Genomic DNA, 55369 nt, shown 5'->3' on the forward strand with positions numbered 1-55369 from the left:
GGTTGTCGAACAGGCTTTTCGAGGCAGGATCCTCGCCCTCGAAGATGCGGTACTTGAAGCTGAACTGGAACTTGGCATTGGCGCCGTCGTGCGCGCCGACCATGAAGTACATCGGGTCGTGGAACGACAAGCGGGCGCTGTCGCGAATGTCGGCCGGCGCGAGGGCCGCGGCCTCGGCCGTGGTGACCGGGGTCACCGGCACGGGGGCGCTTTCCGCGCTTTCCGTGCTTTCGGCGGCCGGCGCCTGGCCCGCAAGCGGCGGCGCCGCGGTGGCGGTTTCGCCCGGCTGCGGCAGCCGGTTCAGCGTGACCAGCACCGGCGCGGCGTCGATGCCGGTGGCGTCGAGCCGCACCTGGCCACGCAGCACGGGCGGCAGCGTCACCGTGTAGTGGATGGCGCGATGTTCGCCGCGGCGCAGGTTGACCACGGCGGGGCCCGAGACTTCGCGCCACAGTACCAGCCGCACCGGCGCCTGCAGGTCGCCGGAGGCGGTCACTTCGAGTGTGTCGGGAATACGGTAGCGGCGCGTGGTGTTGTCGGCCGATACCACCAGCGTGAGCGTGAGCGGCTGGTTGGCGTCGATCACGCGCGGCGGCTGCAGCAGCGCCACGCCGGCATGGCCGGCGAGCGGCCACGCCAGCAGCAGCGACAGGCAGAGCGGGGCGACGGCACGTCTGGCTGGCGCCAGGCGCTGCCGCCGAAAAAGGGCAGTAGGGGGCATGAAGATGCGCGACGTTGCCAGGTGATGGCAACGCAACTAGGGGAAAACTCGGAGCCCAAAGCCTACCACGCACGCCCGCAAGGGTTGTGAGGAATTGTACGCTGCACTTTTTGCGCGTACCGGCGGGGCTCAGCGGTTGGCGCGGCGCCTGACGCAGTCGACGTAGTGGTCGCCGTCCGGGGGCTGGCCGCTGCGCTGCGCTTGCCACAGCATTTCGCCCAGGCATTCCATTACCTGGTGCTGGGCTTCGTGCGGGGAATCGAGCCGGCGCGCCAGCGCCTCGTAGGCCTGGCGGATGCCGCGCGGCTGGTCGACCGAGACCTGCTCCGAAATCGACAGGTGCATCGCCAGATGCAGGAAGGGATTGGTCTGGCCCTGCTCGGGGGTGTAGTCCTGCGCCAGCGCGCCTTCGGTGTCGCGCAGCAGGTCGTGGTACTCGGGGTGCTCGCCGATCCAGTCGACGGCGATGGCTTCCAGCGGGGTCAGCACGCCGCCTGCGATCTGCTTCTGCCAGGCATCGCAGAAGAACCGGCGGACTTCTTCTCGTGAGGGATTGAACATGGTGGCGCCATTGTAAACGACGGGCGCTGCCCTTGCCGGCGGCCGCGTCCGCGGCGATGGCGCCAAGTAGAATGCGGGATCGCCGACTCGCCGCCTGCCCGATGACCGCTTCCGCCCCCACCGCCCCGACCGCTGCCCGCGACAAGCTGGCCGGCGTGCTGCTGATCGCGGTCTCGGCCAGCGCCTTCGGCGCCATGGCGATCTTCGCGCGCTTTGCCTACGCCGCCGGCGCGGACGTGTACGGGCTGCTGCTGGTGCGCTTCATGCTGGCCGCCGCGGCGCTGGCGTGGGTGATGCGCACGCGCGGCATCGCGCTGCCGCCGTGGCGCCGCGTGCTGGCGCTCGCGGCGATGGGCGGCATCGGCTATGTCGGCCAGTCGTTCTGCTTCTTCAGCGCGCTCAACCATGCGCAGGCCAGCCTGGTGGCGCTGCTGCTGTACCTGTACCCGCTGTTCGTGACCATCCTCGCGGCCGTCTTCCTGAAGGAGCGGCTGACCACCGCCGCGGTGGTGACGGTGGTGCTGTGCTCGGTCGGCGCCGGGCTGACGGTGGGCGGCGGCGTGGGTTCGCCGCTGGGGATCGCGCTGGGGCTGGCGGCGGCGGTGATCTATTCGGTCTACATCATCGTCGGCGCGCGCCTGACCGCGGGCGTCAACCCGATCGCCACCACCACCGTGATCTGCACCGCGGCGGCGCTGGTCTACGGCGCCGTCGGCCTGCTGCGCGCCGGCGCGGGCACGCCGCCGCAGTTTCCGGCCGATGCCGGCGGCTGGCTGGCGCTGGCGGGGATCGCGCTGTTGTCGACCGTGCTGGCGATCCTGACCTTCTTTGCCGGCTTGCAGCGGCTGGGCGCGGCGCAGGCGTCGATGCTGTCGACGCTGGAGCCGGTGGTCACCGTGGTGCTGGCGGCCTTGCTGCTGGGCGAGCAGATCGGCGCGGCGCAGGCCGTGGGCGGCGGCCTGATCCTGGCCGGGGTGCTGTGGCTGACCCGCCGCGGCAACGCCCCCGCGCCGGCGCGGGCCGACATGCAAGGGAATTGAACGGGTTGCTCAAAGGCGCTGTCGTGGGGCGCGCCGGCCGTTGGGTACAATCGCGCCTTCTTTCACCTTCCGTACAGAAAGGACGCGCATGTCCCAGATCGACCAAGCCGCGCTGGCGCAACTGTTCACCGAAGCCCGCACCCACAACGTGTGGCAGGACCGCCATGTGGACGACGCCGTGCTGCACCAGATCTATGAAGCGATGAAGTTCGGCCCGACCGCTGCCAACAGCAGCCCGGCGCGCATCGTGTTCGTCAAGAGCGCCGCCGGGAAGGCGCGCCTGGTGGACTGCGTCTCGGCCGGCAACGTCGACAAGACGCGTTCGGCGCCGGTGACCGCGATCATCGCCTTCGACACCGCCTTCCACGACCAGCTGCCCAGGCTGTTCCCGCATGCCGACGCGCGCTCCTGGTATGCCGGCAACGACGAAAAGATTGCCCGCGACGCGCTGATGAACAGTTCCTTGCAAGGCGGCTACTTCATCCTGGCGGCGCGCGCGTTCGGGCTGGACTGCGGCCCGATGGGCGGCTTCGACGCCGACAAGGTCAACGCGGCGTTCTTCCCCGACGGCAAGTGGAAGGTCAACTTCCTGTGCAACCTGGGCTATGGCGTCGCCGACAAGCTGTTCCCGCGCTGCCCGCGCCTGTCGTTCGACGAAGCCTGCCGCATCGTCTGAACCTGCTGCGTTGCCAGCCAATAAAAAAGCGACCCGCGTGGTCGCTTTTTTTATCGGGGTTTGCCGGGTGCGGCGCCATCAGGCGGTCCATTGCTGCATCGGCTTGCAGGCCAGGTAGCGGCGCGGCTCGCCGATGCCCAGGCGCGCGCGCGCCGCGTCGATCGGTTCGTGCAGCAGCTTCTCGTAGTCCTCGCCCAGCAGCCAGCCGGCGCGGCGGCCCAGCCGGTAGCCTTCCAGCACGGCGCGCGCAAAGGCCAGGCTGCCGCTGACGCGCAGGCTCTTCAGCGACGCCGCGATGGCGATAAAGGCCCAGCCCTTGCCGCCGGTCTGCGCATAGCTGAACGCCACCAGCGCGGCTTCGCCCAGGCTTTCGTCGGCGCGGTAGCCGGTCAGCACGTGCCATATATCGTGGATGTCGCGCGTGCGCCGGCCGAACCACAGGTAGGCGTCTTCGAGCACCGGTTCCTGGTCCAGGTTCGACACCTTGGCCAGCCCGTCCGCGCTGTACCCGGTCTGTTCGAGGAAGGCGCGATAGGCGGCGCCGACCGTGCCCGGCGCGAAGCGCGCCACGTAGGCGGGGTCGGACAGGCGCTCGGCCAGTTCGATGCGCTGGTAGACCATGCGGCGCCCGTCGTGCGTGGCCAGCAGGCGGCTGAAGTTGCGCGGCATCGACGGGCCGTTGAGCGCGCGCATGATGCGGAATACCTGCTCGGTGTCGTTGCCGTCCGCCATCAGCTTGCGCACCGCGCGGAACGCGGCGAAGACATCCTGCTTGTAGGGGTCGGAACCCGTCGTGGTGGCCATGGGCAGTCTCCGGGAATCAAGCGAACTGGGCCGGCCGCGGCTCGGACACCTGCATCCGCGCGGCGGCGGCGCGCACGAAATCGACGCTGGTGGCGACGTCGGTCACCGGCAGCATATGCCCGCCGCTGACCAGGGTCAGCGTGGCGCCCGGCACCCTGGCGACCAGCGCTTCGCCATGCTCGGCAAAGTCGAGGATGCGGTCGTCGCGGCCGAACAGCACGCTGACGGGCACGCGCAGCGTGCCGTAGTCGCGCAGCAGCGCCGGCAGGCTCTGCGCGGCACCGCGCAGGTCTTCCGACGCCGCCAGGAAGTGGCGCGGGCGCAAGGCCAGCAGGCCGCCGCCACGCGTGGGGAAGTCGTCAGGCACCGGGTCGGGGCCGAACACGATGTCCATGACCTCGGCGCGGTGCCGTATCGACATCGGCACCACCACGGTCCAGGCCATCAGCCGGCGCAGCCAGGCGTGCGGCACCGTCATGGCCCTGAACACCGGCGAGATCGCCGTGGGCGGATGCGTCAGCGGCGCGATCAGCGCCAGGCCGCCGACGCATTCCGGATGGCGCACGGCCAGCGCCAGCGCGATCGCGCCGCCCAGCGAATGGCCCACCACCAGCGGCCGCTCCAGGCCCAGCCGGTCGCACAGCGCGGCGAGCGCGTCGGCCTGCGCGGGCAGGTCGGCGGCGCTGCCGGGCGTGCGCGTGGAATGGCCAGCGCCGGGGCGGTCGACGGCGATGACGCGGAAGTTCTCGGCCAGCGGCGCGATCATGCCGTAGCCGAAGTTCTCGAGTTGTCCCGACAAGCCGTGCACCAGCAGCAGCGCCGGCCCTCGCCCGCGCTCCACCACATGCAGCCGAGCGCCGGGCACGTCGATAAAGCGGCCGGGCGGCGGCATCGCGGCCTCGATGCGCCGGGCGGTGCGCCAGGTGTACAGACATAGCGCGGCGCCGGACAGCAGGACCAGTGCGATCAGCACGGCCAGTACGATGAGGAGGGAAGTCATGGCTGCACCTCGCTGGCGGCGACCGGATTGCCGGCCGTGGCGTCCTGGTGGCGGCGCGCCTCGCGCGGCGCCGGCGGGGCGTCGAACTGCAGCACGCCATCGGCGATGCGGCCATGGCGGATCGTCAGCAGGTCCTTCAGATAGTTCTGGTGCACGCGCCACGGCTTGCGGTCGCCCTGCCGCGGCAGCACGCCGGCGGCACGCTGCACATAGCCCGAGGTGAAATCCAGGAACGGTGTCGGCTGCACCGCGGCGGGCGCGCGCGGCACGGCGATGCGGTGGCCGTGGTGGTCCATGTGGCGCAGCAGGCGGCAGACGTACTCGGCCGTCAGGTCGGCCTTGAGCGTCCATGACGCATTGGTGTAGCCGAACGCCAGCACCAGGTTGGGCACGTCGCTGAGCATCATGCCCTTGTAGGCCAGGCAGTCGGCGGGGCGGCGCGGCTGGCCGTCGACGCTGAGGGCAATGTCGCCCAGCATGTTCAGCTTCAGGCCGGTGGCCGTCACCACGATATCCGCGGCCAGCGTCTTGCCGCTGGCGAGCACGATGCCGTCTTCGGTGAAGCGCTCGATGGTATCGGTGACCACCGCGGCACGGCCCTCGCGCAGGGCACGGAACAGGTCGCCGTCGGGCACCAGGCACAGGCGCTGGTCCCACGGTTTGTAGCGCGGCGTGAAATGCGTCGCCACGTCGAAGCCCGCTGGCAGCTGCGCCGCGGCCATGCCGACCAGGCGCGCCTTGACGCGTTCGGGCCGGCGCCGCGCCAGCTGGAAGAAGGTCATGCCGAGCAGCACGTTCTTCCAGCGCGTGGCGGCGTAGGCCAGCCGTTCCGGCAGCACGCGGCGCAGCGTGCGCGCGATGGCGTCTTCGCCGGGGCGCGTGACGATATAGGTGGGCGAGCGCTGCAGCATGGTCACGTGCGCCGCGCGGCCGGCCATCGCCGGCACCAGCGTGACCGCGGTGGCGCCGCTGCCGATCACCACCACGCGCTTGCCGGCGTAGTCCAGCGTTTCGTCCCAGAACTGCGGATGCACGATGCGGCCGCGAAAACGGTCCTCGCCGTCGAACGCGGGACGGTGGGCCTCGGCATAGCTGTAGTAGCCGGCGCAGACATAGAGCAGCCGCGCGCGCAGCCGCAGCCGGCTGCGGTCGGCGCTGTGTTCGGCTTCGACGGTCCAGCAGGCGTCGGCGCTGTCCCACGCCGCGCTGACCACGCGGTGGCCGAAGCGGATCTGGCGCGTGATGCCGGCTTCTTCGGCGGTTTCACGGATATAGGCGCGGATCGACGGACCGTCGGCGATGGCCCTGGCGCCGCGCCAGGGCTTGAAGCGGTAGCCCAGCGTGTACATGTCCGAATCCGAGCGGATGCCGGGGTAGCGGAACAGGTCCCAGGTGCCGCCGATGGCGTCGCGCGCCTCGAGGATGGCGTAGCGCTTGCCGGGGCAGCGCCGTTGCAGCTGGCGCGCGGCGCCGATGCCGGACAAGCCGGCGCCTACGATCAGGACATCGAGTACGGCGTCATCGGCACTGGCATCGCGCATGGGAGGCATCCGGACGAGTGGGGCTTCTGACAACATAGATTGTCAGAAGCGATCCGGCAAGTTTTCTGACAATAGGGAATGTCATAATGGCGCGCATGACCCCCGAGCTGACTCCCGCGCGCCGCTACCGCGGCGCCGAAGCCGAAGAGCGCCGCGCCCAGCGCCGCGCGCAACTGATTGCCGCGGCCGTGCAGGTCTACGGCGAGCGCGGTTACCAGAATGCCACCGTCAAGGCCGTGTGCGAGGCCGCAGGGCTGACCGAGCGCTATTTCTACGAGTCATTCGCCAACAGCGAGGCCTTGCTGCTGGCATCGTTTCAAACGGTGACCCAGCGCTTGCTGCACACGCTGGTGCAGGCGGGCGAGGCGGCCGGCAACGATGGCGCGCAACGGGCGCTGGCGATGCTGCGCGCGTACTTCGGCGCGCTGCAGCGCGAACCGCGTTCGGCGCGCGTGTTCCTGGTGGAGATCCGCGGCGTCAGCAAGCTGGTCGACGGCGCGCTGGCCGACTCGCTGGATGCATTCGGCGGGCTGCTGGCGCAGGCGCTGCTGCCGCCGGGGCGCGCGCGTGATCCGCTGCTGACCGCGGGCGTAGCGGGCGGCGTGGTGCACCTTGCCGTGCGCTGGATCCGCCAGGGCTACAGCCCCGATGTCGACGTGGTCGCGCACACCGCGCTGCAGCTGGCGCTGGTGCTGGCGCAACAAGACGAAGGGCCCGAACCGGCCGCGGCTACAGCTGCGGTGCCGGGGTTTTCTCCCTGAACTCGCACAGCGGCTCGATCGCGCAATGCCAGCATTCCGGCTTGCGCGCCTTGCATACGTAGCGGCCGTGCAGGATCAGCCAGTGATGGGCGTCGTGCAGGAATTCATGCGGCACGCACTTGAGCAGCTTCTGCTCGACGATATCGACGTTCTTGCCCGGCGCCAGGCCGGTGCGGTTCGAGACCCGGAAGATATGCGTGTCGACCGCGATGGTGGGCTGGCCGAACGCGGTGTTGAGCACCACGTTGGCGGTCTTGCGGCCCACGCCCGGCAGCGCTTCCAGCGCGGCGCGCTCCGCCGGCACCTTGCCGCCATGGCGCTCGACCAGGATGCGGCAGGTCTCGATCACATGCTTGGCCTTGGTCTTGTACAGGCCGATGGTCTTGATGTATTCGCTCAGGCCGGCTTCGCCCAGCTCCAGCATCTGGCGCGGGGTATGCGCAACCGGGAACAGGCGGCGCGTGGCCTTGTTCACGCCGACGTCGGTGGCCTGCGCCGACAGCAGCACGGCGATCAGCAGCTCGAACGGCGAGCTGTATTCGAGTTCCGTGGCCGGGGCCGGGTTGACTTCGCGCAGCGTCTCGAAGATGGCACGGCACTTGGCGGCGTTCATTGCTCTGGTTCCCCGTCGTTGGCCGGATCCCGGGCGGTATCGGGATCGTCCGGCTGCGGCGCCAGCCCGGCGCGCGCACGGCGCGCTTCGGCGGCGTCGATCTGCGCCTGCACCGCGGGCGACACGTTCTCGGTATTGCGCGGCCTGGCGGCCTGCTGTTTCTGCCGGGCGCGTTCGATCGCGGCCTGGATGATGGCGCGCTTGCGTTCCTGCGCGGCGCGCTCGGCATCGTCCTGCGGCGCTTCGGCCTGCACCGCGGCCAGCTTGGCCGCGGCCTTGGCGGCCAGGCGCGCGTCGTTCTCCTCGCGCTCGCGCACCAGCCGCGCATTGCGTGCCAGGTAGCGCGCCTGCGCGGCATCGGCCTGCGCCTGCGACCACGCGTCCCAGCCGGTGCGCGTGCCGGTGACGGGAACCATGTCGATGCAGTCGACCGGGCAGGGCGGCACGCACAGATCGCAGCCGGTGCACAGCCCGGGGATCACGGTATGCATCTGCTTGGCGGCGCCGGCGATGGCGTCGACCGGGCAGGCCTGGATGCACAGCGTGCAGCCGATGCACAGGCTCTCGTCGATGCGGGCGACCGCGCGCGGCTGCTCGATGCCGCGTTCCGGATCGAGCGGCAGGACTTCGGTGCCCAGCAGCGCTGCCAGGCGCGCGATGCCCTGCGCTCCGCCCGGCGGGCAGCGGTTGCAGGCGGCTTCGCCGCTGGCCATGGCTTCGGCGTAGGGGCGGCAGCCGCTGAAGCCGCACTTGGTGCACTGGGTCTGCGGCAGCAGCGCCTCGAGACGGTCGGCGAGGGACTTGACGGCGGGATTCACGACAACGGACAGCAATTCAGGGGACAAGAGCGGGGTCGAAAGGCGCGGCAGCAACGGATAAACACGAGATTTGCGCGGTGCTGTGAGCGGTTGGCGACATAACGGTGGCCGTTGCGGGGCGGACAATGTGCCGGAGGCCCCTGCGGCACCGGGGTCTCTGCGGACCCTGCGGTTTTCGCGCCGCAAGGATTATCCCCGATTTCGCCGGCGGACAGAAACGGCGATGATGCGCGTCGCGCGGCCGGATTGCCGCATTCCGGCCTGTGCCATAATCCGCGCAACGATCGACCACACCTCATGTCAACAGAGCCCAAGACCAAACGCGACCCGGAAGGGACGCGCCGACGCATCCTCGCTGCGGCCACCGAGGAATTCGCCAAGGGTGGTCTGGCCGGCGCCCGCGTCGACCAGATTGCCCGGCGCGCCGAAACCAACGAGCGCATGCTGTATTACTACTACGGCAGCAAGGAGGGCCTGTTCCTGGCGGTGCTCGAGAAGCAATACGCGAACTTCCGCGCCGCCGAAGAGCAATTGCACCTGGTCGACGAAGACCCGGTCGAGGGGGTGCGCACGCTGGCCCGCTTCGTCTGGGACTGGTACTACGAACACCCCGAGTTCATCCGCCTGGTCAACAGCGAGAACCTGCACGAAGCGCGGCACCTGAAAAAATCCGCGCAGCTGCAGCAGCTGATCAACCCGGTGGTCGACGTGCTCGCCGACGTGATCCGGCGCGGCCAGCAGCAGGGACTGTTCCGCGACCATGTCGACGTGCCGCAGTTCTACCTGACGATTTCCGCGCTGGGCTACTACGTGCTGTCGAACCGCTACACCATCAGCGCCGTGATCGGCCGCGACGTGGCCTCGCAGCAGGAGCACGAGCGCTTTGCCGAGCTGCACACGGAAATGCTGCTGAGCTACCTGAAGAAGCCCTGAGCCGCCGCCGGCGCCCCGCAAGCAAAAACAGAAACGCCCGCATGTGCGGGCGTTTGTCTTACTTGGCGGCCGCGGCCACCGGAACCTGGTGGTACTTGCGGATAAAGTCGCGCAGCTGCGGGTAGATGTCTTCGCGCCAGCGCCGGCCCGAGAAGATCCCGTAGTGACCGCAACGCTCCGCGTTCAGGTGCTGCTTGCGGTGTTTCGGGATGCCGGCGCACAGGTCGTGCGCGGCGGCGGTCTGGCCCGCGCCGGAGATATCGTCCAGCTCCCCCTCGATCGTCATCAGCGCGGTGCCCTTGATGTCCTGCGGGCGCACCGGCTTGCCGTCGATGTCCCAGGTGCCGTTGGCCAGGCGGAATTCCTGGAACACCTCGCGGATGGTGTCCAAGTAGTACTCGGCGGCCATGTCGAGCACCGCGTTGTATTCATCGTAGAAGCGCACGTGGGCCTCGGCGTCGTCGGCATCGCCCTCGACCAGGCTCAGGTAGTAGTCATAGTGCGAGGACAGGTGCCGGTCCGGATTCATCGCGACAAAGCCGGCATGCTGCAGGAAGCCCGGGTAGACGCGGCGGCCGTGGCCGGGGTAGTTGGCCGGCACGGTATAGATGACGTTGTTCTCGAACCACTCGTAGGACTTGTTGGTCGCCAGCGAGTTGACCGCGGTCGGGCTTTTGCGGGCGTCGATCGGGCCGCCCATCATGGTCATGGTGCGCGGCGTCTTCTCGCCGGCGGACGCCATCAGCGAAATGGCGGCGAGTACCGGCACCGTCGGCTGGCACACCGAGATCACATGCAGGTTCTCGGCGCCGATATGGCGGATGAATTCCTGGATGTAGTAGATGTAGTCAGACAGGTGGAACGGGCCATCCTCGACCGGCACCATGCGCGCGTCGATCCAGTCGGTGACGTAGACCTTGTGGTCCTGCAGCAGCGTGCGCACCGTGTCGCGCAGCAGCGTGGCATGGTGGCCCGACAGCGGGGCGGCGACCAGCACCACGGGCTCGTCCTTGAGCAGCTTGATGGTCTCGGGGTCGTCGGCATAGCGCTTGAAGCGCAGCAGCTTGCAGAAGGGCTTTTCCAGCACGGTCTGCTCGACGATGGGGATGTCGCGGCCGTTGGAGCGCACCGACTTGATGTCGAACGCCGGTTTTTCGTATTCCTTGCCGAGCCGGTACAGCAGTTCGTAGCCGGCGGCCAGGCGGGGTGCGCCAGGTACCAGCGACATCGGGCTGAGGGGGTTGGTGAAGGTCTTGGCGGTCGCCTGGGCCCACGCGGTCAGCGGGTGCAGGATCGAGCGCTGGAACTCATGCAGTTGATAGAGCATGCCGTTTCTGCCTGGTCTTACTGAGGATGCGTACCACCAAGTAACAATGTACTGACAATACACCATGGATCGTGTGGCGCCGATTATGCCTGAATCGAACGACCGTGCTAACGATCTTGCTTTGCAGCATATACCTTAAAGTACTTCCGTATGCGGGGAACACAATAAGGCATAGGCCTGATTTTCCCGGTGACAACGTCCTACAACAGTGCAAACAAATGCAAAAAGCGGCCGAAGCCGCTTTTTTGCTATTGCGTTGTGATGCGTACGCCAGTTGCCGGCCGTTGCGGCGCGGCAACCGTCGCGCGTTACATCACGGCCGCGATCGCGTCGACCACTGCATCGATGTTGCGGCTGTTCAGCGCGGCCACGCAGATGCGGCCGGTGCCGACGGCGTAGATGCCGTGCTCGTTGCGCAGGCGGTCGACCTGGGCCGAAGTCAGGCCCGAGTACGAGAACATGCCGCGCTGCGCCTTGACGAAGGAGAAGTCGCCCGGCACGCCCTTGGCGGCCAGCTTGTCGACCAGCGCGTGGCGCATCAGCTTGATACGGTCGCGCATTTCAGCCAGTTCTTCTTCCCACATGGCGCGCAGTTCCGGGCTGTTCAGCACGGTCGCGACCACGGTGCCGCCGTGGGTCGGCGGGTTGGAATAGTTGGTGCGGATCACGCGCTTGACCTGCGACATCACGCGCTGCGCTTCTTCCTTGCTGGTGGTGACGATCGACAGCGCGCCGACGCGCTCGCCGTACAGCGAGAAGCTCTTCGAGAACGAGCTCGACACGAAGAACGGCAGGCCCGAGTCGGCGAACAGGCGCACCGCGGCGCCGTCGGCGTCGATGCCGTCGGCAAAGCCCTGGTAGGCCATGTCCAGGAACGGGATCAGGTTGCGTTCCTTGACCAGCTGCACCACTTGCTGCCACTGCTCGGGCGACAGGTCGACGCCGGTCGGGTTGTGGCAGCAGGCGTGCAGCACCACGATGGTGTTGGCCGGGAACGACTTCAGCGACTCCACCATGCCGGCGAAGTTCAGGCCGTGGCTGGGGGCGTCGTAGTAGGCGTAGTTGACCACCGGGAAGCCGGCGGATTCGAACAGGGCGCGGTGGTTTTCCCAGCTCGGGTCGCTGATGGCGACCTTGGCGTCCGGGTACAGGCGCTTGAGGAAGTCGGCGCCGATCTTCAGCGCGCCGGTGCCGCCGAGTGCCTGGGCCGTCACCACGCGGCCTTCCTTGAGCAGCGGAGATTCCTTGCCGAACAGCAGCGTCTGCACCGCCTGGTCATAGGCAGCGATGCCCTCGATCGGCAGGTAGCCGCGCGGGGTGGCGGTGGTCAGACGGGCTTTTTCTGCCTCCTGGACGGCGCGCAGCAGCGGGATTTTCCCTTCGTCGGTGAAGTACACGCCGACGCCCAGGTTGACCTTGGTCGGGCGGGTATCGGCATTGAAGGCTTCGTTGAGGCCCAGGATCGGGTCGCGCGGGGCCATCTCGACGGCAGAAAACAAACTCATTTGGAATCTCGTGGTCGGCTATGTGAAAAACGGAAGGCGTAGAATGCTCCGTACTGCGCTGGAGGCTGGCAGGCCCGGCCGCGCTCTTCTTGGCTTGAAGCGGGGGCTGACAACCCCAAGATTCTAGCGTAATCCGCCCGTTTTCCTCAGGTATTTCCCTAGTCCCGCCCCTATGACGAACCTTGCCGAAGCCGCGCCGGCCCTGGACGAAGACAAATTCGTCACATTTCCCGGCTCCCCGTTCCAGCTGTACCAGCCGTTCCCGCCCGCCGGCGACCAGCCGGAGGCGATCCGGCAGCTGGTGGAGGGGGTGGAAGACGGCCTGTCGTTCCAGACCCTGCTGGGCGTGACCGGATCGGGCAAGACCTTCACCATGGCCAACGTGATCGCCCGCATGGGGCGCCCGGCCATCGTGTTCGCGCCCAACAAGACGCTGGCGGCGCAGCTGTACGCGGAATTCCGCGAGTTCTTCCCGCGCAACGCGGTCGAGTACTTCGTCAGCTACTACGACTACTACCAGCCCGAGGCCTACGTCCCCCAGCGCGACCTGTTTATCGAGAAGGACTCGTCGATCAACGAGCATATCGAGCAGATGCGGCTGTCGGCGACCAAGAGCCTGCTGGAGCGGCGCGACACCATCATCGTCGCGACCGTGTCGGCGATCTACGGTATCGGCAACCCGACCGAATACCACCAGATGATCCTGACGCTGCGGGCCGGCGACAAGATCAGCCAGCGCGACGTGATCGCGCGCCTGATCGCGATGCAGTACACCCGCAACGAGACCGACTTCCAGCGCGGCACCTTCCGCGTGCGCGGCGACACCATCGACATCTTCCCGGCCGAGCATGCCGAGATGGCGGTGCGGCTGGAGATGTTCGACGACGAAGTCGAGTCGCTGCATTTCTTCGATCCGCTGACCGGACGGGTGCGGCAGAAGATCCCGCGCTTCACGGTCTACCCGTCGAGCCACTACGTGACCCCGCGCGAGACCGTGCTGCGCGCGATCGAGGCGATCAAGGACGAGCTGCGCGAGCGGCTCGAGTTCTTCCACAAGGAGAACCGGCTGGTGGAGGCGCAGCGGCTGGAGCAGCGCACCCGCTTCGACCTGGAGATGCTGTCCGAGCTGGGCTTCTGCAAGGGCATCGAGAACTATTCGCGGCACCTGTCCGGCGCGCGCCCCGGCGATCCGCCGCCGACGCTGGTCGACTACCTGCCGCCCGACGCGCTGATGTTCCTGGACGAGTCGCACGTGCTGATCGGCCAGCTCAACGGCATGTACAACGGCGACCGCGCGCGCAAGACCACGCTGGTGGAATACGGCTTCCGGCTGCCGTCGGCGCTGGACAACCGGCCGCTCAAGTTCGACGAGTTCGAGCGCAAGATGCGGCAGGTGATGTTCGTCACGGCCACGCCGGCGCAGTTCGAGCGCGACCATTCGGGCCAGGTGGTGGAGCAGGTGGTGCGCCCCACCGGGCTGGTCGACCCGGTGATCCAGGTGCGCCCCGCGACCACGCAGGTGGATGACCTGCTGTCCGAGATCCACGCCCGCGTCGAGGCCGGCGAGCGCGTGCTGGTGACCACGCTGACCAAGCGCATGGCCGAGCAGCTGACCGAGTTCCTGACCGAGAACGGCGTCAAGGTGCGCTACCTGCACTCGGATATCGATACCGTCGAGCGCGTCGAGATCATCCGCGACCTGCGCCTGGGCACCTTCGACGTGCTGGTGGGGATCAACCTGCTGCGCGAGGGGCTGGATATTCCCGAGGTCTCGCTGGTGGCGATCCTCGACGCCGACAAGGAAGGCTTCCTGCGCGCCGAGCGCTCGCTGATCCAGACCATCGGCCGCGCCGCGCGCAACGTCAACGGCACCGCCATCCTGTACGCGGACCGCATGACCGACTCGATGAAGCGGGCCATCGACGAGACCGAGCGCCGCCGCGCCAAGCAGATCGCCTTCAACGAAGCCAACGGCATCACGCCGCGCGGCGTGGTCAAGCGCATCAAGGACATCATCGACGGCGTCTACAACGTCAACGATGCCAGGGCCGAGCTGCAGGCCGCGCAGGAGCAGGCCCGCTATGAGGAGATGAGCGAGAAGCAGGTCTCGAAGGAGATCAAGCGGCTGGAAAAGCTCATGCTGGATCATGCGCGCAACCTGGAGTTCGAACAGGCCGCGCAGGTGCGCGACCAGCTGGCCAAGCTCAAGGCGCAGGTGTTCGGCGCCAGCGGCGAGGGAGCGCTGCCGCCTGCCTGATACGCCGCAACGGCGCGCGCGCTTCGCCTATAGTGAAATCCTTGGCGGCGACAGGCCAGGGGCGACAGACGAATGCGAAGGAGGCACGATGGAACGCCAGTTTGAATACGGCGGCTACGCGGTGGTGGTGACCGCGGTCCCGAATGCCGCCGGCGGCTTTGCCGCGCAGATGCGCATTGCCGACGCCTTCGGCGAACCGACCGGCCCGAGCTTCGAGGCCATCGCCGGCGACGCGCCCACCCCGGAAGCGGCCATCGCGCTGGCGGAGGCCGGCGCCATGCGCGCGATCGACGCGGGCGAGGTCAGCTAGCGTGCCAGCGGGCGCCCCCATTTACCGTGGAGAACCACAATGACCGACATCGGCGAATGGAAGAAGAAGGTCTATGAAACCCACGAAGTGCAAGTGCAGGTCAGGCAGCGTTCGCAGAACGAATGGTCGTACACCGTGCGCGTCTGCCGTCCCGGCACCAATATCCGGGCCGCCGGCACGCTGACCGATTCCTCGCGCATCACCGACCACTACAAGTCGGCCGAGGCCGCGCAGGTAGCCGGCTTTGCGCACGGCGAGCGGCTCGCCAGGCAGCTCGCCTAGCGCCGCGAGCCACGGCCAGATGGCGCGGCGGGAACGGCCGGCAGGTAGAATCGCGCCTGCCATGCCACCTAGCCAAGCCTTGATCCGATGAAGCCATACGCCATCCTGATGTGTTGCATGGGGAATATCTGCCGTTCCCCCACGGCGGAGGCCGTGCTGCGCGCCAAGCTGGACAGCGCCGGGCTGGCGCCGCTGGTCGAGCTGGATTCGGCGGGCACGCACGAATACCATCTCGGCCGCGCCCCCGATCCCCGCACCCAGCGCCATGCGCTGCAGCGCGGCTATGACCTGTCGGCGCTGCGCGCGCGCAAGGTGGGCGTGCCGGACTTCGACCGCTTCGACCTGATCCTGGCGATGGACCGCGAGAACCTTGCCGGCCTGCTGCGGCTGCGCCCCGATGCCGGCGACAAGGTGCGGCTGCTGATGAGCTTCGCCACCCGCCACGACGCCGACGAGGTGCCCGACCCGTATTACGGCGAAGGCGATGGCTTCGAGCGCGTGCTCGACTACATCGAAGATGCCTGCGACGGCCTGGTCGCCGAACTGCGCCAGCGCCTGCAGCCTCCGGCCGGCTGAGCCGGTCCGCCGCACAGTCTTTCCCGGCCCCGCCGCGGCGTGCTGCGCCCGCGGCCGGCGGCCCGATCCCCGACGAGAATCCATGCTTCGCAAACTGTTCCGCAAATGGCGCGAGTCGCGCAATGCCAGCCTGCAGCTCGACGCCATCCTGGCCGCGGCCGACCCGGACGCGCCGCTGGCCGAGCGCAACGGCTGGCTGATCGAGCTGGCGTTCTGGATCCGGCGCGACGGCGGCCTCGGCGCCGATGCCGACAGCCAGGACGACGGCGCGCCGCGCCGCCATCCGGAACTCGTGCGGCTGCGCTACCTGCTGCAGGTGCTGGAGCGGCATCCGGACTGGGCCGTGCGATTTGCGCAGACGGTGCGCAGCCTGGTGCGCGAGAACGACCCCACCGGCCTGTTCTGCGATACCGGCGTGGCCCAGCATCCGGGCTTTTTCAGCGAGATGGTCAGCCGGCTGCAGGGCCGCTTCCTGCCGCCGCCGCCGAACCGCAGCGACATGGCCGCGCTGTTCGCGCTGCTGTTCGTTGGCGACGACGACGCCGACTGGGTCGAAGCCATCGACGATGCGCTGATGGCGCGGCTGGCGCGCGTGCTGGACAGCGGCAATGCCGAGGGCGCGGGCGCCGGCATGGCGCGCTATCGCGAGGCGCTGGGCCAGACCCTGGCCACCAGCATCGCGGTGCTGGTCAGCCAGGTGCGCGCCACCGGGCTGAGCCAGGCGATCCGCTCGCGGCTGGCGGGGCGGGTCGAGGACACGCCGTTCTTCCGCCTGGACGAGGCCATCCAGGCGCTGCGCGAGGATGGGCTGGGCCGCGATGACAGCAGCTTCGGCCACCGCCTGAACTACTTCCGCGGACTGCTCGACGGCTGCCACGCCGCCGCCCGCCACGTGTACGAAGACCTGGACGAGAACGGCGTGTCGGTCGAGGTGGTATTCCAGATCGAGCGCATGAAGGTGCAGCTCAGCCGCATCGAGCTGCTGCTGGCGGCGTGGGTCGAGCCCGGCCGACCAGGCATGCCGGCGCACCTGGTGGCCGAGCTGATCCGCTCGACCCAGGCCCGGCGCAGCATCGCGCACCTGGCCGGGACCTCGTTCGCGCAGCTGGCGCGCAAGGTGGTCGAACGCTCGGCCGAGACCGGCGAGCACTACATCACGCGCGACCGCCGCGAATACGCCGAGCTGGTGCGCGCCGCGGCGGGCGGGGGCCTGGTCTCGGTGGCCACGGTGTACCTGAAGTTCCTGATCTACGGGCTGCACCTGGACAAGTTCAGCGAAGGCGTGCTGGCCTCGCTCAACTACGCCGGCAGCTTCCTGGCGATCCATTTCGCGCACTTCACGCTGGCGACCAAGCAGCCGGCCATGACCGGGCCCGCGCTGGCGCACCGGCTCGATGGCGCCGGGCGGCCGGAAGGGCGCGAGATCTTCGTCGACGACACCATCGCCATGATCCGCTCCAACGCGGCGGCCATCGTCGGCAACCTGGCGGTGGTGTTCCCGGTGGCGCTGGGCGTGCAGGGGCTGGCGCACCGGCTGCTGGGGACCAACCTGATCACGCCGGCCAAGGCGATCGCCACCATCGAGTCATATTCGATTCTGGGCCCGACGCCGCTGTATGCCGCCTTCACCGGCGTGCTGCTGTGGCTGTCGAGCCTGTTCGCGGGCTGGGCCGACAACTGGTTCGCGCTGCACCGCGTGCACGATGTGATGGCGTATCACCGGCGCCTGCAGTACGTGCTGGGCGCGCACGGCGCCACGCGCGTGGCGGACTTCTGGAAGCGCAACCTGTCGGGCATCGTCGCCAATGTGTCGCTGGGCCTGCTGCTCGGCCTGGGGCCGGAGATCCTGAGCTTTTTCGGCCCGCATATGGAAGTGCGCCATGTGACGCTGTCGACCGGCTCGGTCGGTGCGGCGCTCGGCGTGCTCGGGTGGGATGCGCTGCGCATGCCGGCGCTGTGGCTGGCGGTGGCGGGGATCGCGCTGATGGGCATGCTGAATGTCGCGGTCAGCTTCGCGCTCGCGTTCAATATGGCGCTGCGGTCACGCAATTTGCGGCGCGTCGATCGCGCGGAACTGAGCGCGGCCGTGCGGCGGCGCATCCTGAAACAGCCGCTGTCGCTGCTGGTGCCGCCGCGCGTGGCGCCCGCGCAGGCGGCTGCAGGCGGGCGCCAGGCTTGAATGCGGGGGTGGCGTGGAGGTGCTGTGGGAGTGGTGCGGTGCGGCAGGGGTAGTTGACTGAATTAGTCGGGTACCTTTATACTTGACGGAAACGATCAAGTATTAGCTTCACCCCCACGCTTCACCCCAGAGCCCTGCACCATGAGACTGACCACCAAAGGCCGCTTCGCGGTCACTGCGATGATCGACCTGGCGATGCGCCAGGACCAGGGACCGGTCACGCTCGCCGGCATCAGCCAGCGGCAGAAGATCTCGCTGTCGTACCTGGAGCAGCTGTTCGGCAAGCTGCGCCGGCACGAGATCGTCGAAAGCGTGCGCGGCCCGGGCGGCGGCTACAGTCTGGCGCGCAAGGCCGAGGACGTCACCGTGGCGGACATCATCATCGCCGTGGACGAGCCCCTGGATGCCACCCAGTGCGGCGGCAAGGGCAATTGTAACGGAGATGACGGCTCCGGGCGCTGCATGACCCACGAGCTGTGGGCCACGCTGAACCAGAAGATGGTCGAGTACCTCGACTCCGTTTCCCTCAAGAACCTGGTGGACCAGCAGCGCGAGCGCCAGCCCGCCGTGCTGCACGACATGCGCGAAGACGCCGCGCAGCCGGTCGCCGCCGCCGCGCGCGGCAAGGCCGACAAGCAGGAAAAACCGGTCCGGGCCAGAATGGTGAATTCAGTTTTCAGCCTGGCGCAATCCTGAGCGCGCGGGCAAGACAGCAACACAGCGATCAGCGGTCCCTTACAAGGCAGTCATAACGATGAGCACCCCACATTTCCCCATCTACATGGATTACTCGGCCACCACGCCGGTGGACCCGCGCGTGGCGGACAAGATGATTCCGTACCTGCGCGAGCAGTTCGGCAATCCCGCGTCGCGCAGCCATGCGTACGGCTGGGAAGCGGAGCGCGCGGTGGAAGAGGCGCGCGAGCAGGTGGCCGCACTGGTCGGCGCCGACCCGCGCGAGATCGTGTGGACCTCGGGGGCAACCGAATCGGACAACCTGGCGATCAAGGGCGCCGCGAACTTCTATTCGGGCAAGGGCAAGCACATCATCACCGTGAAGACCGAGCACAAGGCCGTGCTCGACACCACGCGCGAGCTGGAGCGCCAGGGCTTTGAAGTGACCTACCTGGACGTGAAGGACAACGGCCTGCTCGACATGGAAGTGTTCCGGCAGGCGCTGCGCCCGGACACCATCCTGGTGTCGGTGATGCTGGTCAACAACGAGATCGGCGTGATCCAGGACGTCGAGCAGATCGGCGAGATCTGCCGCGAGAAGGGCATCATCTTCCATTGCGACGCCGCGCAGGCGACCGGCAAGGTGGCGATCGACCTGGGCAAGCTGAAGTGCGACCTGATGTCGTTCTCGGCCCACAAGACCTACGGCCCCAAGGGCGTCGGCGCGCTGTACGTGCGCCGCAAGCCGCGCGTGCGCATCGAGGCGCAGATGCACGGCGGCGGCCATGAGCGCGGCATGCGCTCGGGCACGCTGGCCACGCACCAGATCGTCGGCATGGGCGAAGCCTTCCGCATCGCCCGCGAAGAAATGGCGACGGAGAACGAACGCATCCGCATGCTGCGCGACCGCCTGTGGAACGGCCTGTCGGACATGGAAGAGGTCTACCTGAACGGTGACCTGGACCACCGCGTGCCGCACAACCTGAACGTCAGCTTCAACTTCGTCGAAGGCGAGTCGCTGATCATGGCGATCAAGGACGTGGCGGTGTCGTCGGGCTCGGCCTGCACCTCGGCCTCGCTGGAGCCGTCGTATGTGCTGCGCGCGCTGGGCCGCAACGACGAACTGGCGCACAGCTCGATCCGCTTCACGGTGGGCCGCTTCACCACCGTGCAGGAGATCGACTACACCGTCGAGCTGCTCAAGAGCAAGATCGGCAAGCTGCGCGACCTGTCGCCGCTGTGGGAAATGTTCAAGGACGGCGTCGATTTGAATTCGATCCAGTGGGCCGCGCACTGAGCGCCCGCCGCAGATCATCAGAACAAGAAGCAATACCCCCGCAAAGATAAGCAAGAGGTAAGCAAAATGTCATACAGCACGAAGGTTCTCGACCACTATGAAAATCCCCGCAATGTCGGTTCGTTCGACAAGAACGACGACGCGGTCGGCACCGGCATGGTCGGCGCCCCGGCTTGCGGCGACGTGATGAAGCTGCAGATCAAGGTCAACGAGGCTGGCGTGATCGAAGACGCCAAGTTCAAGACCTATGGCTGCGGCTCGGCCATCGCTTCGTCGTCGCTGGTGACCGAGTGGGTCAAGGGCAAGACCGTGGACCAGGCGCTGGAGATCAAGAACACCCAGATCGCCGAAGAACTGGCGCTGCCGCCGGTGAAGATCCACTGCTCGATCCTGGCCGAAGACGCGATCAAGGCCGCCGTCGAAGACTACAAGAAGAAGCACGGCGCCGAGCAGCAGGCCGCCTGATCCTGCGCACTGACCACGGCATCGACGAAGGAACGCAACGATGATCACCATGACCGAGAAGGCGGCCAAGCATGTGGCCCGCTACCTGGAACGCCGCGGCAAGGGCGTGGGCCTGCGCCTGGGCGTGAAGACCACCGGCTGCTCGGGCCTGGCCTACAAGCTGGAATACGTCGACGAACTGCTGCCGGAAGACGCGGTGTTCGAGTCGCACGGCATCAAGGTCATCGTTGACGCGAAAAGCCTGCCGTATATCGACGGCACCGAGCTCGACTATGCGCGCGAAGGGTTGAATGAAGGGTTCCGCTTCAACAACCCCAACGTCAAGGACGAGTGCGGCTGCGGCGAGTCGTTCACGGTCTGACGCGCGCTGAAGCAGGCTGAAGCGGGCAGGCCCGGTGGAGCGCCGCATCACCGGCTTCCGCCGGGACGACGAAGGCCACTGGGTGGCCGAGCTCGACTGCGGCCATGGCCAGCACGTGCGGCACGACCCGCCCTGGCAGTCGCGGCCGTGGACGCAGAGCGAGGCGGGACGCGCCGCCATGATCGGCACGCGGGTGAATTGCCTGAAGTGCGACCGCAACGAGCCGCCGGCCGAGTGGGCCAGCCAGCCCGCGCGGTAGCGGCGGCAGCACGGACGAAGGGCGGCGCGGCCGCTCTTTTTTCTTGGGGAAGCAGTTGAAAGACGATTTTTTTGCGCTGTTCGGCCTGCCGGTGCAGTTCGGCGTCGACGAGGCCGCGCTGGACGCGGCCTACCGCACCGTACAGTCGCAGGCGCACCCGGACCGCTTTGCCAAGGCCGGCGATGCCGAGCGCCGCGTGGCGATGCAGTGGGCCGCGCATGCCAACGAAGCCTACCGCACGCTGCGCCAGCCGCTGCGGCGCGCGACCTACCTGCTCAAGCTGCGCGGCATCGACGTGCAGGCGGAGAACAACACCGCCATGTCGCCCGCGTTCCTGATGCAGCAGATGGAATGGCGCGAGGCGCTGCAGGACGCGGTGCAGGCGCGCGCGGTCGACCAGCTCGACGCGCTGCTGCGCCAGCTGCGCCAGGAAAAGCGCGAGCGCCACGCCGCGCTGGGCGCGCTGCTGGATGCCGGCGACAACGAAGCGGCCGGCGGCGCGGTGCGGCAACTGATGTTTATCGAGAAGATCGAGCACGATACCAGCGAGGCCATCGACCGGCTGGAAGACTGACCGGCAAGATCGCCGGGGCCATGACACAATGGCGCCCGGCTTGAAAACCGCCCCCCATGCCGCCCCGCATGGCGGTTTCCCTGCCGTACAAGACAGCGAAGAATTACCATGGCACTGCTCCAGATTTCCGAACCCGGCATGTCGCCGGCGCCCCATCAACGCCGCCTGGCGGTCGGCATCGACCTCGGCACCACCAACTCGCTGGTGGCCGCGGTGCGCAGCAGCATTCCCGAGGTGCTGGCCGACGAGCGCGGCCGCGCGCTGCTGCCGTCGGTCGTGCGCTACCTGCCGGACCGCACCGCACAGATCGGCTACCGGGCCCAGGAAGAAGCGGTGCGCGACCCCAAGAACACCATCGTCTCGGTCAAGCGCTTCATGGGCCGCGGCCTGCGCGACGTCGCCAATATCGAGCACAGCCCGTACGACTTCGTCGATGCGCCGGGCATGGTGCAGATCAAGACCGCGGCCGGCGTGAAGAGCCCGGTGGAGATCTCGGCCGAGATCCTCGCCACGCTGCGCCAGCGCGCCGAAGACAGCCTCGGCGACGACCTGGTCGGCGCCGTCATCACGGTGCCGGCTTACTTTGACGAGGCCCAGCGCCAGGCGACCAAGGACGCCGCGCGGCTGGCCGGCCTGGAAGTGCTGCGCCTGCTCAACGAACCCACCGCCGCGGCCATTGCCTATGGCCTCGACAACGCCGCCGAAGGCACCTACGCCGTCTATGACCTGGGCGGCGGCACCTTCGACATCTCGGTGCTCAAGCTCACCCAGGGCGTGTTCGAAGTGCTGGCCACCGGCGGCGATTCGGCGCTCGGCGGCGATGACTTCGACCAGCGCCTGCTGTGCTGGATCGTCGAGCAGGCCGGCCTGCAGCCGCTGTCGGCGCAGGACATGCGCCTGCTGATGGTGCGCGCGCGCGCCGCCAAGGAAGCGCTGTCGGAAGCGGACAGCACGGTGATCGACGCGGTGCTGGAATCCGGCGAGATCGTGCACCTGACGCTGACCGACGCGACCTTCGACAAGATTACCGCGCACCTGGTGCAGAAGACGCTGGCGCCGGTGCGCAAGGCGCTGCGCGATGCCGGCGTGACGCCCGCGGAAGTCAAGGGCGTGGTGCTGGTCGGCGGCGCCACGCGCATGCCGTCGATCCGCAAGGCGGTCGGCGATTTCTTCGGCCAGACCCCGCTGACCAACCTCGACCCTGACCGGGTGGTGGCGCTGGGCGCGGCGATGCAGGCCAACCTGCTGGCCGGCAACCATGCGCCGGGCGAAGACTGGCTGCTGCTCGACGTGATCCCGCTGTCGCTGGGCGTCGAGACCATGGGCGGCCTGGTCGAGAAGATCATCCCGCGCAACAGCACCATCCCGGTGGCGCGCGCGCAGGAGTTCACCACCTTCAAGGATGGCCAGACCGCGATGGCGATCCACGTGCTGCAGGGCGAGCGCGAGCTGGCCAGCGACTGCCGCTCGCTGGCGCGCTTCGAGCTGCGCGGCATCCCGCCGATGGTGGCCGGCGCCGCGCGCATCCGCGTGACCTACCAGGTCGATGCCGACGGGCTGCTGTCGGTGACCGCGCGCGAAACGCATTCGGGCGTGGAAGCGTCGGTCACGGTCAAGCCGTCGTACGGGCTGGCCGACGACGATATCGCGCGCATGCTGCAGGACAGCTTCCGCGAAGCCGAACAAGACATGAAGAGCCGCGCGCTGGCCGAGGAACGCGTCGAAGCGGAGCGCCTGGTCGAGGCCACGCAGCGCGCGCTGGAAACCGACGGCGACCTGCTGTCCGCCGACGAGCGCGCGGCGGTGGAAGCGCTGATGGCCACGGTGCGCGAAATCGCCACCGGCGAAGACCATCTCGCCATCCGCGCCGCGGTCGAGACGCTGTCGCACGGCACCGATGAATTTGCGGCGCGCCGCATGGACCGCTCGATCAAAAGCGCACTGGCGGGGCGCAAGGTGCAGGAACTGGGCTGAACGCCGACCGCACCGTAGAACAGACTTCAGGACACCCACATGCCACAGATCATTGTTTTGCCCCACGTCGAATACTGCCCGGAAGGGAAGGTGATCGAGGCCGACAAGGGCGTCAGCGTGCTCGACACGCTGCTCGCCAACGGCATCGAGCTCGAGCACGCGTGCGAGAAGTCCTGTGCCTGCACCACCTGCCATGTGATCGTGCGCGAGGGCTTCGACTCGCTCAACGAGGCCGAGGAGAAGGAAGAAGACCTGCTCGACAAGGCCTGGGGCCTCGAGCCCAATTCGCGGCTGTCGTGCCAGGCCATCGTCGACGAGGAAGACCTGACCGTCGAGATTCCCAAATACACCATCAACCACGCCAAGGAAGGCCACTGAGCGGCCGGCACTGAACTCAGCGGAGAACGAACCCCATGAAGTGGACCGATACCTACGCCATCGCCGAAGCACTGTACGACAAGTTCCCGGACGTCGATCCGGCCGGCGTGCGCTTTACCGACCTGCGCCGCTGGGTGCTGGAACTCGACGGCTTTGCCGACGATCCGGCGCGCTCGGGCGAGAAGATCCTGGAGGCGATCCAGCAGGCGTGGATCGAGGAAGCGGAATGAATTCGTGATATCAGGGATAAGCAAAAGGCCGGCTTGATGCCGGCCTTTTGCTTTGGTGCTGGGCGACGCGATCTGATCGATCGATCGGTTTGCTCCCTCTCCCGCTTGCGGGAGAGGGAGCAAACCAAGGGGTTTGGAGTGCCTCAGTCTTCCTTGCGCAGATGCGGGAACAGGATGACGTCCCGGATATTCGGACTATCCGTCAGCAACATCACCAGCCGGTCGATACCGATCCCGCAACCACCCGTCGGCGGCATGCCGTACTCCAGCGCGCGGATATAGTCGGCGTCGAAGTACATCGCTTCCTCGTCGCCGGCGTCCTTCTGCTCGACCTGCTTGCGGAAGCGGTCGGCCTGGTCCTCGGCGTCGTTCAGCTCCGAGAAGCCGTTGGCGATCTCGCGGCCGGTGATGAACAGCTCGAAGCGCTCGGTGATGCCCGGCACCGTGTCCGAGGCGCGCGCCAGCGGCGAGACCTCGACCGGGTAATCGACGATAAAGGTCGGCTCCCACAGCTGGCTTTCCGCGGTTTCCTCGAACAGCACCAGCTGCAGCGTGCCCAGCCCGGCATTGAGGAACTGCGGCGCATTGGTGTTGACGCCGAACTTCTTCAGCTCGGTGCGCAGGAATTCGGCATCGGCCAGCTGCGCGTCGGTGTACTGCGGCGCGAACTTCTGGATCGCCTGGCAGATGGTCAGGCGGTGGAACGGCTTGGACAGGTCCAGCTCGCGCTCCTGGTACGTCAGCACGGCGCTGCCGCGCGCGTCGATCGCGGCCTTGCGGATCAGGTCCTCGGTGAAGTCCATCAGCCAGCGGTAGTCCGTGTAGGCCGCGTAGAACTCCATCATGGTGAACTCGGGGTTGTGGCGCGGGCTCACCCCTTCGTTGCGGAAGTTGCGGTTGATCTCGAACACGCGCTCGAAGCCGCCGACGATCAGGCGCTTCAGGTACAGCTCGGGCGCGATGCGCAGGAACATCTGCATGTCCAGCGCATTGTGGTGCGTGATGAACGGCTTGGCCGCGGCGCCGCCCGGGATCGGGTGCAGCATCGGCGTTTCGACTTCCATGAAGCCGGCGTCGGCCATATGGCGGCGCAGCGACGAGATCGCGTTGGTGCGCGCGCGGAAGGTGTCGCGCGTTTCCGGCGACACGATCAGGTCGACATAGCGCTGGCGGTACTTCATTTCCTGGTCGGCCAGGCCGTGGAACTTGTCCGGCAGCGGGCGCAGCGACTTGGACAGCAGGCGCAGCTCGCGCACCTGCACCGACAGCTCGCCCTTGTTGGTGCGGAACAGCTCGCCGCGGGCGCTGATGATGTCGCCCAGGTCCCAGTGCTTGAAGGCGGCGTAGACCTCTTCGCCGACCTTGTCGCGCGTGATGTAGAACTGGATCTGGCCGCTGCCGTCCTGCACGGTGGCGAAGCTGGCCTTGCCCATCACGCGCTTGAGCATCATGCGCCCGGCGATGGCGACCTCGACCGGGGCGGACTCGAGCGTGGCCTGCTCGGTGTCGGCGTACTGCGCCTGCAGCGCGGCGGCCTGGTGGGTCGGGCGGAAATCGTTGGGGAAGGCCACGCCTTGCTGGCGCAGCGCGGCCAGTTTCTCGCGCCGTTCCGCGATGATCTTGTTGTCGTCGGCGGCGGGGGTGTCGGCGGCGGGCTTGGTCTGCGCTTGGGCCTGGGCGCGGTTCGGTTCGGTCATGATGTCTTGTCGGTCGCGCGCGGGTGCCGCGCGCGGGTTCAGTATGGCTTCAGTAGTTGCGGAGATCGTCGAGCTCGGTGCTGCCGAAATCCGGGCGGTGCAGGTAGGCGACGATGCGGCCGGCGGTTTCCTCGGCGGAGGCGAGCTGCTGGTTGGCCTTGAGTTCGCGGAAGCGCTGCACCTGGGCAAAATCGGCATTGCGGATGGTGGCCTGCATGCCGGTATCGATCACGCCAGGGGCCAGCGCCACCGCGCGCACGGTGCCCGGGGCCTCGGCCTGGGCGTACTCGGCATTGACCGAGCGCATGAACATGTCGAGCCCGGCCTTGCCCGCGCAATAGGCGCTCCAGCCTTCGATCGGCCGGCGCGCGGCGCCGGACGAGATTGCCAGCACCTTGCGCGGGCAGCCGAACTTCTCGGTGCGCTCCAGGAACGCCGCGGTCATGGTCATCGGCGCCGCCAGGTTGGTCAGCAGGTGCGGCACCAGCGTCTTTTCCTGCAGCGCCGCGACCGGACCGATCGGCTCGACCACGCCCGCGTTCAGGATCAGCGTGGCGCTGGTCGGCGGCAGATCCAGCGTGTCGAGCACGCTGGCGAGCCAGGTGGCGGCGGGACCGGCCTGCGACAGGTCCTGCAGGTGCCACGCCACCGGCACGCCGCTGAGCGTGGCGATGCGTTCCAGTTCGGTGTTGCGGCTGCGCGCGACGCAGATCAGGCGGTTGCCCGGCACCAGCAGGGCGTTGGTCAGTGCCGCGCCCAGCCCGCGCGAGGCGCCGGTGATGATGTACAGGTGATTGGCTTCGCTCATGGTGCCCCGGTCGGAAAGGCCGTCGTGCCGGCAAGGCGCGGGCGGCGGTACAGCGATGGATGGGTTGCTGTGCCGCCGCCGGCCCGGCGGCGGGTGTTGCCTTGCAGTCGTCCTACAGTCCCTGCTTGAGGCTGGCCTCGATGAACGGGTCCAGGTCGCCGTCCAGCACCTTCTGGGTGTTGGACATTTCCACGTTGGTGCGCAGGTCCTTGATGCGGCTCTGGTCCAGCACGTAGGAGCGGATCTGGTGGCCCCAGCCCACGTCGGTCTTGCCGGCCTCGAGCTTGTCGGCCTCGGCCTGGCGCTTGCGCATCTCGTGCTCGTACAGGCGCGACTTCAGCATCGACATGGCCTCGGCACGGTTGCGGTGCTGCGAGCGGTCGTTCTGGCACTGCACCACGATCCCCGTCGGGATATGCGTGATACGCACGGCCGAATCGGTCTTGTTGATGTGCTGGCCGCCCGCGCCCGAGGCGCGGTAGGTATCCACGCGCAGGTCCGCCGGGTTGATTTCGACCTCGAAGGAATCGTCGACCTCGGGGTAGACGAACACCGACGAGAACGAGGTATGGCGCCCGCCTGACGAATCGAACGGCGACTTGCGCACCAGCCGGTGCACGCCGGTTTCCGTGCGCAGGTAGCCGAAGGCGTACTCGCCCTCGATCTTGATGGTCGCGCTCTTGATGCCGGCGACGTCGCCCTCGGACTCTTCCAGCACCTCGGCCTTGAAGCCCTTGCGCTCGCAGTACTTCAGGTACTGGCGCAGCAGCATCGAGGCCCAGTCGCACGCTTCGGTGCCGCCGGCGCCGGCCTGGATGTCGATAAAGGCGTTGGCCTGGTCCATCTCGCCGGCGAACATGCGGCGGAATTCCATGTCCGCCACCACGGCCTCGAAGCCCTTGACGTCGGCCTCGATCGACTCGAGGGTCTCGTCGTCGCCTTCTTCCCTGGCGAGCTCGAACAGCTCTTCCGCACCGACGAGGTCATCGGTGAGCTTGCCCAGGACGCCGACCACGCCCTCGAGCATCTTCTTTTCCTTGCCGAGGTCCTGGGCCCGCTTGGGGTTGTTCCAGACGTCGGGGTCTTCCAGCAGGCCGTTGACTTCGTCCAGCCTTCCTACTTTGACATCGTAGTCAAAGATACCCCCGTAGATCTTCCGTCCGGGAACGGAGATCGGAGATGGCACCGGAGATGGCGTTGAGGCGTTCTGCTTCCATGATGTTCCTGCGCTTCGAAAACCTCGAATTATAGCGGATCGGCGCGGCAGATCGGGGCTTGCGGGCCGCTTTCGGCGTGCCCGGAACCGAACGCAACGGCCCCCGCGCGGTCTATCCGCCGGTGCCGGCCGGCGCACGCGGCGATAATACGGGTCGCAAGCCGCCCCCGGCACAGACCACGAACAGGGACGCATGACGAAAACCAGACATGACATCGAGCCAGGCCGGCGCCGCGCGCTGGGCCTGCTGCTGGCGGCCGCCACCGCAGCCATCACCGCCGGCTGCGGCACCACGGGCGGGCCCGTGCCGGACGGCTACTACCGCGTCGAGCGCGGCGACACGCTGTATTCGATCGCGCGCAAGCACCGCCGCAGCGTGCGCGACCTGACCCGCTGGAACAGCGATATCACCAGCCCGAGCCAGATCGAGGTGGGGCAGCTGATCCGGGTGCGGCCGCCCGGCGCCGCCGCCGGCAGCGCGGCGGCGTCGACGGGCAGTGGGCAGGCCGTGACCGATACGCCGCGCGTCGACAGCACGGCATCGCGGCCGCCCGCCAGCAGCATCCGCCTGCAATGGCCGGCCGACGGCCGCGTCACGGCCGGCTTCGCGCCGCCGGCCAGCAAGGGCCTGAGCATCGCCGTGCCGGCCAACGGCACGGTGCGCGCCGCCGCCGCCGGACGCGCCATCCATGTCGGCAACCTGCGCGGCTACGGCATGCTGGTGATCGTCAAGCACAACGACGACTGGCTCACCGTGTACGGCAACCTCGACCAGCCGCTGGTCAGCGAGGGCGCGCAGGTGTCGGCGGGGCAGGACGTCGGCCGCATGGGCGCGAGCCCGAGCGAGCTGCACTTCGAGGTGCGCGGCAACGGCAAGCCGGTGAACCCGGCCAGCTACCTGCCGTCGCGCGGCTGAGCGGGGCGCGCTACTGCGCGTGCTCGATCACCAGCTGCACGCGCGTGACGCCGTTGAAGGTGTTGTTGTCGAGCCGGTAGGCCACCTGCGCGCTGGCGCCGAGCGAGTCGGCATGGTTGAACCAGATCGCATCGAAGCGCTGGCTGCCGCGCCCGAGCTGCAGCTTCAGGTGCTTGCCCTTGAGCACGCTCTGGCGCAGCACGTCGAACTCGCCGCAGAAGGTCGGCGCCGGGAAACCCTGGCCCCACACCTGCTGCTCCAGCAGGGTGACGAACTCCGGGCTGAAGCACTGGTCCTCGATATCCCCATCGGTCTCGATCACGCGCGCGAGCTGGTCGTCGGTCAGCCATTCGCGCCCGACCGCCTCGAACGCTTCCTGGAATTCGGCAAAGCGCTCGGCGCGCACGGTCAGCCCCGCCGCCATGGCGTGGCCGCCGAACTTGAGCAGCATGCCGGGGTGGCGCTTGGACACCAGGTCCAGCGCGTCGCGCAGGTGGAAGCCGGGGATCGAGCGGCCCGAGCCCTTGACGGTGGTGTCGTCGCCCGGCGCGAAGGTGATGGTGGGGCGGTGGAACTTGTCCTTCAGCCGCGACGCGACGATGCCGATCACGCCCTGGTGCCAGGTGTCGTTGAACACGCTGACGGTGAAGCGCGACGACGGGTCCGGGCCAGCTAGCCCGGCCATAGGCTGCTCCAGGATCTGCAGCGCCTCCTGCTGCATGCCGGCCTCGATGTCGCGGCGCTCGCGGTTCATGCTGTCCAGCTCCTGGGCGATTTCCCAGGCGCGGTTGGCATCGTCGGTCAGCAGGCATTCGATGCCCAGCGACATGTCGGCGAGCCGGCCGGCGGCATTCAGGCGCGGGCCCAGCCCGAAGCCCAGGTCGAAGGTATTGGCGCGCGCCGCCTCGCGCCCGGCGGCGCGGAACAGCGCGGCCACGCCGGGCTGCATGCGCCCGGCGCGCATGCGGCGCAGTCCCTGCGCCACCAGGATGCGGTTGTTGGTATCGAGCTTGACCACGTCGGCGACGGTGCCCAGCGCCACCAGGTCCAGCAGCGTCTGCAGCGGCGGCTGGGTCTGCTGGGTGTACACGCCGCGCCGGCGCAGCTCGGCGCGCAGCGCCAGCAGCACGTAGAACATCACGCCCACGCCGGCCAGGTTCTTGCTGGGGAATTCGCAGCCCGGCTGGTTCGGGTTGACGATCACCGCGGCCTGCGGCAGCTCCGATCCCGGCAGGTGGTGGTCGGTCACCACCACGTCGATGCCCAGCGCATTGGCCGCGGCGACGCCGTCGACGCTGGCGATGCCGTTGTCGACCGTGACGATCACGTCCGGCTGCTGCCTGGCCGCCAGCGCGACGATCTCCGGCGTCAGGCCGTAGCCGTACTCGAAGCGGTTGGGCACGATGTATTCCACCCGCGCGCCCAGCATGCGCAGCCCGCGCACGCCTACCGCGCACGCGGTGGCGCCGTCGCAGTCGTAGTCGGCGACGATCAGCAGGCGCTTGCCGGCGGCGATGGCGTCGGCCAGGTAAGCCGCGGCGTGGCCGATGCCCTTCATGGCCGCGGGCGGCACCAGTTCAGGCAGGTCGGTGGCCAGCTCGGCGGCGCGGGCCACGCCGCGCGCGGCCAGGATGCGCGCCAGGGTCGGGTGCAGGCCGGCGGCCGCCAGCGAGCTGGCGTGTTCGGGAGAATATTGGCGGATGGCGATCCGGGTCATGGGCGGGGCGGCAGTGGGGCGGCAGTGGGGTGGCGGGGGCGATGGCGTCAGGCGGCAAAGGCGAGGTCGGACAGCAGCGCGCGCCAGTCGCCGCGCTGGCCCATGCCGCGCCAGAACTTGCGCAGGTCGGCGCGGCGCACGGTGAACTCGGCAAAGTGGTTCTCGCCGGCCAGCACCAGCGTGATGGCACCGATGCCGCCGGCCGCCAGCGCGTCAAGCGCCGGCCCGAACCAGTCGGCATCGAGCGCATGCATGCGGTCCAGCCACAGCCCCCAGTCTTCGGCGATATGCGCTTCGGTGGCGCTGTCGAGCAGGGCCAGCACCGCGCCCTCGGCCCCGGCCGCGCCGGCCAGTCCCGCCGGCACCGGCAGCGCCTGGCTGCCGCCGGCGAGCGCCAGGCCGCTCAGGAAGGGGTCGCCGCTCAGCACCGTGTCGGCCAGCCGCGGCACCGGCTGCAGCGCGCCGCCGCCGTACAGCCAGACCGAGTTCACCGGCACCTCGCCGGCGGCCTCGCGCGCCTGGTTGACGCGGTGGTCGAACCACGTCATCTGGATTTCGTTCTGCAGCCGGCGCCAGTCGCGCGCGCGCTCGCCGGCCTGCATCCAGATGTCGATATTGCGGCCCGCCGCGCGCAGCGGCGTGGTGGCCTCGAGCGGGCCGAACACCGCCTCGGGCAGGTACCAGCGCTGCGGGCAGGGCGTCTCCAGCGCGATGCCGGATTCCTGCAGCAGCGGGTCGATCGCGGCGCGCAGCGCCGTGGCTTCCTCTGGCCTCAGGCCGAGCTGGCCCGGCGGCATCAGCACCAGGTGGTCGCGCGCGGCATGGATGTGCACCGGCTGCAGGCAGGCCCACGACTGGCCGTCGGCGGCGGCCGCGGTGCCGGGCGCCGCGCCGCTGTCGGCCAGCCGCATATAGGGCGCCAGCGGCACCCGCACCGTATCCAGTCCGGCCTTGCCGGCCAGCCAGCGCTCTTGCGGCAGGCTGCGCAGGAAGGGATCGTCGTGCCGCTCGCGCGGGCCGGGCGCGGCCCGGGTCAGCAACTTTCCGAGCCCCGGCAGCTCCAACTGCCGCAGCAGCGCGCCGGGGACGACGTCGTCGCGGCCGTCGTCGCCGGCGCCGGGCGGGACGGAAAAGGGCACAATCAGGGTCAGGTGCGTCATCATGGTGGCGAGATTGTAAACTCCCGGCTGGCCCGCGCCAGTGCCGGCGTGACTGCGGCGATACTGGGGCGTGAGTGCAGCGCCGCCCGCCACGACCCGCAAGCGTGGCGCCAGCGGCGCCCCGACGGGCACCGGCGCTTTCCCGAAACAACAGGAATCCTCTTGAAATTTCCCTACGAGTGGCAGATCGGCTGGCGATACACCCGCGCAAGCAAGCGCGCCAGCCGCAATACCTTCATTTCGTTTATCTCGATGATCTCGATGCTGGGGATCGCGCTCGGCGTCGCCGCGCTGATCGTGGTGCTGTCGGTGATGAACGGGTTCCAGAAGGAAGTGCGCGACCGCATGCTGTCGGTGCTGGCGCATATCGAGGTGGTCGGCCCGTCGGCGCTGCCCGACTGGCAGCAGACCGCGGCCGAGGCCCTGCAGAACAAGGAAGTGGTCGGCGCCGCGCCCTACGTGGCGGCGCAGGCCATGCTGACCCGCGACGATGCCGTGCGCGGCGTGCTGCTGCGCGGCGTGGAGCCGTCGCAGGAGCCCAAGGTGTCGGAGATCGCCAGCCAGTTCCGCGCCGGCAGCATGGCGGCGCTGGCGCCGGGCAGCTTCGGCATCGCGCTGGGCAACGAGCTGGCCAATGCCATGGGGGTTCAGGTGGGCGACAAGATCACGCTGCTGGCGCCGCAGGGCACCATCACGCCGGCGGGCGTGCTGCCGCGGCTCAAGCAGTTCACCGTGGTGGGCGTGTTTTCGTCCGGGCACTTCGAGTTCGACAGCGCGCTGGCGCTGGTCAACCTGAAGGACGCCGAGACCCTGTTCCGCCTGAGCGGCCCCACCGGCGTGCGGCTGAAGCTGCAGGACATGCAGCGCGCGCCGCAGGTGGCGCAGGAACTGGCCGGCACCCTGTCGGGCGAGCTTTACCTGCGCGACTGGTCCAAGCAGAACCGCAACTGGTTTGCCGCGGTGCAGACCGAGAAGCGGATGATGTTCATCATCCTGACGCTGATCATCGCGGTGGCCGCATTCAACCTGGTCTCGACGCTGGTGATGACCGTCACCGACAAGCAGGCCGATATCGCCATCCTGCGCACCATGGGCGCGCAGCCGGGCTCGATCATGAAGATCTTCATCGTGCAGGGCGTGGCCATCGGCTTTATCGGCACGCTGCTGGGCGTGGCCGGCGGCACGCTGATCGCCACCAATATCGACGTGATCGTGCCCTTCATCGAGCGCCTGCTGCACGTGCAGTTCCTGCCGCGCGACATCTATTTCATCAGCCAATTGCCTTCCGACCCCCGCGTGAACGACATCGCCACCATCGGCATCATCTCTTTCGTGCTGGCCACGCTGGCCACGCTCTATCCCAGCTGGCGCGCCGCCCGCGTCAACCCGGCGGAGGCGCTGCGCTATGAGTGAAGCCGTGCTGCAAGCCGATACTTCCACGCCCGCGCCGGGCCTGCCGCGCACCGGCGCGCCGGTGCTGGTGGCCGAGGGCCTGACCAAGCGTTTTCGCCAGGGTGAGCTCGACGTCGACGTGCTGCGCGGGGTCGACGTACGCGTCAATGCCGGCGAGAAGGTCGCCATCGTCGGCGCATCGGGCTCGGGCAAGAGCACGCTGCTGCATGTGCTGGGCGGGCTCGACGAGCCCGATTCCGGCCGCGTCGCGCTGCTCGGCAAGCCGTTCACGGCGCTGCGCGAGCGCGAGCGCAACGTGGTGCGCAACCGCTCGCTGGGCTTTGTCTACCAGTTCCACCACCTGCTGCCGGAATTCACCGCGCTCGACAACGTGGCGATGCCGCTGCGCATCCGCGGCCTGACCCAGCCGGCTGCGCGCGAGGTCGCGCAGGCGATGCTGGAACGCGTCGGGCTGGGCGGGCGCTCGCGGCACCGGCCGGGCGAGTTGTCCGGCGGCGAGCGCCAGCGCGTCGCCATTGCGCGCGCGCTGGTGGGCCAGCCGGCCTGCGTGCTGGCCGACGAGCCCACCGGCAACCTCGACGACCACACCGCCGGCGGCGTCTATGACCTGATGCTGGAGCTGTCGCGCACGCTCGGCACCAGCTTTGTCATCGTCACGCACGACCTGGACCTCGCCGGCCGCTGCGACCGCGTGCTGCGGCTGCGCGACGGCCACCTGCACCAGGAACGCTGAAGCGGCGGCATCCATGTGGATCGACACCCATTGCCACCTCGACGCCGCCGAGTTCGACGCTGACCGCGGGCAGGTCGCCGACGCGGCCGAGGCCGCCGGCGTGCGCGGCATCGTGGTGCCGGCGGTGGCCGCGTCGAACTTCGACACCGTGCGCGCGCTGGCGCATGGCGATGCGCGCTGTGTCTACGCACTGGGCATCCATCCGCTGTGCTCGCCCGGCGCCGGCCAGGCCGATCTGGACACGCTGCGGCGCCAGGTGGCCGCCAGCATGGATGACCCGCGCTTTGTCGGCATCGGAGAGATCGGGCTCGACTTCTTCGTCGCGGGGCTGGAGGCGGACCACCAGACCTGGCTCTACACAGAACAACTGAAGCTCGCGCGCGAGTTCGACCTGCCGGTGCTGCTGCATGTGCGCAAGTCGCAGGACCAGGTCGGCGCGCAGCTGCGCAAGCTCGGCGTCAAGCGCGGCATTGCCCATGCCTTCAACGGCAGCCACGAGCAGGCGCGGCGCTTCGTCGACCAGGGCCTGAAGCTCGGCTTCGGCGGCAATGTCACCTTCAGCCGCGCGCGCCAGATCCGCCGGCTGGCGACCGAGCTGCCGCTGGATGCGCTGGTGCTGGAAACCGATGCGCCGGACATCGCGCCGGCCTGGCTGTCCGACGACCAGTTCGGCGAACAGCACAAGGCGCGCAACACGCCCGCCGAGGTGGCCGGCGTGGCGCGCGTGATCGCGGAACTGCGCGGCATCGACGCATGGACGCTGGCGCAGGCGACCTGGCGCAATGCGGTGGATGCGCTGCCGCGGCTGGCGGCGTTTGCCGACAGCATGGCGCCGCGAACGGGCTGAAGCAGTCAGGCTAAGCCAGGCAGCTGCGCCCCGAAGAACTCCGCCCCTTCCTGTGCCGACTGGGTACGCCCTCTCCCGCTTGCGGGAGAGGGCCGGGGTGAGGGCGGGCGCTTGCAGTACCGCATGCCGCCAGATCACCGATGCGCCCTGCCACCCGTCACACATCTCCACATCCCCCTGACAGACTGACAAGCTTCCCTCCCCACGCCGGCAGTACAACTCTCACTGTGCGAAAACAAGCAGGAGCGTTGCGGTGCGCTGGTTCGTGGTGGCCTTCGTTGCGGGATGCTGGACGCTGCAGCAGCAGTCAACGCTGCCGCCGCCGGGCGGCCTCCGCCTGACCCTTGCGGCGCTGGCGTTGCTCGCTGTTGCCGTGGCCGCCTGGGGCAGGCGCCTGCACGCCGCGCTGCATGGCGTGGCACTGGCCACGGTCGCCTTCGGTGCCGCGTTCTGCTGGGCGGGCTGGCGGGCTGAACTGCGCCTGCGCGACTGGCTGCCGGCCGCGCTCGAGGCACGCGACCTCGACGTGCGCGGTGTGGTGTCGGGGCTGCCGTCGGAGTCTGCCGCCGGGACGCGCTTTGCGTTCACGGTGGAGCATGCCGTCGAACCGGGCCTGCAACTGCCGCATCGGCTGAGCCTCAACTGGCGTGGCGCGCCGCCCGACCTGCGTCCCGGCCAGCGCTTCACGCTGACGGTTCGCCTGCGGCGCCCGCGCGGGCTCGCCAATCCGTCCGGCTTCGATTACGCCTACTGGCTGCTGGCGCAAGGCTATGGCGCCACCGGCTATGTGCGCCGCGCGCAGGGGCCGCCGCAGGACGCAGCTTCCGAGCGGCTGGCCTGGCGCATCGAAGCCTGGCGTGCCGCCGTGCGCGATCACCTGCGCGCCGCGCTGCCACCCGAGGCGCGCTTCGGCGCGGTGCTGGTCGCGCTGGTGATCGGCGACCAGCGCGGCATCGAGGCGCAAGACTGGCAACTGTTCCGGCGCACCGGCGTCAGCCACCTGGTGGCCATCTCCGGGCTGCATATCACCATGGTGGCCGGCATGACGGCGTCGCTGGCCGGGCTGCTGTGGCGCCATTCGCTTGGCCTCGGCCGCTGGCTGCGCCGGCCGCTGCCGCTCTGGCTGCCGGCCCGGCAAGCCGCGCTGGCGGTGGCAGTGGCCACCGCGCTGGGCTACGGCATGCTGGCCGGCATGCAGGTGCCGGCGCTGCGCACCGTTGCCATGCTCTGCGTCGCCGCGGCCGCCGTATGGGGCGCGCGCGCGCCGCCGGCATCGGTGGTGCTGGCGTGGGCGGCGCTGGTGGCGCTGCTGCTGGACCCGTGGGCGGCGATGCTGCCCGGGTTCTGGCTGTCGTTCGGTGCCGTGGCGGTGATCTTCTTCGCTGCCCGGCCGGGGCGCGACGCCGCGATCGCAGGGCGCTGGCAGCGGCTGCGCGCCGCGCTTGCCGCGGGCGCGCGCACGCAGTGGGCGGTGACCATCGGGCTGGTGCCGCTGACGCTGCTGCTGTTCGGCCAGGTCTCGGTGGTGTCGCCGTTGGCCAATGCGGTGGCGATTCCGGTGGTCAGCCTGCTGGTGACGCCGCTGGCGCTGCTGGGCGCCGCGCTGCCGGCGTTGCTCGCGGCGCCGGTCATCGCGGCCGCGCACTTTGCGATGGCGCGGCTGGCTGCCGTGCTGGAATGGTTCTCCACGCTGCCATGGGCGATGTGGGAGGCCGCCAGCGCGGGGCCGGTGGCGCTGCTGCTGGCCGCGCTTGGCGTTGCGCTGCTGGTGGCGCCCGTGGCTTCGGCGCGCCTGCGCCGGCATGGCGGGCTGCTGATGCTGCCGATGCTGATGGCGCGCGGCCCGCCGGTTGCCCACGGCCAGTTCCGCGCGGTCATGTTCGACGTGGGGCAGGGCACGGCGGTGCTGGTGCGCACGCGCTCGCACGCGCTGCTGTACGACACCGGGCCGGGCTATGTGTCAGGATCCAGCGCGGGCGAGCAGGTGGTGGTGCCGGTATTGCGCGCCGAGGGCGTGGCCCGGCTCGATCACCTGATGGTCAGCCATGAAGACATCGATCATGCCGGCGGCGTGCCGGACATTGCCGCGGCGGTGGCCGTGGCCGCGCGCAGCACCGGCGCGCCTGCCGGCCATGCCTTGCTTGGATCGCGGCCGGAGCAGTGGCCGCCATGCCTGGCGGGCCAGCAATGGCAGTGGGACGGGGTCCGGTTTTCGGTGCTGCACCCGCCGGCCGAGCAGTCGCAACAGGCCGCGGTCGCCAGCAATGCGCGCAGTTGCGTGCTGCGCGTCGAGACCGCCGTGCACAGCCTGCTGCTTACCGGCGATATCGGCGTGGCGCAGGAGCGTGCCTTGATCGACCGCCAGCCGGCGCAAGCGTTGCGGGCCGACGTGCTGGTGGTGGCGCATCACGGCAGCGGCACGTCGTCCGGCGCGGATTGGATCGAGGCGGTGGCGCCGGCGGCGGCCGTGTTCCAGCTGGGCTATGCCAACCGCTATCGCCATCCGAACGCCGACGTGTGGGAGCGTTTTGGCCGCGCGGGCATCTTGCGCTATCGCACCGACGAAACGGGCGCGGTGACGATGGACACGGCGCGCGCGGGTTACGAACTGTCGCTGTTCCGGCAGGCCGAGCCGCGCTACTGGCGGGACCGGCCGCCGGCGCCGCGCTAGGGCGCCGGTGCCGCGCCGGTCAACCGGCCTTGCGGCGGCTGGTGCGCGGCGCGGACGGGGCGGGGGTGGCGGGCTTCGCCGCGGTGCGGGCCCGGCTTCTGGCCGGCGCCGGCTCCGCGCCGGCGATGCGCCGCTCGCGCAGATGCGCCTTGGCGCGCTGCAGGCGCGGCGCAACGGTGTCGGCGCGCGCCAGCGCCACGCCGGCGGCGAGCACGTCGCCCAGAACCAGGTGGCTGATGCGCGAGGTCATCGGCGTGTAGACCTCGCTGTCTTCCTCGACGTCCGAGAACACGCAGACGTCGGCCAGCCGGGCCAGCGGCGAGCCGCTGTGGGTCAGCGCCAGCACGCTGGCGCCGCTGCTGCGCGCCAGCGTGGCGGCGGTCAGCATGTCCCAGGTGCGGCCGCTGTTGGAGACCAGCACGGCGACGTCGCCGGGGGCCAGCAGCGCCGCCGACATGCTGAATACGTGCGGGTCGGCATAGGCGACGGTCGGCACGCCCAGGCGGAAGAACTTGTGCTGGATGTCCAGCGCGACGATGCCGGAGTTGCCGCAGCCATAGAACTCGATGCGGCGCGCCCCGGCGAGCAGCCGGATGCCATGCTCGATCTGGTCGGCCGACAAGGCGTTGCGCACGCTCATCAGCGTGGCAATGGTGCGGTCGAAGACCTTGCCGGCGATGTCCGCCGGGCGGTCGTCGGCCGCGACATCCTGGTGCACGAACGGGGTGCCGCCGCCGACGTTCTGCGCGAACTGCAGCTTGAATTCGCGGAAGCCGTCGTAGCCCAGCGCCGCGCAGAAACGCGCGATGGTGGGCTGCGACACGCCGGCGCGCTCGGCCAGCTCCGGCATCGACAGCCGGATCACGGTGGCGCCGTGGCGGGCGACATAGTCGGCCAGGCGGCGTTCTGAGGGACGAAGGGTGTCGTAGACGGCAAGGATGCGGTCGCGCATGGCGGCAGGTGGCGGTTTCGGTGTTAGAGGGAGATGTAGAGATTCTACATCGGCTGGCGCCGCATCTTGCCTCAAAGGGCGCACGCCTTGCTCTCCGGGTTTGCCCTGAGTTCGGAATTTTCTGCGGGAAATGGCTGCCTAGACGGGTCGACGCGCAACGCGTGCTGGGTATAATGGCGTCCCGATCTGTAGAAAATCTACAGAGATTGGCGCCGGATCGGCGTCAGTCTCCTCCGCCCACAAGGACCGTCACCGCCATGCCTTCCGCCGTCCATGCCGAGCTTCAGGCCGTTACCGACCGCATCGTTGCGCGCAGCCGCGCCAGCCGTGCCGCCTACCTTGCCCGCTGCGAGCGCGCGCAGGCGGAACTGGGGCCGCTGCGCGGCATGTCCTGCGCCAACCTGGCGCACGGCTTCGCCGCGCTGCCGGCCGGCGACAAGCTCAGGCTGCGCGTCGACCATGCGCCCAACCTGGGCATCGTCACCGCGTACAACGACATGCTGTCGGCGCACCAGCCCTACGAGCGCTATCCCGCCGTGATCCGCGAGGCCGCGCGCGCGGTCGGCGCGGTGGCGCAGGTGGCGGGCGGCGTGCCGGCCATGTGCGACGGCATCACGCAGGGCAACGCCGGCATGGAGCTGTCGCTGTTCTCGCGCGATGCGATTGCCATGGGTACCGCGGTGGCGCTGTCGCACAACACCTTCGATGCGGCGCTGATGCTGGGGGTGTGCGACAAGATCGTGCCCGGGCTGCTGATGGGCGCGCTGCAGTTCGGCCACCTGCCGGTGGTGTTCGTGCCCGCGGGGCCGATGGCCAGCGGGCTGCCCAACAAGGAAAAGGCGCGCGTGCGCCAGCTCTATGCCACCGGGCAGGTGGGGCGCGATGCGCTGCTGGAAGCCGAATGCCAGGCCTATCACGGCGCCGGCACCTGCACGTTCTACGGTACCGCCAACAGCAACCAGTTCCTGATGGAAATCATGGGCCTGCACCTGCCGGGCGCCGCCTTCGTCCATCCCGACAGCGGCCTGCGCGATGCGCTGACCGCCGCTGCGGCGCAGCGCGCGATCGCACTGCGCGCGCGCGGCGATGGCTACCTGCCGCTGGCGCGCATCGTCGACGAACGCGCCATCGCCAACGCCATGGTCGGCCTGCTGGCCACCGGCGGCTCGACCAACCACACCATCCACCTGGTGGCGATGGCGCGCGCCGCCGGCATCGTCATCGACTGGAATGATTTCGACCTGCTGTCGCGCATCACGCCGCTGCTGGCGCGCGTCTATCCCAACGGCTCGGCCGATGTGAACCACTTCCATGCCGCCGGCGGCGCCGGCTTCGTGATCCGCGAGCTGCTGCAGGCCGGGCTGCTGCACGAGGACGTGCAGACGGTGGCCGGCCCGGGCCTGGCCCGTTACACGCAGGAGCCGGTGATGGCCGACGGCGTGCTGCACTGGCGCGATGGCGCGGCGCACAGCGGCGACCCGCAGGTGCTGGCGACGGCCGCCGCGCCGTTCTCGGCCGAGGGCGGCCTGCGGCTGATGCAGGGCAACCTGGGCCGCGGCGTGATCAAGGTCTCGGCCGTGGCGCCCGAACACCGCGTGGTGGAAGCGCCGGTGCGGGTATTCGATTCGCAGGAGGCGCTGCAGGCGGCGTTCGATGCCGGCGAACTCGGTGGCGACCTGGTCGCGGTGGTGCGTTTCCAGGGGCCGAATGCCAACGGCATGCCGGAGCTGCACCGGCTGACGCCGGTGCTGGGCGCGCTGCAGGACGCCGGCCACAAGGTGGCGCTGGTGACCGACGGGCGCATGTCCGGCGCCTCGGGCAAGGTGCCGGCGGTGATCCACGTCGGCCCCGAGGCGCTGGCGGGCGGCGCGCTGGCGCGCGTGCGCGACGGCGACCGTATCCGCGTCGACGCCGTCGCCGGCACGCTGCAATGGCTGGGCGACGAAAGCGAGTTCGCGGCGCGCGCGCCGGCCCGCGCGCCGGCCGACCCGTTCGCGCAGTTCAGCCTGGGGCGCGGCCTGTTCGGCCTGTTCCGGCGCCACGCGCGCATCGCGGAAGAGGGTGGCAGCGCACTTGACCTGTCCGAGGCGGATGCCGCTGGCGCTGGCGCATTTGTCACTGCCTCCGCGGCGCAAACCGTCGCACAATAGTTTCTATTGCCTCCGTCATTCCCGCGCAGGCGGGAACGACGTCCAGGACAAGCAAGGATAGACAAGGATGGCAACACCATCCGATACCAAGACCGACGGAGCAGACATGATCTATATCCTGATGGGCGTTTCCGGCAGCGGCAAGACCACGGTCGGCCAGTTGCTGGCGCAGCGGCTGGGCTGCGGCTTCCATGACGCCGATGATTTCCACAGCGATGCCAACAAGGCCAAGATGCACGCCGGCATTCCGCTGACCGACGCAGACCGCTGGCCCTGGCTGGCCGCGATGCGCGCGGCCATCGACTCGGCCCGGGCCGAAGGCCGCACCCATGTGTTCACCTGCTCGGCGCTGCGCCAGGCTTACCGGGACCGGCTGACCCCGCCCGACGGCGGCGTGACCTTCGTCTTCATGAAGGGGGATGCCGCGCTGATCGGCCAGCGCCTGTCCGCGCGCAGCGAGCACTTCTTCAACCCCGAACTGCTGCAAAGCCAGTTCGATACGCTGGAAGAACCCGGCGATGCGCTGGCGCTCGATATCCGCCAGCCGCCCGAGGTGCTGGTCGACACCATCCTGCGGGCTACCGCGCGGCAAGGCGCCGGCGCGGCGCGCTGAACTGCCGCCGCCATGCCCCACGGGGCATGGTTCCACGGCACGGCTTCCATTTCCCTGCAACGCAATCACGGCCGCCGGCCTCGCTGGCGGCTTTTTTGCGTGCGCTGGCAGGCATCTTGCTAGCCTGGCTTCGGTGCTGGTGCGCCTGCACAGGCGGCGCGCCATGCCACCTTGCGGCTTTCGCCGGCACGGGTATGCTGGAAGGGCCAGTGACTCGACGGCATCACCGCGGCTTGCATCAACCAGTGCGGCCGTGCGGCAGGGCACGACAGCCAGGGCAACCAGGACGGCCGGCGGCGGCGCGAATGCGCAAGGCACGGCGGCAGTCCGCGACATGGAGGAGCGGCCATCATGGCGGCGCGGTACTTCGACGAGATGCTGGACTGGCGCGACGACGGTGCGCCGGCGCTGATCCACGCGGGACAGGCCCTGCCTGACGGGGCGATACGCCCGCACTACCGGCATTTCGCCGAATGGCTGGCGCGCCAGACCGAAAGCACGATGGGCAACAAGCGCGCCGAGGCCGACCTGGTGTTCCGGCGCGTGGGCATTACCTTTGCCGTCTACGGCGACAAGGACGAGGCCAACAGCGGCACCGAGCGCACCATTCCGTTCGACGTGATCCCGCGCATTTTCCCGGCGAGCGAATGGGCGCTGCTGGAAAAAGGCCTGCGCCAGCGCGTGGCGGCGCTGAACCGCTTCATCCACGACATCTACCACGGCCAGGACATCATCCGCGCCGGCGTGATCCCGCCCGACCAGATCTACAACAACGCCCAGTACCGGCCCGAGATGCTCGGCGTCAGCGTGCCGCACGACGTCTATGCGCATGTCGCCGGCATCGACGTGGTGCGTGCAGGCGAGGGCGAGTTCTACGTGCTGGAAGACAACCTGCGCGTGCCGTCGGGCGTGTCGTACATGCTGGAAAACCGCAAGATGATGATGCGCTTGTTCCCGGACCTGTTCGCGCGCAACCGCGTGGCGCCGGTGGCGCACTATCCCGACCTGCTGCTCGACATGCTGCGCGGGGTCTCGCCGCAGGCGATCGCCGATCCCACCGTGGTGGTGCTGACGCCCGGCATGTACAACTCGGCCTACTTCGAGCATGCCTTCCTGGCGCAGCAGATGGGGGTGGAACTGGTCGAAGGCAGCGACCTCTTCGTCGACGGCAACCACCTGTTCATGCGCACCACGCAGGGCCCGCAACGCATCGACGTGATCTACCGGCGCGTCGACGATGATTTCCTCGACCCGCTCGCGTTCCGCCCCGATTCCGCGCTGGGCGCCGCCGGGCTGCTGTCGGTCTACCGCGCCGGCAACGTGACCATCTGCAATGCGATCGGCACCGGCGTGGCCGACGACAAGTCGATCTACCCCTATGTGCCGGACATGATCCGCTTCTACCTGGGCGAAGAGGCCATCCTCAGCAACGTGCCGACCTATATGTGCCGGCGCGCCGATGACCTGCAGTACGTGCTCGACCACATGGACGAGCTGGTGGTCAAGGAAACCCACGGCGCCGGCGGCTACGGCATGCTGGTCGGGCCGGCCGCGACCCGCGCCGAGATCGATGCCTTCCGCGAGGTGGTCAGGTCCAGGCCGGAGCAGTACATTGCGCAGCCGACGCTGGCGCTGTCGACCTGCCCGACCTATGTCGAGGCCGGCATTGCCCCGCGCCATATCGACCTGCGCCCGTTCGTGCTGTCGGGCAAGGAGGTGCGGATGGTGCCGGGCGGACTGACCCGCGTGGCGCTGCGGGAAGGATCGCTGGTGGTGAATTCCTCGCAAGGGGGCGGCACCAAGGACACCTGGGTGCTGGAACGATGAACGCGATGCCAGCCATGACCACCGCCGCCCACCCCGGAGAGCCCACATGCTGAGCCGCACCGCCGACCACCTGTTCTGGATGGCCCGCTACACCGAGCGCGCGGAGAACACCGCGCGCATGCTCGATGTCAACTACCAGACCTCGCTGCTGCCGCAATCGGCCGAAGTGGCCGAGCAGGGCTGGTGGGCCATGCTCGATATCTCGGAACTGACCGAGGTCTTCGACCACAAGTACGGCCTGCTGTCGCGCGACGACGTGATCGACTTCATGGTGCGCGACATGACCAATGCCTCGTCCATCATGAGCTGCCTGCGCGCGGCGCGCGAGAACGCGCGCGCGGTGCGCGGCTCGCTGACCACCGAGGTCTGGGAAACCGTCAACACCACCTGGCTGGAGGTGCAGCGCCTGATTGCCGACGGCGTGCTGAAGGAAGACCCGGCGCGCTTCTTCGAATGGGTCAAGTTCCGCTCGCACCTGGCGCGCGGGGTCCAGTTCGGTACCATGCTGAAGGACGATGCGTTCCACTTCATGCGGCTGGGCACCTTCCTGGAACGCGCCGACAATACCGCGCGCATCCTCGACGTCAAGTTCCAGGCGTCATCGAGTGGGGAGGGCGGCGGGGGCGGCAACGGTGGTGCAGGCGAGACCAATCCCGGCCAGGGCGGCCACAACGACTTCTACCACTGGGCGGCGATCCTGCGTTCGGTGTCGGGCTTCGAGGTCTACCGCAAGGTCTATCGCGCGGTGATCACGCCGCAGCGCGTGGCCGAGCTGCTGATCCTGCGTCCGGACATGCCGCGTTCGCTGGTGTCGAGCATGGACGAGGTGGTGGCCATCCTGCATACGGTGCGCAACCAGCAATCAGCGGAGACCGAGCGGCAGGCTGGTAAACTCCACGCCGACCTGAAGTACGCGCGCATCGACGATATCTTCGCCGTCGGCCTGCACGCGTACCTGACCAGCTTCCTGGAGCGCATCGGCGACCTCGGCAATGGCATCAGCCGGGACTTCCTGGTGCCGCTGCAGGTGGCCTGACCCGGGCCGCCGGCAGCCCCCCGTGCCGCCGCCGCGCCCTGATACCGTGAAATACAAGATCCACCACCATACTGTCTACCGCTACGCCGAACCGGTGCGGCGCAGCGTGCACGAAGTGCGGCTCGAGCCGCGCTCGGGCCCGCTGCAGACCGTGCACGACTGGCAGCTGTCGGCGCCGGGCAACCCGTCGGCCGCGCGCGACGGGTTCGGCAACATCGTGCACAACTTCACCGTGACCGGGCCGGCCAGCACCATCGCTATCGAAGCCAGCGGCGAAGTCGAAGTGCTGCCGCCGCATGGCGAGCTCGACCGCGACGGTCACCATGCGTTCTGCGACGCGCCGCCGGACGGCGAAGCGCGGGTGTCGCCGCTGTACTTCCTCGGCAGCACGCCGCTGACCACGGCACCGGCGGCGATGCAGGCGTTTGCCGCGCCGTTCCTGGCGGCCGGGCACGATATCGACGCGCTGCTGGCGCTGGCCCGTGGCATCGGCGAGCGCGTGCGCTACAAGCCCAACACCACCGATGTCGGCACCTCGGCCGCCGAGGCCTTCGCGCTGGGCAGCGGCGTGTGCCAGGACCAGGCGCAGGTGATGGTGGCGGCGTGCCGCGCACTGGGCATCCCCGCGCGCTATGTCAGCGGATATTTCTACGACCCGGCCGCCACCGAACTGGCCAGCCACGCCTGGGCCGACGTGTGCCTGGACCCGGCCCGGGAAATCTGGTGCAGCATCGACATCACCCATGGCTGCCTGACCGACGAGCGCCATATCCGGCTGGCGGTGGGGCGCGATTACGCGTCGGCAGCACCAGTGCGAGGCATCCGGGACGGCGGCGACGGCGAGACGCTGGAAGTCAATGTAACAATCACGCCACTTTTTACCTGATTAGGTGCTTGCTTCCAGACGCGGCGCGGTGCTGGTGCACGGGCGCTAGAATCCGGAGTGATGCAGGCCACTGCCGGCACGGGCCGGCCGCCACCGAGAACACCAAGACAAACCATGACGTATTGTGTAGCCATGCGGCTGGATGCCGGCCTGGTATTCCTGTCCGACTCCCGCACCAATGCCGGGGTAGACGCCATTTCCACCGCGCGCAAGATGACGGTGTTCGAGGAACCCGGCGACCGGGTGATGGTGCTGATGACCGCGGGCAACCTGGCGATCAGCCAGTCGGTGCGCCAGATCCTGATCGAGGACCACGACGAGAAACGCTCGCTGTGGACCGCGCGCGACATGTTCGAGGCCGCCTCGATCGTCGGCGAGGCGGTGCGCCAGGTGCACCGGCGCGATGCCCACGCGCTGCGCGACGCCGGCATCGAGTTCAATGTCAGCCTGGTCTTCGGCGGCCAGGTGCGCGGCGAGCGGGTGCGGCTGTTCAATATCTACGCGGCCGGCAATTTCGTCGAGGCCACGCCCGAGAACTGCTACTTCCAGATCGGCGAGGCCAAGTACGGCAAGCCCATCGTCGACCGCGTCGTGCACCCGTCGCTGCCGCTGGCGGAAGGGGCCAAATGCGCGCTGATCTCGATGGATTCGACGCTGAAGTCGAATATCTCGGTCGGCCTGCCGCTGGACCTGCTGGTCTATGAAGCGGATTCGCTGCAGGTGACGCGCTTTGTCAATATCGACGAGCGCAACGCCTATTTCCGCATGATCCGCGACACCTGGGGGCAGCGCCTGCGCCAGGTCTTCGGCGAGATCCACAACCCCGAGTGGGATCCGGGCGCGCCCGCGGAATTCTCGCTGGCGCGCTCCGGCGAGGCCGACCGCTGGGCCCAGCCGGTGCGGGCCAAGCGCATGCATCCGCGCAAGCCGGATTGAGGCGGCAGGCATGCGCGAGATCATTCATTTTTCCCACGCCAACGGCTTCCCGGTGACGACCTACCGCAAGCTGTTCGGCGAGCTCGACGGCGAGTTCGAATTCCGCGCGGTGGACCGCTACGGACACAAGCCGGAATTCCCGGTGACACGCGGCTGGCCGCACCTGGTGGAAGAACTGCTGGGCGAGATCGACCGCCAGTATCGCGAGCCGGTGTGGCTGGTGGGCCATTCGCTGGGCGGCTTCCTGTCGCTGATGGCGGCGCTGCGCCGGCCGGAACGGGTGCGCGGCGTGGTCATGCTCGATTCGCCCATCATCGCCGGCTGGCGCGCATCGTTGCTCAAGACCGCGCAGATGCTGGGCATCGATGAAAAGCCCGGCCCGGCGGCGGTGACCAGGAACCGGCGCACGCACTGGCCGGATGCCGAGGCGGTGTGGCAGCATTTCCGCGCCAAGCCCAACTTCGCCGTGTGGGACCACGAGGTGCTGCGCGACTACGCCATCCACGGCACCGAGCCCACCGGCAACGACAACGAACGCCGGCTGCGCTTCGACCGCGAGGTCGAATACTGGATCTACCGCACGCTGCCGACCAGCCTCGGGCGCAAGGTCGCGCGCGGCGCGCCGGTGCCGGTCGGCTTTGTCGCCGGCACGCGCTCGCGCGAGGTGCGCCAGTGCGGCCTGGGGGCGACGCGCCGGCTGGTCGGGCCCAACCTGCGCTTTATCGAAGGCGGCCACCTGTACCCGATGGAGCGGCCGCAGCAGACCGCGCAACTGGTGCGCGAACTGATCGGCGCGATGCGCCAGCAGGGGCGCTGAGCCGGCGTGCGGCGGATGCGCCGCAACGCGGCCGGCAAGGCCCGCTGTGGCGTGCCGCAGCGGGCCTGCTGTCACAATTTCCGGGTCGGCGGGGAACGGGCTCTCATGTATAATCCCGATTTCCCCGGCAAGCTCGGTTTATGACCAAATTCGTCTTCGTCACCGGTGGCGTCGTCTCTTCTCTCGGCAAGGGCATCGCTGCTGCCTCGCTCGCGGCCATTCTTGAGTCGCGCGGCCTCAAAGTCACCCTCCTCAAGCTCGATCCCTACATCAACGTCGATCCCGGCACGATGAGCCCTTTCCAGCATGGCGAGGTGTTTGTCACGGAAGACGGTGCGGAAACCGACCTGGATCTCGGCCACTACGAGCGTTTCGTCTCGGCCAAGATGCGCAAGTCGAACAACTTCACCACCGGCCAGATCTACGAATCGGTGATCCGCAAGGAGCGCCGCGGCGAATACCTGGGCAAGACCGTGCAGGTGATCCCGCATATCACCAACGAGATCCAGGCGTTTGTCGAAAAGGGCGCGGCCGCGTCGCACGACGGCAAGGCCGACGTGGCGCTGGTGGAAATCGGCGGCACCGTGGGTGACATCGAATCGCTGCCGTTCCTGGAAGCCGCGCGCCAGATGAGCCTGCGCATGGGCCGCAACCACTGCGCCTTCGTGCACCTGACACTGGTGCCGTTCATTGCCAGCGCCGGCGAGCTCAAGACCAAGCCGACCCAGCACTCGGTGCAGAAGCTGCGTGAAATCGGCATCTCTCCCACCGCGCTGCTGTGCCGCGCCGACCGCCCGATCCCGGACGACGAGCGCGCCAAGATCTCGCTGTTCGCCAATATCCCGCAAGACGCCGTGATCTCGGTGTGGGACGCCGACAGCATCTACAAGATCCCGCAGATGCTCAACGAGCAGGGCCTGGACCGCCTGATCTGCGAGGAACTGCGCCTGGACCCGAAGCCGGCCGACCTGTCGATGTGGCAGAAGCTGGTCAACGCCCAGGAAAATCCCGAGCACGAAATCACCATCGGCATGGTCGGCAAGTACGTCGACCTGACCGAGTCGTACAAGTCGCTGATCGAGGCGCTGCGCCACGCCGGCATGCACACCGCCACGCGCGTCAACATCGAGTACATCGATTCCGAGGAACTGGAATCGGGTCACCTCGAAGTGCTGGCGCCGCTGGACGCCATCCTGGTGCCGGGCGGCTTCGGCAAGCGCGGCACCGAAGGCAAGATCCGCGCGATCCAGTACGCCCGCGAGAACAAGATCCCGTACCTCGGCATCTGCCTGGGCATGCAGCTGGCGGTGATCGAGTTTGCCCGCCACCTGGCCGGCATGGCCGACGCCAACTCGACCGAGTTCAACCTGGAAACCGAGCACCCGGTGGTCGCGCTGATCACCGAGTGGGTCGACCGCGAAGGCAAGGTCGAGCAGCGCTCGGCCGATTCCGACCTGGGCGGCACCATGCGCCTGGGCGCGCAGCGCGTGCCGGTCAAGGAAGGCACCAAGGCAGCGGCCATCTATGGCGCCGAGGTCAACGAACGCCACCGTCACCGCTACGAGGTCAACAACCACTACGTGCCGACGCTGGAAAAGGCCGGCATGGTGATCTCGGCCCGCACCCCGACCGAGAACCTTCCGGAAATGATGGAACTGCCGGAGTCGATGCACCCGTGGTTCGTCGGCGTGCAGTTCCACCCGGAATTCACCTCGACACCGCGCGACGGCCACCCGCTGTTCAAGGCCTATGTCGAAGCCGCGCTCGCCAGCCAGCAGCGCAAGGGCGCCTGAGCCCGGGCGCAAGCAGGAGAGACAGTCATGAAACTCTGTGGATTCGAGGTTGGCCTCGACCAGCCGTTCTTCCTGATCGCCGGTCCGTGCGTGATCGAGTCCGAGCAGATGGCGCTGGATACCGCCGGCGAGCTCAAGGCTATCACCGCTGAACTGGGCATCCCGTTCATCTACAAGTCGTCGTTCGACAAGGCCAACCGCTCCTCGGGCAAGTCGTTCCGCGGCCTGGGGATGGAGAAGGGCCTGGAGATCCTGGCGACCGTCAAGCGCGAGATCGGCGTGCCGGTGCTGACCGACATCCACGAGATCGACGAAATCAAGCCCGTCGCCGCCGTGGTCGACGTGCTGCAGACGCCGGCGTTCCTGTGCCGCCAGACCGATTTCATCCGTGCCTGCGCGCAAAGCGGCAAGCCGGTGAATATCAAGAAGGGCCAGTTCCTGGCGCCGCACGACATGAAGAACGTGATCGACAAGGCCCGCGACGCCGCGCGCGAAGCCGGCCTGCCCGATGACGTGTTCATGGCCTGCGAGCGCGGCGTTTCGTTCGGCTACAACAACCTGGTGTCCGACATGCGCTCGCTGGCGATCATGCGCGAGACCGGCGCCCCGGTGGTGTTCGACGCGACGCATTCGGTGCAGCTCCCCGGCGGCCAGGGCACCAGCTCGGGCGGCCAGCGCGAGTTCGTGCCGGTGCTGTCACGCGCCGCGGTTGCCACCGGCGTCGCGGGCCTGTTCATGGAGACGCATCCGGACCCGAGCAAGGCCATGTCCGACGGCCCCAACGCGGTGCCGCTGTCGCGCATGAAGGAACTGCTGTCCGTGCTCAAGGAACTGGACACGCTGGTCAAGCGCGCCGGCTTCCTCGAAGACAACTTCGGCTGGCCGGCCTGCGCCTGAGCCCGCCGCGTTTGTCGCCGCCGCGCCGTGCGCGGATGCCGGCGGCGACAAACCATATCGAAAGACAATACAAAAAATCGGGAGATTCTCCATGGCCGCGGGCTTTATCATCGCCTACGTCGACGTGACCGACCCCCAGCAGTACGAGGAATACAAGGTGCTTTCGAGCAAGGCCATGCAGATCCATGGCGCCGAGGTGCTGGTGCGCGGCGGCAAGACCGAGCCGCTCGAGGGCGACTGGGCGCCGACGCGCGTGGTGGTGCTGAAATTCCCCAGCTATGACGCCGCCAAGGCCTTTCACGACGGCGAGGCCTACCGCGCCGCGCGCAAGTCGCGCGAGCATGCGGCGAAGATGAATATGATCGTGGTCGAAGGCGCCACCTGAGCCGGCAGGCGCCGGGCAGCGGTCATGCGCGCAGGACCTGCGCACATGACACGCGCCTGACACGCGCGCAGGTTGAAGTGATCAGCAGCAAGAATCAACAGTCAGAGAGGAATTCATGAGTGCAATCGTAGATATCATCGGTCGCGAGGTTCTCGACTCCCGCGGCAATCCCACCGTCGAGTGCGACGTGCTGCTGGAATCCGGCGTGATGGGCCGTGCCGCGGTGCCGTCGGGCGCGTCGACCGGTTCGCGCGAGGCCATCGAGCTGCGCGACGGCGACAAGGCCCGCTACCTGGGCAAGGGCGTGCTGAAGGCGGTCGAGCATATCAACACCGAGATCTCCGAAGCCATCATGGGCCTGGACGCCTCCGAGCAGGCCTTCCTGGACCGCACGCTGATCGATCTCGACGGCACCGAGAACAAGGGCCGCCTGGGCGCCAACGCCATGCTGGCGGTGTCGATGGCGGTGGCCAAGGCCGCTGCTGAAGAAGCCGGCCTGCCGCTGTACCGCTACTTCGGCGGTTCGGGCGCGATGCAGCTGCCGGTGCCGATGATGAACATCGTCAACGGCGGCGCGCACGCCAACAACAGCCTGGACATCCAGGAATTCATGATCATGCCGGTGTCGCAGACCAGCTTCCGCGAAGCCCTGCGCTGCGGCGCCGAGATCTTCCACGCGCTGAAGAAGATCCTGGCCGACAAGGGCATGTCCACCGCGGTGGGCGACGAAGGCGGCTTCGCTCCGAACTTCTCGTCCAACGAAGAGTGCCTGAACACCATCGTGCAGGCCATCGAGAAGGCCGGCTACCGCGCCGGCGAGGACGTGCTGCTGGCGCTGGACTGCGCCGCCAGCGAGTTCTACCACGAGGCCGAAGGCGTGTACCAGCTGGAAGGCGAAGGCCTGAAGCTGAGCTCGACGCAGTTCGCCGACTACCTGGCCAACCTGTGCGACAAGTTCCCGATCGTGTCGATCGAGGACGGCATGGCCGAGGGCGACTGGGACGGCTGGAAGACCCTGACCGACAAGCTCGGCACCCGCGTGCAGCTGGTGGGCGACGACCTGTTCGTCACCAACACCAAGATCCTGAAGGAAGGCATCGAGAAGGGCATCGGCAACTCGATCCTGATCAAGATCAACCAGATCGGCACGCTGACCGAGACCTTTGCCGCCATCGAAATGGCCAAGCGCGCCGGCTACACCGCCGTGATCTCGCACCGCTCGGGCGAAACCGAAGACAGCACCATCGCCGATATCGCCGTGGGCACCAACGCCGGCCAGATCAAGACCGGCTCGCTGTCGCGCTCGGACCGCATCGCCAAGTACAACCAGCTGCTGCGCATCGAGGAAGACCTGGGCGATATCGCCAGCTACCCGGGCAAGAGCGCGTTCTACAACCTGCGCTGAGGCCTAGGGTTGTTATTCCCGCCTCCGCGGGAATGACGACGTGGTTCTGAAAATGGCGGTGGCACGGATTTACCTCCGTGCCACCGCCGTTTTTGTATCGAAATCTGCCTGGCAATTGCCTTCCCGGCTGAGTTCGCAGATCATTGTGCGGAAATTCCTGTCCGCCACCCTTTCATGCGCCTGATTTCGCTGCTGTTGTTCGTGCTGCTGCTCGCCATCCAGTACCCGCTCTGGCTGGGCAAGGGCGGCTGGCTGCGCGTGTGGGATCTGAACCGCCAGCTGACCGAGCAGGGCACCCGCAACCAGACGCTCAAGCTGCGCAACGCCAAGCTGGAAGGGGAGGTGGCCGACCTGCAGGACGGCACCGGCGCGATCGAGGAGCGCGCCCGCTATGAGCTGGGCATGGTGCGCGAAGGCGAGGTCTTCGTGCAGTTCGTCGCGCCCGCGCCCAAGGTCAGCGCCACGCCGCCGCTGCCGCCGCCGGCGAATTCCGCCGCCGGGATGGCGCGCCACTGAGTCATAAGGTCCCCGCCGGTTTGCTCCCCGCTCGCGGGAGAGGGGACCGTATGCGCGGGTTCGTGGCCTGAATCCAGTTCGTCAGCAGTCCGTCACCACCACCCGTACGGATAACCGCCCCAGCCCCAGCCCGGCATGCCGACGCTGACGCCGCCGCCCCACCGTCCGCCACCCCATCCCCCGTAATACAGGTTCCAGCTGGTGTTGGGATAGGCATAGGCCGCGCGCGCGGCCGCGGCCTGCTGGTCCAGCGCGATCGCGGCGGCCTGGTCGCGCAATACCTGCTGGTTCAGCGCGTCGAGCTTCTGCTTGTCGTCGGCGCTCAGCGGTGCCGGCGGTATCGCGTTGGGTGCCAGCCGCGCGGTGGGCGGCGAGCCATTGGCGTCGCGCGGGATCTGCGCGCAACCGGCAGCGAGCAGCAGCGCGCCAAGCGCGGCGCAGGCTGCGGCGCCCCGCCGCGGATGACACGCGCGGGAGGCGAAGTCAGTCAGGGGAGGGTTGGCTCGGGCGGACATGGCGGTTCTCGGGCTCGCGTTGCTGCAGCGGGATCGGCAGCCGGATGCTGCCATCGTACAGTCGTTGGACCCGATGGCAAGGCCGATGTTTCCGCGGCGCCCCCGCCGCGCGCCCCGCCTTGCCCGCGCCGGTGCGGCAGCGCACGCAGGCGCTGCCGCAGCCGGATCAGTGGTGCTGGCTTGCGCCGGCGCCGGCGCCGGTGGCGACCGGCGTCGCCGAGAACAGCTGCGCGCAGTCGACCGGGTCGAACTCATAGCGCTGGCCGCAGAAGTCGCAGTGGATCTCGACATGGCCGCGCTCGGCGATGATGCTGTCGATCTCCGCCTGGCCCAGCGACTGCAGCATGCCGGCCACCTTCGGGCGCGAGCAGCTGCAGTGGAAATGCGGCGTCAGCGGCTCAAACACCCGCAGGCCGGCGTCCTGCAGGTCTTCCCAGAACAGGCGGCGCAGCAGGGTGTCGGGCGTTTCGGCCAGCAGTTCCTCGGCCTTCAGCGTGGTGCCGAGCTGCACCGCGCGGTCCCAGGTGTCGAGGTCCTGTGCCCTGGCGTGGCTGGCCAGCGGCGCGCCGGTCTCGCCGACTTCGGCGGTGCCGCCGTAGGCCGGCAGCTTCTGCAGCAGCATGCCGGCGGCGACATGGTCGTCGGCGGCCAGCCACAGGCGCGTGTCGAGCTGCTCGGAGGCCTGCATGTAGTGCTCCAGCACGGCGCTGATCGATGCCAGCGGGCCGTGCGCGTCGGCCAGCGGCACGATGCCCTGGTACGGCTGCTGGCCCGGCAGCTTGTCCTTCGGGTCCAGCGTGATGGCGAAGCGGCCGTGGCCGTGGGCGTTGACCATCTGCGCCAGCGTGGCATCGTCGGCGATGTGCGCGCCCTCGGCCAGCTTGGCGGTGGCGCGCATCGACAGGTCGGACAGGCATTCCACCACCAGCATGCGCACCGGGCCGTCGCCGTGCAGCTGCATCACCAGCGCCCCGTTGAACTTCAGGTTGGCCGACAGCAGCGCCGCGGCGGCCATCATCTCGCCCAGCAGGCGGCGCACCGGGGCGGGGTAGCTGTGGCGGCCGAGCACTTCTTGCCAGGTGGCCTCCATGCGCACCAGCTCGCCGCGCACGGGGGCCGCGTCGAACAGGAACTTCTGCAGGGTGTCGGGGGTGGTGGTATCGGTCACAATAATCTGTCGAGTTTCGATGGATGCCGCGGCGGTGGTCAGCCGATCCGCTTGAGCTGTTGCTTGTACAGGGCCTGCCGCGTGGCGTAGGTCTCGGCGTTGCGGTACAGGTTGGCGACGTCGGCATCGGTCAGCTGGCGCACCACCTTGGCCGGCGCGCCCAGGATCAGCGAGCGGTCCGGAAAGACCTTGCCCTCGGTCACCACGGCGCCGGCGCCGACCAGGCATTCCTTGCCGATCACGGCGCGGTTCAGCACCACCGCCTGGATCCCGATCAGCGAGCCTTCGCCCACGGTGCAGCCGTGCAGCATGGCCTGGTGGCCGATCGAAACCTTGTCGCCCAGGGTCAGCGGGCAGCCCGGGTCGGTATGCAGTACCGAGCCCTCCTGGATATTGGTGTCCGCGCCGACCACGATCGGCTCGTTGTCGCCGCGGATCACGACACCGGGCCAGGCGCTGGCGCGGGACTTGAGGGTCACGTTGCCGATGATGGTGGCTTCGGGGGCCACGTAGGCATCGCTGTCGATACTGGGCTTGACGTCGCCGAGCTGGTAAAGCGCCATGAGGTCTCCTGCACGAATGGCTTTTGTTGAAGTGGGGGTTGCCGCCGGACTTTAAAGGGCCAGCGCCGGGGAACGGGGCGGCGCCCCGGTTGCGCGGCTGGCGCGGCGGGCGGACGCCGGGCAGGCCCTACAATGGCGGCAGACCCGGATTTTACGCCCATGCCAGAAAAAACACCCGACGCCGCGCAGCCTGACCCGTCACCTTCGCCGCGCCACCAGGCGCTGGCAGTGCTGTGCCTGGCGGATCCGCGCGACAAGGCCGTGGCGGCACGCGCACTTTACCGGCACGTGATGACGTTGCCCGATGCGGCCCTGCAAGCCGGCGAGGCCATCCATGCCGAAGCCCCCCACGCCATCCCCGGCCGGCCGGAGCGGCCGCCGCTGGTGGCGCCGCAGCAGGTCGAGCGGCGCCGCTCGCTGCAGACCGCGGCCGGGCGCGCGGCGATGATCCACGCGCTGTGCCATATCGAGTTCAATGCCATCAACCTGGCGCTCGACGCGGCCTGGCGTTTCGCCGGCATGCCGCCCGCGTACTACCGCGACTGGCTGCGCGTGGCCGATGAAGAGGCGTACCACTTCACGCTGCTGGCCGACCACCTCGGCACCCTCGGCGCGGCCTACGGCGACTTCCCCGCCCACAACAGCCTGTGGGAGATGACCGACAAGACCGCCGGCGACGTGCTCGCGCGCATGGCGCTGGTGCCGCGCACGCTGGAGGCGCGCGGGCTCGACGCCTCGCCGCCGGTGCGCGCCCGGCTGGCCGGCGCCGGCGACCACGCCGCCGCCGCCATCATCGACATCATCCTGCGCGACGAGGTCGGCCACGTCGCCATCGGCAACCACTGGTACCGCTGGCTGTGCGCGCAGCGCGGGCTCGATCCCGTGGCCACCTATGCGCGCCTGGCCGAACAGTACCGCGCGCCGAAGCTGCGCGGCCCGTTCAACCTCGAGGCGCGGCGCGCGGCCGGTTTCGACGAGGACGAGCTGGCATGGCTGGAGGCATCGGCCGGTTAGGCTGAGCGGCGTTCGGCGGCGCGCTCCTCCTCCAGCAGCCGTAACACCCGCCGCTGGATCTTGCCCGTGGTGGTCATCGGAAGCTGGTCGATGAACTCGATCGCCTTCGGGTATTCGTACGGCGCCAGCTGGCCGCGCACATGGGCCTGCAGTTCCGCGACCAGCGCCGCGTCGCCGTCGAACGAGCGCGCCACCGATGGCGTCAGCACCACGAAGGCCTTGACCACCGCGCCGCGCTCCGGGTCGGGCGACGGCACCACGGCGCAGTTGGATACCGCCGGATGCTTGAGCAGGCAGTTCTCGATCTCGCTCGGCCCGATGCGGTAGCCCGAGGACTTGAACACATCGTCGGCGCGTCCCTGGTACCACAGGTAGCCGTCGGCATCGACGCGCGCCAGGTCGCCGGTGCGGCACCAGCGCAGGCCGTCGAGTTCGGTGTACTTGGCTGCGGTGGCGGCCTCGTTCTTCCAGTAGCCGAGAAAGAACACCGGGTCCGGATGCCCGGCGCTGTCGGTGGCGCACACCGCCACCTCGCCGTCCTCGCCGGGCGGGCAGGGGCGGCCTTCGTCGTCGATCACCTGCACCCGGTGGCCCGGGTAGG

General features: G+C 68.7%; 55 protein-coding genes (2 of these 55 only partly in view). 36 read left to right on the forward strand and 19 right to left on the reverse strand.

Annotation, left to right across the window (positions count from 1 at the left end; all coding sequences use genetic code 11):
- Together CBM2594_RS06595 and CBM2594_RS06600 are read right to left on the reverse strand one after the other, a co-directional pair.
- Positions 1-721 carry the 5' portion of a phospholipase A gene (locus CBM2594_RS06595; RefSeq protein ID WP_116356131.1) on the reverse strand. The gene continues 572 nt to the left of window position 1, outside the view, so the window shows 721 of its 1293 coding nt (coding positions 1-721); it begins with the start codon at positions 719-721; the stop codon falls past the left edge of the window.
- Between the two features lie 129 nt (positions 722-850).
- Positions 851-1282, reverse strand: a complete 432-nt coding sequence (locus CBM2594_RS06600; RefSeq protein ID WP_116356132.1) for a DUF1841 family protein — start codon at positions 1280-1282, stop codon at positions 851-853.
- A 101-nt stretch (positions 1283-1383) separates the two neighbouring features.
- Between CBM2594_RS06600 and CBM2594_RS06605 the strand changes: the two genes are divergently transcribed.
- Complete coding sequence (locus CBM2594_RS06605) at positions 1384-2322, forward strand: DMT family transporter (RefSeq protein WP_116356133.1); 939 nt, start codon at positions 1384-1386, stop codon at positions 2320-2322.
- Positions 2323-2410: 88 nt separating this feature from the next.
- Positions 2411-2998: a malonic semialdehyde reductase gene (locus CBM2594_RS06610; RefSeq protein ID WP_116356134.1), complete on the forward strand. Its 588-nt coding sequence runs from the start codon at positions 2411-2413 to the stop codon at positions 2996-2998.
- A gap of 78 nt (positions 2999-3076) precedes the next feature.
- Here CBM2594_RS06610 and CBM2594_RS06615 read toward each other — a convergent pair whose 3' ends face one another.
- From CBM2594_RS06615 to CBM2594_RS06625, 3 genes are read right to left on the reverse strand one after another with little or no spacing between them, the layout of a single operon-like run.
- Complete coding sequence (locus CBM2594_RS06615) at positions 3077-3802, reverse strand: Coq4 family protein (RefSeq protein WP_116356135.1); 726 nt, start codon at positions 3800-3802, stop codon at positions 3077-3079.
- Positions 3803-3818: 16 nt separating this feature from the next.
- Positions 3819-4802: an alpha/beta fold hydrolase gene (locus CBM2594_RS06620; RefSeq protein ID WP_116356136.1), complete on the reverse strand. Its 984-nt coding sequence runs from the start codon at positions 4800-4802 to the stop codon at positions 3819-3821.
- A complete protein-coding gene (locus tag CBM2594_RS06625) occupies positions 4799-6343 on the reverse strand; it encodes a flavin-containing monooxygenase (protein WP_116356137.1) in 1545 nt (514 codons plus the stop codon). Before CBM2594_RS06625 ends, CBM2594_RS06620 begins: the two co-directional genes overlap by 4 nt.
- An 86-nt stretch (positions 6344-6429) precedes the next feature.
- Here CBM2594_RS06625 and CBM2594_RS06630 point away from each other — a divergent pair, with 86 nt between their 5' ends.
- On the forward strand, positions 6430-7104 hold the full coding sequence (locus CBM2594_RS06630; protein WP_116356138.1) for a TetR/AcrR family transcriptional regulator: 675 nt from the start codon (positions 6430-6432) through the stop codon (positions 7102-7104).
- Here CBM2594_RS06630 and nth read toward each other — a convergent pair.
- Complete coding sequence (gene nth / locus CBM2594_RS06635; protein WP_116356139.1) at positions 7073-7717, reverse strand: endonuclease III; 645 nt, start codon at positions 7715-7717, stop codon at positions 7073-7075. The genes CBM2594_RS06630 and nth overlap by 32 nt on opposite strands.
- Positions 7714-8535 (reverse strand): electron transport complex subunit RsxB, encoded by an 822-nt coding sequence (gene rsxB, locus CBM2594_RS06640; protein WP_198048104.1) that lies wholly within the window; start codon positions 8533-8535, stop codon positions 7714-7716. Before rsxB ends, nth begins: the two co-directional genes overlap by 4 nt.
- 297 nt (positions 8536-8832) lie before the next feature.
- On the opposite strand from rsxB, the gene CBM2594_RS06645 reads away from it, so the two are divergent.
- Positions 8833-9468: a TetR family transcriptional regulator gene (locus tag CBM2594_RS06645; RefSeq protein ID WP_116356141.1), complete on the forward strand. Its 636-nt coding sequence runs from the start codon at positions 8833-8835 to the stop codon at positions 9466-9468.
- A 58-nt stretch (positions 9469-9526) separates the two neighbouring features.
- On the opposite strand, the gene CBM2594_RS06650 is transcribed toward CBM2594_RS06645, so the two are convergent.
- Both CBM2594_RS06650 and CBM2594_RS06655 read right to left on the reverse strand, forming a co-directional pair.
- Positions 9527-10795, reverse strand: coding sequence for a polyhydroxyalkanoate depolymerase (locus CBM2594_RS06650; protein ID WP_116356142.1), 1269 nt, complete (start codon positions 10793-10795; stop codon positions 9527-9529).
- A gap of 308 nt (positions 10796-11103) precedes the next feature.
- Positions 11104-12300 carry an amino acid aminotransferase gene (locus CBM2594_RS06655; protein WP_116356143.1) on the reverse strand — a complete coding sequence of 399 codons (1197 nt, stop codon included), beginning with the start codon at positions 12298-12300 and terminating at the stop codon, positions 11104-11106.
- Positions 12301-12472: 172 nt separating this feature from the next.
- Here CBM2594_RS06655 and uvrB point away from each other — a divergent pair, with 172 nt between their 5' ends.
- The 14 genes from uvrB to iscX all read left to right on the forward strand — a co-directional run bounded on the left by uvrB (position 12473) and on the right by iscX (position 24117).
- Positions 12473-14557 carry an excinuclease ABC subunit UvrB gene (gene uvrB, locus CBM2594_RS06660; protein WP_116356144.1) on the forward strand — a complete coding sequence of 695 codons (2085 nt, stop codon included), beginning with the start codon at positions 12473-12475 and terminating at the stop codon, positions 14555-14557.
- 88 nt (positions 14558-14645) lie between these two features.
- A complete protein-coding gene (locus tag CBM2594_RS06665; RefSeq protein ID WP_111519641.1) occupies positions 14646-14867 on the forward strand; it encodes a hypothetical protein in 222 nt (73 codons plus the stop codon).
- Positions 14868-14906: 39 nt separating this feature from the next.
- On the forward strand, positions 14907-15149 hold the full coding sequence (locus tag CBM2594_RS06670; protein ID WP_116356145.1) for a hypothetical protein: 243 nt from the start codon (positions 14907-14909) through the stop codon (positions 15147-15149).
- An 87-nt stretch (positions 15150-15236) separates the two neighbouring features.
- Entirely contained in the window at positions 15237-15725 is a 489-nt protein-coding gene (locus tag CBM2594_RS06675; RefSeq protein ID WP_116356146.1) for a low molecular weight protein-tyrosine-phosphatase, read from the forward strand.
- 82 nt (positions 15726-15807) lie between these two features.
- The gene (locus CBM2594_RS06680) at positions 15808-17904 is read left to right on the forward strand and encodes a site-specific recombinase (RefSeq protein ID WP_116356147.1); all 2097 of its coding nucleotides are present in this window, start codon (positions 15808-15810) and stop codon (positions 17902-17904) included.
- A gap of 141 nt (positions 17905-18045) precedes the next feature.
- On the forward strand, positions 18046-18600 hold the full coding sequence (iscR, locus tag CBM2594_RS06685; RefSeq protein WP_011614910.1) for a Fe-S cluster assembly transcriptional regulator IscR: 555 nt from the start codon (positions 18046-18048) through the stop codon (positions 18598-18600).
- A 52-nt stretch (positions 18601-18652) separates the two neighbouring features.
- Complete coding sequence (locus CBM2594_RS06690) at positions 18653-19876, forward strand: IscS subfamily cysteine desulfurase (RefSeq protein WP_290367795.1); 1224 nt, start codon at positions 18653-18655, stop codon at positions 19874-19876.
- A 66-nt stretch (positions 19877-19942) separates the two neighbouring features.
- Positions 19943-20341 (forward strand): Fe-S cluster assembly scaffold IscU, encoded by a 399-nt coding sequence (gene iscU, locus CBM2594_RS06695; protein WP_116356149.1) that lies wholly within the window; start codon positions 19943-19945, stop codon positions 20339-20341.
- A 40-nt stretch (positions 20342-20381) separates the two neighbouring features.
- The gene (iscA, locus tag CBM2594_RS06700; protein ID WP_010809024.1) at positions 20382-20702 is read left to right on the forward strand and encodes an iron-sulfur cluster assembly protein IscA; all 321 of its coding nucleotides are present in this window, start codon (positions 20382-20384) and stop codon (positions 20700-20702) included.
- 34 nt (positions 20703-20736) lie between these two features.
- The gene (locus CBM2594_RS06705; protein ID WP_116356150.1) at positions 20737-20961 is read left to right on the forward strand and encodes a DUF3565 domain-containing protein; all 225 of its coding nucleotides are present in this window, start codon (positions 20737-20739) and stop codon (positions 20959-20961) included.
- A gap of 55 nt (positions 20962-21016) precedes the next feature.
- Positions 21017-21535: a Fe-S protein assembly co-chaperone HscB gene (gene hscB, locus CBM2594_RS06710; protein WP_116356151.1), complete on the forward strand. Its 519-nt coding sequence runs from the start codon at positions 21017-21019 to the stop codon at positions 21533-21535.
- Between the two features lie 108 nt (positions 21536-21643).
- Positions 21644-23509: a Fe-S protein assembly chaperone HscA gene (hscA, locus tag CBM2594_RS06715; RefSeq protein WP_116356152.1), complete on the forward strand. Its 1866-nt coding sequence runs from the start codon at positions 21644-21646 to the stop codon at positions 23507-23509.
- A gap of 39 nt (positions 23510-23548) precedes the next feature.
- A complete protein-coding gene (gene fdx / locus CBM2594_RS06720) occupies positions 23549-23887 on the forward strand; it encodes an ISC system 2Fe-2S type ferredoxin (RefSeq protein ID WP_116356153.1) in 339 nt (112 codons plus the stop codon).
- Positions 23888-23922: 35 nt separating this feature from the next.
- On the forward strand, positions 23923-24117 hold the full coding sequence (iscX, locus tag CBM2594_RS06725; protein WP_018006908.1) for a Fe-S cluster assembly protein IscX: 195 nt from the start codon (positions 23923-23925) through the stop codon (positions 24115-24117).
- A 143-nt stretch (positions 24118-24260) separates the two neighbouring features.
- Here the strand turns inward: iscX and lysS are convergent, their stop codons facing one another.
- From lysS to prfB, 3 genes are all read right to left on the reverse strand, one after another.
- Positions 24261-25814: a lysine--tRNA ligase gene (gene lysS, locus CBM2594_RS06730; protein ID WP_116356154.1), complete on the reverse strand. Its 1554-nt coding sequence runs from the start codon at positions 25812-25814 to the stop codon at positions 24261-24263.
- Between the two features lie 49 nt (positions 25815-25863).
- Positions 25864-26622 (reverse strand): SDR family oxidoreductase, encoded by a 759-nt coding sequence (locus tag CBM2594_RS06735; protein ID WP_116356155.1) that lies wholly within the window; start codon positions 26620-26622, stop codon positions 25864-25866.
- A 112-nt stretch (positions 26623-26734) separates the two neighbouring features.
- Positions 26735-27839 (reverse strand): peptide chain release factor 2 gene (gene prfB, locus CBM2594_RS06740; protein ID WP_116356156.1). Its coding sequence is split into 2 segments (ribosomal slippage): positions 26735-27757 and positions 27759-27839, totalling 1104 coding nucleotides; the frame shifts between segments, so codons are not numbered across the junction.
- Positions 27840-28031: 192 nt separating this feature from the next.
- Here prfB and CBM2594_RS06745 point away from each other — a divergent pair.
- Positions 28032-28754: a peptidoglycan DD-metalloendopeptidase family protein gene (locus CBM2594_RS06745; protein WP_116356157.1), complete on the forward strand. Its 723-nt coding sequence runs from the start codon at positions 28032-28034 to the stop codon at positions 28752-28754.
- A 10-nt stretch (positions 28755-28764) separates the two neighbouring features.
- Here CBM2594_RS06745 and recJ read toward each other — a convergent pair whose 3' ends face one another.
- Positions 28765-30471, reverse strand: coding sequence for a single-stranded-DNA-specific exonuclease RecJ (gene recJ / locus CBM2594_RS06750; RefSeq protein ID WP_116356158.1), 1707 nt, complete (start codon positions 30469-30471; stop codon positions 28765-28767).
- Positions 30472-30518: 47 nt separating this feature from the next.
- Entirely contained in the window at positions 30519-31634 is a 1116-nt protein-coding gene (locus CBM2594_RS06755) for a hypothetical protein (protein WP_116356159.1), read from the reverse strand.
- Between the two features lie 159 nt (positions 31635-31793).
- Here CBM2594_RS06755 and CBM2594_RS06760 point away from each other — a divergent pair, with 159 nt between their 5' ends.
- The 4 genes from CBM2594_RS06760 (at position 31794) to CBM2594_RS06775 (ending at position 37295) form a co-directional block, all read left to right on the forward strand.
- Entirely contained in the window at positions 31794-33044 is a 1251-nt protein-coding gene (locus CBM2594_RS06760; protein WP_116356160.1) for a lipoprotein-releasing ABC transporter permease subunit, read from the forward strand.
- A complete protein-coding gene (gene lolD / locus CBM2594_RS06765; protein ID WP_116356161.1) occupies positions 33037-33777 on the forward strand; it encodes a lipoprotein-releasing ABC transporter ATP-binding protein LolD in 741 nt (246 codons plus the stop codon). The genes CBM2594_RS06760 and lolD overlap by 8 nt, the downstream gene beginning before the upstream one ends.
- A gap of 13 nt (positions 33778-33790) precedes the next feature.
- Complete coding sequence (locus CBM2594_RS06770; RefSeq protein ID WP_116356162.1) at positions 33791-34624, forward strand: TatD family hydrolase; 834 nt, start codon at positions 33791-33793, stop codon at positions 34622-34624.
- A 253-nt stretch (positions 34625-34877) separates the two neighbouring features.
- On the forward strand, positions 34878-37295 hold the full coding sequence (locus tag CBM2594_RS06775) for a DNA internalization-related competence protein ComEC/Rec2 (RefSeq protein ID WP_116356163.1): 2418 nt from the start codon (positions 34878-34880) through the stop codon (positions 37293-37295).
- A gap of 19 nt (positions 37296-37314) precedes the next feature.
- Here CBM2594_RS06775 and CBM2594_RS06780 read toward each other — a convergent pair whose 3' ends face one another.
- Positions 37315-38247 carry a MurR/RpiR family transcriptional regulator gene (locus tag CBM2594_RS06780; protein ID WP_116356164.1) on the reverse strand — a complete coding sequence of 311 codons (933 nt, stop codon included), beginning with the start codon at positions 38245-38247 and terminating at the stop codon, positions 37315-37317.
- Positions 38248-38504: 257 nt separating this feature from the next.
- Between CBM2594_RS06780 and edd the strand changes: the two genes are divergently transcribed.
- From edd to ftsB, 12 genes are all read left to right on the forward strand, one after another.
- Entirely contained in the window at positions 38505-40397 is a 1893-nt protein-coding gene (gene edd, locus CBM2594_RS06785) for a phosphogluconate dehydratase (RefSeq protein ID WP_116356165.1), read from the forward strand.
- Positions 40398-40503: 106 nt separating this feature from the next.
- A complete protein-coding gene (locus tag CBM2594_RS06790; protein ID WP_116356166.1) occupies positions 40504-41010 on the forward strand; it encodes a gluconokinase, GntK/IdnK-type in 507 nt (168 codons plus the stop codon).
- A 351-nt stretch (positions 41011-41361) separates the two neighbouring features.
- Complete coding sequence (locus tag CBM2594_RS06795) at positions 41362-42837, forward strand: circularly permuted type 2 ATP-grasp protein (RefSeq protein WP_116356167.1); 1476 nt, start codon at positions 41362-41364, stop codon at positions 42835-42837.
- Positions 42838-42883: 46 nt separating this feature from the next.
- Positions 42884-43873, forward strand: a complete 990-nt coding sequence (locus tag CBM2594_RS06800) for an alpha-E domain-containing protein (protein WP_116356168.1) — start codon at positions 42884-42886, stop codon at positions 43871-43873.
- A gap of 46 nt (positions 43874-43919) precedes the next feature.
- Positions 43920-44759, forward strand: a complete 840-nt coding sequence (locus CBM2594_RS06805) for a transglutaminase family protein (RefSeq protein WP_198048105.1) — start codon at positions 43920-43922, stop codon at positions 44757-44759.
- Positions 44760-44873: 114 nt separating this feature from the next.
- Complete coding sequence (locus tag CBM2594_RS06810; protein ID WP_116356170.1) at positions 44874-45695, forward strand: peptidase; 822 nt, start codon at positions 44874-44876, stop codon at positions 45693-45695.
- A 10-nt stretch (positions 45696-45705) separates the two neighbouring features.
- The gene (locus CBM2594_RS06815) at positions 45706-46512 is read left to right on the forward strand and encodes an alpha/beta fold hydrolase (RefSeq protein ID WP_116356171.1); all 807 of its coding nucleotides are present in this window, start codon (positions 45706-45708) and stop codon (positions 46510-46512) included.
- A 140-nt stretch (positions 46513-46652) separates the two neighbouring features.
- Positions 46653-48305, forward strand: a complete 1653-nt coding sequence (locus tag CBM2594_RS06820; protein WP_092313816.1) for a CTP synthase — start codon at positions 46653-46655, stop codon at positions 48303-48305.
- Positions 48306-48332: 27 nt separating this feature from the next.
- The gene (kdsA, locus tag CBM2594_RS06825; RefSeq protein WP_116356172.1) at positions 48333-49202 is read left to right on the forward strand and encodes a 3-deoxy-8-phosphooctulonate synthase; all 870 of its coding nucleotides are present in this window, start codon (positions 48333-48335) and stop codon (positions 49200-49202) included.
- Positions 49203-49293: 91 nt separating this feature from the next.
- The gene (locus tag CBM2594_RS06830; RefSeq protein ID WP_116356173.1) at positions 49294-49587 is read left to right on the forward strand and encodes a DUF1330 domain-containing protein; all 294 of its coding nucleotides are present in this window, start codon (positions 49294-49296) and stop codon (positions 49585-49587) included.
- A 115-nt stretch (positions 49588-49702) separates the two neighbouring features.
- Complete coding sequence (gene eno / locus CBM2594_RS06835; protein WP_116356174.1) at positions 49703-50992, forward strand: phosphopyruvate hydratase; 1290 nt, start codon at positions 49703-49705, stop codon at positions 50990-50992.
- A gap of 174 nt (positions 50993-51166) precedes the next feature.
- Positions 51167-51508 (forward strand): cell division protein FtsB, encoded by a 342-nt coding sequence (gene ftsB / locus CBM2594_RS06840; RefSeq protein ID WP_116356175.1) that lies wholly within the window; start codon positions 51167-51169, stop codon positions 51506-51508.
- Between the two features lie 92 nt (positions 51509-51600).
- Here ftsB and CBM2594_RS06845 read toward each other — a convergent pair whose 3' ends face one another.
- The 3 genes from CBM2594_RS06845 to CBM2594_RS06855 form a co-directional block, all read right to left on the reverse strand.
- Entirely contained in the window at positions 51601-52023 is a 423-nt protein-coding gene (locus CBM2594_RS06845) for a hypothetical protein (RefSeq protein ID WP_116356176.1), read from the reverse strand.
- A 166-nt stretch (positions 52024-52189) separates the two neighbouring features.
- Positions 52190-53191, reverse strand: a complete 1002-nt coding sequence (hslO, locus tag CBM2594_RS06850; RefSeq protein WP_116356177.1) for an Hsp33 family molecular chaperone HslO — start codon at positions 53189-53191, stop codon at positions 52190-52192.
- A gap of 38 nt (positions 53192-53229) precedes the next feature.
- Positions 53230-53754: a gamma carbonic anhydrase family protein gene (locus tag CBM2594_RS06855; protein ID WP_115679927.1), complete on the reverse strand. Its 525-nt coding sequence runs from the start codon at positions 53752-53754 to the stop codon at positions 53230-53232.
- 132 nt (positions 53755-53886) lie between these two features.
- Here CBM2594_RS06855 and CBM2594_RS06860 point away from each other — a divergent pair, with 132 nt between their 5' ends.
- Complete coding sequence (locus CBM2594_RS06860; RefSeq protein ID WP_116356178.1) at positions 53887-54768, forward strand: ferritin-like domain-containing protein; 882 nt, start codon at positions 53887-53889, stop codon at positions 54766-54768.
- Here the strand turns inward: CBM2594_RS06860 and CBM2594_RS06865 are convergent.
- Positions 54765-55369, reverse strand: partial view of an acyl-CoA synthetase gene (locus tag CBM2594_RS06865; protein WP_116356179.1) — the 3' end only. Its footprint extends 1132 nt past the window's final position; the window shows 605 of its 1737 coding nt (coding positions 1133-1737); its start codon lies off the right edge, out of view; it ends in the stop codon at positions 54765-54767. The two genes, CBM2594_RS06860 and CBM2594_RS06865, sit on opposite strands and share 4 nt — an antisense overlap.

Origin of the sequence: Cupriavidus taiwanensis (genome assembly GCF_900249755.1) — a bacterium.
Taxonomy (GTDB): domain Bacteria; phylum Pseudomonadota; class Gammaproteobacteria; order Burkholderiales; family Burkholderiaceae; genus Cupriavidus; species Cupriavidus taiwanensis_D.

Excerpts from the sequence above, each read along its gene's own strand:
- CBM2594_RS06645 (WP_116356141.1), top strand. The coding sequence starts at position 8,833 with ATGTCAACAGAGCCCAAGACCAAACGCGACCCGGAAGGGACGCGCCGA.
- CBM2594_RS06770 (WP_116356162.1), top strand. The coding sequence starts at position 33,791 with ATGTGGATCGACACCCATTGCCACCTCGACGCCGCCGAGTTCGACGCT.
- CBM2594_RS06625 (WP_116356137.1), bottom strand. The coding sequence starts at position 6,343 with ATGCGCGATGCCAGTGCCGATGACGCCGTACTCGATGTCCTGATCGTA.
- iscR (WP_011614910.1), top strand. The coding sequence starts at position 18,046 with ATGAGACTGACCACCAAAGGCCGCTTCGCGGTCACTGCGATGATCGAC.
- iscU (WP_116356149.1), top strand. The coding sequence starts at position 19,943 with ATGTCATACAGCACGAAGGTTCTCGACCACTATGAAAATCCCCGCAAT.
- ftsB (WP_116356175.1), top strand. The coding sequence starts at position 51,167 with ATGCGCCTGATTTCGCTGCTGTTGTTCGTGCTGCTGCTCGCCATCCAG.
- CBM2594_RS06860 (WP_116356178.1), top strand. The coding sequence starts at position 53,887 with ATGGCGGCAGACCCGGATTTTACGCCCATGCCAGAAAAAACACCCGAC.
- CBM2594_RS06800 (WP_116356168.1), top strand. The coding sequence starts at position 42,884 with ATGCTGAGCCGCACCGCCGACCACCTGTTCTGGATGGCCCGCTACACC.
- CBM2594_RS06795 (WP_116356167.1), top strand. The coding sequence starts at position 41,362 with ATGGCGGCGCGGTACTTCGACGAGATGCTGGACTGGCGCGACGACGGT.
- nth (WP_116356139.1), bottom strand. The coding sequence starts at position 7,717 with ATGAACGCCGCCAAGTGCCGTGCCATCTTCGAGACGCTGCGCGAAGTC.
- CBM2594_RS06735 (WP_116356155.1), bottom strand. The coding sequence starts at position 26,622 with ATGAGCGAAGCCAATCACCTGTACATCATCACCGGCGCCTCGCGCGGG.
- CBM2594_RS06630 (WP_116356138.1), top strand. The coding sequence starts at position 6,430 with ATGGCGCGCATGACCCCCGAGCTGACTCCCGCGCGCCGCTACCGCGGC.
- CBM2594_RS06820 (WP_092313816.1), top strand. The coding sequence starts at position 46,653 with ATGACCAAATTCGTCTTCGTCACCGGTGGCGTCGTCTCTTCTCTCGGC.
- CBM2594_RS06665 (WP_111519641.1), top strand. The coding sequence starts at position 14,646 with ATGGAACGCCAGTTTGAATACGGCGGCTACGCGGTGGTGGTGACCGCG.
- CBM2594_RS06830 (WP_116356173.1), top strand. The coding sequence starts at position 49,294 with ATGGCCGCGGGCTTTATCATCGCCTACGTCGACGTGACCGACCCCCAG.
- CBM2594_RS06655 (WP_116356143.1), bottom strand. The coding sequence starts at position 12,300 with ATGAGTTTGTTTTCTGCCGTCGAGATGGCCCCGCGCGACCCGATCCTG.
- CBM2594_RS06600 (WP_116356132.1), bottom strand. The coding sequence starts at position 1,282 with ATGTTCAATCCCTCACGAGAAGAAGTCCGCCGGTTCTTCTGCGATGCC.
- CBM2594_RS06620 (WP_116356136.1), bottom strand. The coding sequence starts at position 4,802 with ATGACTTCCCTCCTCATCGTACTGGCCGTGCTGATCGCACTGGTCCTG.
- fdx (WP_116356153.1), top strand. The coding sequence starts at position 23,549 with ATGCCACAGATCATTGTTTTGCCCCACGTCGAATACTGCCCGGAAGGG.
- eno (WP_116356174.1), top strand. The coding sequence starts at position 49,703 with ATGAGTGCAATCGTAGATATCATCGGTCGCGAGGTTCTCGACTCCCGC.
- iscX (WP_018006908.1), top strand. The coding sequence starts at position 23,923 with ATGAAGTGGACCGATACCTACGCCATCGCCGAAGCACTGTACGACAAG.
- CBM2594_RS06680 (WP_116356147.1), top strand. The coding sequence starts at position 15,808 with ATGCTTCGCAAACTGTTCCGCAAATGGCGCGAGTCGCGCAATGCCAGC.
- CBM2594_RS06845 (WP_116356176.1), bottom strand. The coding sequence starts at position 52,023 with ATGTCCGCCCGAGCCAACCCTCCCCTGACTGACTTCGCCTCCCGCGCG.
- edd (WP_116356165.1), top strand. The coding sequence starts at position 38,505 with ATGCCTTCCGCCGTCCATGCCGAGCTTCAGGCCGTTACCGACCGCATC.
- CBM2594_RS06675 (WP_116356146.1), top strand. The coding sequence starts at position 15,237 with ATGAAGCCATACGCCATCCTGATGTGTTGCATGGGGAATATCTGCCGT.
- CBM2594_RS06670 (WP_116356145.1), top strand. The coding sequence starts at position 14,907 with ATGACCGACATCGGCGAATGGAAGAAGAAGGTCTATGAAACCCACGAA.
- lolD (WP_116356161.1), top strand. The coding sequence starts at position 33,037 with ATGAGTGAAGCCGTGCTGCAAGCCGATACTTCCACGCCCGCGCCGGGC.
- CBM2594_RS06650 (WP_116356142.1), bottom strand. The coding sequence starts at position 10,795 with ATGCTCTATCAACTGCATGAGTTCCAGCGCTCGATCCTGCACCCGCTG.
- iscA (WP_010809024.1), top strand. The coding sequence starts at position 20,382 with ATGATCACCATGACCGAGAAGGCGGCCAAGCATGTGGCCCGCTACCTG.
- CBM2594_RS06810 (WP_116356170.1), top strand. The coding sequence starts at position 44,874 with ATGACGTATTGTGTAGCCATGCGGCTGGATGCCGGCCTGGTATTCCTG.
- recJ (WP_116356158.1), bottom strand. The coding sequence starts at position 30,471 with ATGACCCGGATCGCCATCCGCCAATATTCTCCCGAACACGCCAGCTCG.
- CBM2594_RS06610 (WP_116356134.1), top strand. The coding sequence starts at position 2,411 with ATGTCCCAGATCGACCAAGCCGCGCTGGCGCAACTGTTCACCGAAGCC.
- CBM2594_RS06745 (WP_116356157.1), top strand. The coding sequence starts at position 28,032 with ATGACGAAAACCAGACATGACATCGAGCCAGGCCGGCGCCGCGCGCTG.
- hscA (WP_116356152.1), top strand. The coding sequence starts at position 21,644 with ATGGCACTGCTCCAGATTTCCGAACCCGGCATGTCGCCGGCGCCCCAT.
- CBM2594_RS06855 (WP_115679927.1), bottom strand. The coding sequence starts at position 53,754 with ATGGCGCTTTACCAGCTCGGCGACGTCAAGCCCAGTATCGACAGCGAT.
- CBM2594_RS06815 (WP_116356171.1), top strand. The coding sequence starts at position 45,706 with ATGCGCGAGATCATTCATTTTTCCCACGCCAACGGCTTCCCGGTGACG.
- lysS (WP_116356154.1), bottom strand. The coding sequence starts at position 25,814 with ATGACCGAACCGAACCGCGCCCAGGCCCAAGCGCAGACCAAGCCCGCC.
- CBM2594_RS06790 (WP_116356166.1), top strand. The coding sequence starts at position 40,504 with ATGATCTATATCCTGATGGGCGTTTCCGGCAGCGGCAAGACCACGGTC.
- CBM2594_RS06615 (WP_116356135.1), bottom strand. The coding sequence starts at position 3,802 with ATGGCCACCACGACGGGTTCCGACCCCTACAAGCAGGATGTCTTCGCC.
- CBM2594_RS06605 (WP_116356133.1), top strand. The coding sequence starts at position 1,384 with ATGACCGCTTCCGCCCCCACCGCCCCGACCGCTGCCCGCGACAAGCTG.
- uvrB (WP_116356144.1), top strand. The coding sequence starts at position 12,473 with ATGACGAACCTTGCCGAAGCCGCGCCGGCCCTGGACGAAGACAAATTC.
- CBM2594_RS06780 (WP_116356164.1), bottom strand. The coding sequence starts at position 38,247 with ATGCGCGACCGCATCCTTGCCGTCTACGACACCCTTCGTCCCTCAGAA.
- CBM2594_RS06755 (WP_116356159.1), bottom strand. The coding sequence starts at position 31,634 with ATGATGACGCACCTGACCCTGATTGTGCCCTTTTCCGTCCCGCCCGGC.
- kdsA (WP_116356172.1), top strand. The coding sequence starts at position 48,333 with ATGAAACTCTGTGGATTCGAGGTTGGCCTCGACCAGCCGTTCTTCCTG.